This is a genomic window from Serratia sp. BNK-17, from assembly GCF_048684935.1.
Classification (GTDB): Bacteria; Pseudomonadota; Gammaproteobacteria; order Enterobacterales; family Enterobacteriaceae; genus Serratia; species Serratia nematodiphila.
On the sequence record NZ_JBLQTR010000001.1, the window covers coordinates 4,867,166 to 4,924,836 of the forward strand.

Consider the following 57,671-nt stretch of genomic DNA (forward strand, 5'->3'; position numbering starts at 1 on the left):
GTTATCCCTGACCCTGGCTTTCTCAGCCCTGACCGCGACCGCCAGTACAATGTTGGGTCTGCCTGCGCCAGGCTTGTTGCTGATGCTGGTCGGTTTCTACGGCCTGATGTTCCTGACCCATAAACTGGCCAACAGCCCGGCGGGCATTCTGGCGGCTTTCGCGCTGACCGGTTTCATGGGATACGCCCTCGGCCCGATCCTCAGTTCGTTCCTGAACGCGGGCGCGGGCGATCTGATCATGCTGGCGCTGGGCGGCACCGCCGCGGTGTTCTTCTGCTGCTCGGCGTATGTGCTGACCACCCGTAAAGACATGTCGTTCCTGTCCGGCATGATGATGGCCGGTTTTGTGGTGCTGCTGGTGGCGGTGATCGCCAACCTGTTCCTGCAGATCCCTGCTCTGCACCTTGCTATCAGCGCGCTGTTCATCCTGTTCTCCGCCGGCGCGATCCTGTGGGAAACCAGCAACATCATTCACGGCGGCGAGACCAACTACATTCGCGCCACCGTTAGCCTGTACGTGTCGCTCTACAACATGTTCATCAGCCTGTTGAGCATTCTGGGCTTCGCCCGCAGCAACTGATCGCGCGTTACGCATGTCTTCCAGGCCCCGCTCCGGCGGGGCTTTGTTTTTTGCGGCCGAAAAAATTTGCTAAACTGGCGGCCGTTCCGAATTATCCGTTATCGAGGCAGTATGTTGGAGTTTGAAGGTCAGGTTATCGACACTGACGCGCAGGGCTATCTGAAAAACAGCGCCGACTGGCATGAGGGCCTGGCGCCGCTGCTGGCCGCGCAGGAAGAGATCGTGCTCACCGAAGCACACTGGGAAGTGGTGCGCTTCGTGCGCGACTTCTATCAGGAATTCAATACGTCGCCGGCTATTCGCATGCTGGTCAAAGCCATGGCGCAGAAATACGGCGAAGAAAAAGGCAACAGCCGCTATCTGTATCGCCTGTTCCCGAAAGGGCCGGCCAAACAAGCCACCAAAATCGCCGGCTTGCCGAAACCGGTGAAATGCATCTGACCGCGCCGCCCGCAGCGCCGCTGCAGGCGAGCATTTAATAGCGAATGCCAAACCCGGCGTAATCGGCCCCCCCCTGCGGTTCCACCAGCACGCGTTCAACGCGCGCGCTGCGCGGGCCGCCCTGTTTCAACCACTCCACCAGCTTATCCACCTGCGCCTGTGTGCCGCAGGCCACCACCTGAACGCTGCCGTCATCGAGATTGCGCGCATAGCCGGTCACCCCCAACGCCTCGGCCTGCCGCTGAGTGGAATAGCGGAACCCTACCCCCTGCACCACGCCATACACATACGCAGCAATGCAAACTTGTGTCATAATCGCCCCCTTAATTCAGTTTTCATTATGGCATTGCCGTGCCTTTGCACCGCCATGTCACTCTTTCTATCCTAGCTGGCAGCATTATTAATTATGACCGTACGCCTGTTTCTCGCCAAAGGACGTGAAAAGTCCTTACTCCGTCGCCACCCTTGGGTGTTCTCCGGCGCCGTTCAACGTGTTGAGGGTAAAGCCCTCTCCGGTGAAACCATCGATATCCTCGACAGCCAGGGCAAGTGGCTGGCGCGCGGCGCCTATTCGCCCGAGTCGCAGATCCGCGCACGCGTCTGGACTTTCCAGCAGGATGAAGAGATTAACATCGATTTCTTCATTCGCCGCCTGCAGCAAGCGCAAAGCTGGCGCGACTGGGTCGCGCAGCGTGACGGTCTGGACGGATACCGCCTGATCGCCGGCGAGTCCGACGGCCTGCCGGGCATCACTATCGATCGCTTCCAGAATTTCCTGGTGCTGCAGCTGCTGTCCGCCGGTGCCGAATACCAGCGCCCGGCCCTGCTTTCCGCCCTGCAGCATTGCTACCCGGAATGTTCGATTTACGATCGCTCCGACGTTGCGGTGCGTAAAAAAGAAGGCCTGCCGCTGGCGCAGGGCCTGGTGCTGGGCGATTTGCCGCCGGAACTGCTGCCGATCGCTGAACACGGCATGAAGCTGCTGGTGGACATTCAGCAAGGGCACAAGACCGGTTTCTACCTCGACCAACGCGACAGCCGCCTGGCGGCGCGGAACTACTCTGCCGGCCGCCGAGTGCTGAACTGCTTCTCCTACACCGGCGCCTTCGCCGTTTCCGCTCTGATGGGCGGCTGCGCGCAGGTGATCAGCGTGGATACCTCGCAGGCGGCGCTGGACATCGCCAAACAGAACGTCGAACTCAACAGACTGGATCTGAACAAGGCGGAGTTCGTTCGCGATGACGTGTTCCAGCTGCTGCGCAACTACCGCGCTCAAGGCGAAAAATTCGATCTGATCATCATGGATCCGCCGAAATTCGTCGAGAACAAGAATCAGCTGGCCAGCGCCTGCCGCGGCTACAAAGACATCAACATGCTGGCGCTGCAGTTGCTGAATCCAGGCGGCATTCTGCTCAGCTTCTCCTGCTCCGGCCTGATGCCGACCGACCTGTTCCAGAAAATTTTGGCCGATGCCGCTGTAGATGCCGGACGTGATGTACAATTTATAGAGCAGTTCCGCCAGGCTGCCGATCACCCGGTGATCGCCACGTATCCTGAGGGGCTGTATCTGAAAGGCTTCGCTTGTCGGGTGATGTAACTTGAAATGCGCTGCCTTGCCCCCATATATGAGCAAGGCATTGTTTCTCAGGAGGTCATCATGATTGCCAGCAAATTCGGTATCGGACAACAGGTTAGGCATAAACTGCTGGGGTATTTGGGGGTCGTTATCGATATCGACCCGGAATACTCTTTAGAACAACCCAAAGCTGACGAGATAGCGGCGAACGACGAACTGCGTTCCGCCCCTTGGTACCACGTGGTGATGGAAGACGAGGAAGGCCAACCGGTGCACACCTATCTGGCGGAAGCGCAGCTGGATGGCGAGCCCCAGGAAGCGCATCCCGAACAACCATCGCTGGATGAACTGGCGGAATCCATCCGTCACCAGTTACAGGCGCCACGTTTGCGCAATTGACCGCGCCAAGACCTGAGAAACCCCGAGAGGGCCCGGCATCGTGCCAGGCCCTTTTTTTATTTAGCGCTCCAGCCCTAAACGCGGGATTTCTATTTTCGGGCAGCGATCCATCACTACGCGCAGCCCAGCCTGTTGCGCCAGCGCTGCCGCCTGATCGTTGATCACCCCTATCTGCAACCACAGCGCCCTGGCGCCGATCGCTATCGCCTCTTGCGCCACGCCGTAAGCCGCCTCCGAATTGCGAAACACGTCAACCATATCCACCGGCTGTGGGATAGCGGCCAGCGTAGGGTAAACCTGCTGCCCCAGCAGCGTCTGCCCCGCCAGTTTTGGGCTGACCGGGATCACCTGATACCCTTGTGCCAACAGATATGCCATCACACCATAACTGGGCCGCGACGGGTTATCGCTGGCGCCGACCAGCGCGATGGTTTTCACCTGCTGCAACAACTCAACAATCTCTTGATCTTGCATCTTCAACTCCCGTTTATCACTGCGTCACTTTCCATTTCGAGTGTAACCGATCGGCATTCGCTCGGTTAAACGCTAATGCGAAGGAAACTTCACCGCAATCTTATGGTCAGAGGCTGTCGCGGTTCAGCTGCGCACGGTCGTGTCTAATCGCGATAAAATATGTAAAAATGTAAACAAAATACCCGATTGAAAAATTTTGACACAACCTATGCCGTGTTCAACACTTAGAGCTACGTCACTTTATAAGGAGATAATGATGAAATTTGGTCTGGTGGTTGCGGCGTTGCTCAGCATCAGTATGCCTGCCGCGGCTACGACCCTGAAACTCTCCCCGGACATCGACCTGCTGGTGGTCGACGGCAAGAAAATGACAGGTTCGTTGTTAAAAGGTGCCGACAGCCTTGAACTGGATGGCGGGCAGCACCAGTTGCTGTTTAAAGTGACCAAAACCGTACGTTCCGGCCAGCATACACAGGCCTATACCTCCCTGCCGCTGGTTGCCAGCTTCAATACGCAAAAGATCAGCCAAGTGGCGATCGAACTGCCGCGCATCGAGAACGATCGTGATGCGCAACGCTTTGACAGAACGTTAAATTATCTGGTGGTCGATAAAGACGGCAACGCCTTGCCATTCCGGCATGATGCGCTGCATCCCGACAGCGTCACCTTCAATACCGATTTGGAAAAGGTGATGACCGATTACAACCGCCAGAACCGCCCAGCCTCCGTTCCGACCTTTGTGCAGGCGAACGCAGGCAATCCCTCAACCCCCGCGTTGGCCGGCGCACCGCTGAATGCCCCGACGGTGACGTTGAAAGGTGAAAACGTGTCGGAACAGATGTTGCAATACTGGTTCCAACAGGCCGACAAGGAAACACAGAAGCGCTTCCTGCGCTGGGCCAATAAACAACCGATTCGCTGATCCCTCCCGGCGTCTTTCCCCGCAAAGGCGCCTTTTCTTCGCATTTTCAGGCGCAAACGCTAGGCAGTGAAAAACAGTTTCAGTAATCTGTCGCACATCCCCCCGATTAGCGAAGGACACTGAGATGGAATTGACTACCCGCACTATCGCCGCGCGCAAACACATTGCGCTGGTGGCGCACGATCACCGTAAACAGGCCCTGTTGGAGTGGGTAGAAAGCCACAAGACTATTCTGGCGCAGCATCAGCTGTACGCCACCGGTACGACCGGCAACCTGATACAACGCGCCAGCGGCATTCCCGTCACCAGCATGCTGAGTGGCCCGATGGGCGGCGATCAGCAGGTTGGCGCACTGATTGCGGAAGGCAAGATAGACATGCTGATCTTCTTCTGGGATCCGTTGAACGCGGTGCCGCACGATCCGGACGTGAAGGCGCTGCTACGGCTGGCGACCGTATGGAATATTCCGGTGGCCACCAACCGCTCGACCGCGGACTTTCTGATCGACTCTCCGCTGTTCAAAAGCGAGGTGGAGATCGCTATCCCCGACTATCAGCGCTACCTGCAAGACCGCCTGAAGTAGTTCCTCACGGCCTGGCTGCCGCCAGGCCCGAGCTTACGGTTTTTTCTGCACCGGTACGCCAAGATCCTGCAGGTGTTCAACGAATACCGAAGGGTGCTCACGATCCTGCAACAGCCATACCTGATGTTTAGCGCGAGTTAACGCGACATACAGCAGACGGCGTTCTTCGGCATCCGGGAAATCCTCCGGCCGCGGCAGTAGCACCTCTTCCAACACCGACTCGCGCGCCACGGCGGGGAAACCGTCACGCCCCTCATGCAAACCGGCAATGATGACGTATTCCGCCTGCTGCCCCTTGCTGGCGTGGATGGTCATAAACTCCAGATTCAGTTTAGGCCAGCGGGTGGCCGCTTTCGCCAACGCTTCCGGTTTCAAATGATGGTAACGCGCCAGCACCAGAATGCGTTCATCCGGCTTGGCGTAGCCGCTCAGCTTGTCCAGTAAGGGTTCCAACTGCTCGTGCGGCAGGATCGCCACCGACTTTTTATTGCCCTTGCTCAGGCTGTTGAGCGGTTTTTTCAGCTGGTGCGGATTCTGCTGCACGAACCGGTTGGCCACCTCGCCGATACGTTCGTTGAAGCGATAAGTCGTGTCCAGCGCGCACTGCGCCCCTTCGCCGAAGTGGGTGGCAAAAGCCGTGGTTAACGTCAACTCTGCGCCACTGAAGCGATAAATCGCCTGCCAGTCATCCCCCACCGCAAACAGGCAGGTCTGCTTGTTCTGTCGGCGCAATGCCGCCAGCAATAACGCACGCTGCGGTGAGATATCCTGAAATTCGTCGACCAGAATATGTTTCCACGGGCTGACGAAGCGCCCCTTGTCGAGAATGTTGACTGCCTGATGGATCAGGCCGGAGAAGTCTACCGCCCCTTCCTCTTTCAAGGCGCTTTTCCAGGCTTTCAGCAGCGGCGCCATCAGCCGGATGCGTTTTGAAAACAGATCGCGGATTTCTTCATCCGCCTGCTCAATCATTTCCGCCTGGCTGCCGCCGTGCATGCGCATCAACCCCAGCCACCGCTCGAGCCGGCCCGCCAGGCGATCCGCGAGGCGTTTATCTTGCCAGAAGTCGCCTTCCGGCACTTCCCATTCCAGCTCCTCAGTCAACCATTGACGCCACCCCTTGGCCTGGGCTTTCTTCTCCGCGCACTGTTGGCGCCAATGGGTAATCAGCAGCGCTTTGCGCGCGTTGGCATCGGTTTCCAACCGGCTGATGGCCGGCGCTTTGCGGCTGCCTTGTTGAATGATTTGCAGCGCCAAGGCATGGAAGGTCTTGGCCTGAATGCCGACATCGCCCAAACGTTCTTTGATGCGGTCGTTCATCTCGCCGGCGGCCTGGCGGCCGAACGCCAACAGCAAGATTTGCCCCGGCTCCGCCTCCTGACGGCGCAGCAGCCAGCCGGCGCGCGCCACCAGCACCGACGTTTTGCCGCTGCCGGCGCCGGCCAACACCAGCACGGAATCCTCGCCATTGACCACCGCCCGGCTCTGGGCGTCGTTGAGCGGCGAGCTCTCGACGGTCTGGAAGAAGTCGTGATGTTGCTCCAGCATGCGATCGGTCCACTGCCGGTTGCGTTGTTCAACGCTGCGTTGCCCCTGCTGCAGCCATTGCAGACACAGATGGTAATCGGCCCGGCAGTTATCGAATTCATCCAGGCGCGCTACCGGCATCGGCAGCGCGGAGAAAGCCTCACGAATTTGCTGCTGCAGCTTGCCCAGCTCAGACTTTTTGAACCATTTATCTTGCTGCTCAATGCGCTGAATCTGCGCCACCTGCTGTTGCAGCACGCCGGCGCTGACCTCACTCATTTCGGCGCTCCAGTGCTGCCACGCCTGCTGCAGATAGTGATAAAAACGCTGCGTTTCCTGCCATTCGGTGCCGTGCAGCCGCACCACTTTTTCGTCCGGCAATTCAAATTCCAGCTCGCCCCAGACGATGCCGCGCTTGCACCTGACCTGAATCAGTTGATTGAAGGGGATCAGGTATTCATGTTTTTCCCCGCTCACCTCAACGCCGGCGTGCAGCAACCGCACACGGTTATAAGGGTGCTGAGCCAGGTGTTTCCCCAGCGATGTCGCTTTAAGTTCCATATCGTCGCGCCATGACTATGTTGAGAGTAAATAACGGATATCTGCCAGTTTACCTGCGATAAGCAGTGGCACTCTAGCGCTAAAAAAAGGGTAGAATAGATTTTGCGTTTTTATCGTGAATACGCCCGCATCGCGGTTTGGCTATCATTAGAGCAGAATGACGTCTATGCGTACTGTACTGAATATTCTTAATTTTGTGTTGGGCGGTTTCTTCACCACGCTAGGCTGGCTCATTGCGACAGTGTTCAGCGTGCTGCTGGTCATCACGCTGCCGCTCACTCGCTCCTGCTGGGAAATCACCAAGCTGTCGCTGGTGCCGTTTGGCAACGAGGCGATACATGTCGATGAACTGTACCCGGAGAAAAGCAATGCGCTGCTCTCCGCCGGCGGCTCACTGCTCAACATTATCTGGCTGGTTCTGTTCGGCTGGTGGCTGTGCCTGTCACACATCGCCGCCGGTATCGTGCAATGCGTTTCAATCATCGGCATTCCGGTCGGTATCGCCAATTTCAAAATAGCCGCCATCGCGCTGTGGCCGGTGGGGCGCCGCGTCGTCTCGGTAGAAATGGCTCAGCAAGCGCGTATTGAGAATGCTCGCCGCCACTATCATCAGCGTTAATTTTTTCTCCGTTTGAGGAGTTTTTTGTGCTCTCTTTTGCACCCGCAGTACGTCGTTATACCTACAACAGCAATCTGCTGTACCACCTGCGCATTCTTATTGCGCTGATCGGCACCACCGCCGTTCCCTGGTGGCTGGGCATTCCCAAGCTGACTATCCCGCTGACGCTGGGCGTGGTGGCAGCGGCACTGACCGATTTGGACGACCGCCTGGCCGGCAGGTTACGTAACCTGCTGATCACGTTGGTGTGCTTCTTTGTCGCCTCCGCTTCAATCGAACTGCTGTTCCCCTATCCCTGGTTGTTCGCCCTTGGCTTAACCACCTCAACCTGCGGTTTTATCCTGCTGGGCGCCTTAGGGCAACGTTACGCCACCATCGCCTTCGGCGCGCTGCTGATCGCGGTTTACACCATGCTCGGCACCGCCATGTACGATGCCTGGTATCAGCAACCGCTGCTGCTGGTGATCGGCGCGCTGTGGTATAACCTGCTGACGCTGGCGGGCCACCTGCTGTTCCCTATCCGGCCGCTGCAAGAGAACCTGGCGCGCTGCTACGAGCAGCTGGCCAACTATCTGGATGCCAAGGCCAACCTGTTCGATCCCGACGCCGAACGCGACGCCGACCTGCCATGGATGGATGTCGCGATGGCCAACAGCGCGTTGGTCGCGTTGCTGAACCAGACCAAAGCCTCGCTGCTGACGCGCCTGAAAGGCGATCGCGGCCAACGCGGCACCCGCCGCACCTTGCACTACTATTTTGTCGCGCAGGATATCCACGAACGCGCCAGCTCTTCCCATGTTCAGTACCACGCGCTCAGCCGGCAATTCCGTCACAGCGATATTTTATTCCGCTTCCAGCGTTTGCTGAGCATGCAGGCGCGCGCCTGCCGCCAGCTGGCACAATCGATCCTGCTGCGGCAAAAATACCAGCACAACCCGCGTTTTGAGCCAGCCTTCAGCCGCATTCAGGAGGCCTTGGCACGCATAACCGAAACCCAGGGCAATTCAGAGCAAACCAAAGCGCTGGCGCACCTGCTGAAAAATCTGCATGCGATCGATGCGCAGCTGGCCAATATCGAGTCAGAGCAGACGCTGGCCAGCGGGCAGGCGGAAGAGAACAGCCTGGCCGACGATCGCTTAACCGGCTGGAGCGACATCCGACTGCGCATCAGCCGCCATTTGACGCCGCAGTCTGCCCTGTTCCGCCATGCGATCCGCATGTCGGTAGTGCTGTGCGTGGGTTACGCCTTCATCCAGTTCACCGGCATGCAACACGGTTACTGGATCCTGTTGACCAGCCTGTTCGTCTGCCAACCGAACTACAACGCGACCCGCCGGCGCCTGGCGCTGCGCATCATCGGCACTCTGGCCGGTATCCTGATTGGCCTGCCAATCCTCTATTTCGTGCCTTCCGTAGAAGGACAACTGGTGTTGATCGTCATCACCGGTGTCCTGTTCTTCGCTTTTCGCACCGTACAGTATGCCCATGCAACGATGTTCATCACGCTGCTTGTGTTGCTGTGCTTTAACCTGTTGGGTGAAGGTTTCGAAGTAGCAGCCCCGCGCGTTTACGATACCTTGTTGGGTTGCGCCATCGCCTGGGCGGCGGTCAGCTTTATCTGGCCGGACTGGAAGTTCCGCCAGCTGCCGGCGGTGGTGGATAAAACGCTGAATGCCAACTGTCGCTATCTGGACGCCATTCTGGTGCAATATCATCAGGGTAAGGATAACGGGCTCGCTTACCGCATCGCGCGGCGAGATGCCCACAACAGCGATGCCGAACTGGCTTCGGTCATCTCCAACATGTCCGCCGATCCCAAGGCCGACAAGGCGTTGCAGGAAGCCGCCTTCCGTCTGCTCTGCCTGAACCACACTCTCCTGAGTTATATCTCGGCGTTGGGGGCGCACCGCGAGCGGTTGAATACCCCTGCCACACTCGATCTGCTCAATGATGCCGTGTGTTACGTGGACGGCGCCTTGCATCAGGAAGAACGGAACAGCCAGCGTATTGCGCAAGCGCTGGAACAACTGGCGGAGCGCATTCGCACAGCCGTTCCGGAACCTGAAAGCAAAGAACAGTTGGTTTTGCAGCAGGTGGGGCTAATGCTCGAGCTGCTGCCGGAACTCACCGCACTCCATACCCAAATCAATAAGGCAACCTAATTATTCAGGGCCCGCTCGATGGGCCCTGAACTACTGGCTCATGCCCATGGCGGCGCATAGCCATCGTATGATCGAACCAGCGCACCAGTTCGTTGCGCAATTCGGTCGGCAATGCCGCCTGATGATAGCCGGCTATCGCGCCGCCCAGCGACAGCAGCACGCGCAACCCCAGATTGGTCTGCTGTTGCAGCAGGCGAAGATAGCTACGTTTGGCGCCATGCAGCCGCAGGTCATAGGCATTGCGAATACCCGCTCGCCATAGCAAGCGCTCCATGTTGACATCTATATTTGGCAACGCCTTCAATCTGCCGTGATCGCCGGCCTTGAGCCGCTGCTCTCGGCGCGCTTCCCTGATGGCCTGCCAGGCCAACCCTACCAGCTCGTTGCGTTCCCGCCACAGCGACTCGTCAACCCAGTAATAGCGCAAGGTGATGGGCACACCGCGCTTGGAATAGACCATATTGACCATGCCCCGGGCGCGAAAGGCCGGTTCCATGCTCGCCGTAGCCCGCAAGTACAATTCCCCTTCCGCTACTACCGCAAACATTATCCCTTCAGCCAGCAGCCCATAGCCGCCAAACTGTGATCGTGTTGTGATAGCGCCCAGCGCCGCAAAGCAATTTTTAGCCTGCGCGATCCTTCTCGTCGACATCCTTTTCATAGCGTTCCTCCTTTTTAGGTTCTGGCCGTATTATTTCTCTCATCAATGAAAAAAGTAACGTGAACAACTAATTAGAAAAATACGCACTATCCGCCCGCCTGCCAATCACAAAAACCGCCAGTACAAAAAATGATCGCAATTATGCGAGCCGCTACGAAAATTTGGGTTGATCTTATCCTAAATCAGGGATACTGTATAAACATACAGTAACACGACAGGCGGGAACTTTATGCGTACTCAATCACTCTACCAACCTCATTTCGGCCATGGCTCTTATACAACGCGCAATGTTGCGAAGAACACGGATATCGGCAAAGAGAATGGCTTGATCAGTGAACTTGTTTACAACGAGCGCCAGCCCGCAGTGGCCCAATTACTGTTGCCCCTGCTGCTGCAATTGGGCAGGCAGCCTCGCTGGCTTCTGTGGCTGACGCCGCAGCAAAAATTAAGCAAGCAATGGCTGCAGCAATCCGGCCTGCCTGTAGATAAAATGGTGCAATTGAGCCAGATCAGCCCGGTGAATACGGTCGAGGCGATGGAAAAAGCGCTGCAAACGGGAAATTACAGCGTAGTTCTCGGCTGGTTGCCCGAGCTAACGGAGGAGGATCGTCTAAAATTAAGACGTGCGGCAGAATTGGGTAATGCCTATGGGTTTATCATGCGCCCTCAGCGTGACATTAGCCCGACTCACGGACACTGTTCCACCCTAAAAATTCACTCTTCTTTGTATCATTAAGTAAATTTAGGATTTTTCCCATCATTTTCGCACCCCCTAAGCGGAACCTTTGCGTGGGAAGGCAAAAAGCGAGTCCGGCTGCGGTTTGGCAGGCAAAAACGCTCGATGGATCGCCGCTTTTTTAGGCTAAGAATGTTAGCAAATATGTACGATTCCGCGTTTTTTTTTAGAGCCTTATCACATCACACTTGTAACTTTCGCGCCACGTTGTAGACTTTACATCGCCAAGGTTGCTCTATAACGTCAGAAAAACTGGCGAGTAACAAACGAGGGCTTAAACCTTGGCGAAGGAATTTAACCAAGGGCTTAAACAGCTTTAAAGCTCATTGCCTATTTGGATGATAACGAGGCGCAAAATGAAAAAGACAGCTATCGCATTAGCAGTGGCACTGGCAGGTTTCGCTACCGTAGCGCAAGCCGCTCCAAAAGATAACACCTGGTACACCGGTGCTAAACTGGGCTGGTCCCAGTACCACGACACTGGTTTCTACGGTAACGGTTACCAGAACGGTATCGGCAACGGCCCAACCCACAAAGATCAGCTGGGTGCCGGCGCGTTCCTGGGCTACCAGGCAAACCAATACCTGGGCTTCGAGCTGGGCTATGACTGGCTCGGCCGCATGCCTTACAAAGGCAGCGTGAACAACGGTGCTTTCAAAGCGCAGGGCGTTCAACTGGCCGCTAAACTGAGCTACCCAATTGCTGACGATCTGGACATCTACACTCGTCTGGGTGGTATGGTATGGCGTGCAGACTCCAAAGCTAACTACGGCCGTACTGGTCAGCGTCTGAGCGACCACGACACCGGCGTTTCTCCGCTGGCTGCTGTTGGTGTTGAATACGCACTGACCAAAAACTGGGCTACTCGCCTGGATTACCAGTTCGTAAGCAACATCGGTGACGCAGGTACCGTTGGCGCACGTCCAGACAACACCATGCTGAGCCTGGGCGTTTCTTACCGCTTCGGTCAGGATGACGTAGTTGCTCCAGCACCAGCTCCGGCTCCAGCTCCAGTTGTTGAAACCAAGCGTTTCACTCTGAAGTCTGACGTGCTGTTCAACTTCAACAAATCTACTCTGAAAGCAGAAGGCCAGCAGGCTCTGGATCAGCTGTACACCCAGCTGAGCTCTATGGATCCTAAAGACGGCTCTGTAGTTGTTCTGGGTTACACCGACGCCGTTGGTTCTGACCAGTACAACCAGAAACTGTCTGAACAACGCGCACAGAGCGTTGTTGACTACCTGGTCTCCAAAGGCATCCCGTCAGACAAAATCTCTGCACGTGGTATGGGTGAAGCAGAGCCAGTTACTGGCAACACCTGTGGCTACAAATCTGGCCGCGCTACCAAAGCTCAGATCGCTTGCCTGGCACCAGATCGTCGCGTAGAGATCGAAGTTAAAGGTATCAAAGACGTTGTAACTCAGCCTCAGGGCTAAGTTTACTCGCCTAATAAAAAACCCCGCCAATGCGGGGTTTTTTTTCGTCCTCTTGTTGCCAGAACATTCAATGCCTGGCTCCATAGGGGCGTTCTCACGCGCTTACTTGGGATCTTTGCCAAGAATCGCCTTCAAGTCTTCTTTCAACGACGACATCTGGTTCGCATACTTTTCTTTGCGTTCAGCGTCTTCGATAAGCTGCACGACGGTTTCCGACAGCGTAACGCCACGGCGGCGCGCCAAGGCAGCCAATCGTTGCCAAACCAAAAACTCCAGATCGATAGATTTTTTACGCGTATGCTGATGTTCTGCGTTAAAATGACGTTTGCGGCGGGCGCGGATCGTTTGTTTCATCCGGTTATCCAGTTCCGGATTCATATGAGCGGCAATCCATGCAAGTACCTTTACCGGCTCATTTTCCAGCTTCAGCAGCTCGTTAACCGCCTCCTGAGCAGCGCTGTTTTCAATGTAGCGGGTAATGAGTTCCCCTTCCCGATGCTTCTTCACCAGGTACTTCCATTTCCAACCGCTCTCCAGATTTTCCAGTTGCTGATATTTCATCTTGAGCTCTTCAGTGACCGCGTAACTTCAAATAAGCATAACAGCTTTGCGCCGAATTTCCCCGGCAATTAAACCGTCTTTTAGACTGTTTTTTGCACAGTCACCGTGCGATGTCAAACTCCCTGATGCCAACTGGCACTCCGCATGTATCAAGCCGCCGTTATTCTTGTATAATCGCCCTTTCCCTTTTTAACGATTGCATCTAACACTTTGACCAATAACCGACTTGAATGGCAATCTTTATTGCCGGACGTAACGCCTTATCAGGCGATATTTGATACCGCCGCTCAGTTGGCACCCGTGCCCTTTTCCGCCATTCAGCCTCGGCTGGAAAATGCCCTGACGCTATTTTGCCACCCCCAATCGCCACCGCGTTTCATGCTGTTGAAAGCGCAAGAAACGCGTGAGTATCTGGAACTGATCGCTCACGCCGTCAAACCACTGCTGCCGAAAAATGCGGCATGCCGCGGTAGCCACTATGTCATTCAGGATGGCAAGGTCAGCGTCGAGCCTGCCAGCCGTGGCGATGAACCTTTTGCCGCCGGCGGCGCTTGTCTGTTCCAGGAGTGGATTGAACCGGAACAGCTGTTTGGCTGCGTACGGATCCACAATGGCGACATTACCCTGCAACCGGGTCTGGTGCACCAGGCCAACGGCGGCATTCTGATTCTGTCGGCGCGGGCGCTGCTTGCTCAGCCGTTGCTGTGGCTGCGGCTGAAGCAAATGATCGGCCAGCGCCAGTTCCACTGGGTTTCGCCTGACGAAACCCGCCCGCTGCCGATAGCTATTCCACCGATGCCGCTGGATCTGCGGCTGATTGTAGTCGGCGACCGTCACGGCCTGGCCGATTTTCACGATATCGAGCCGGAACTGAGTGAACAAGCGATCTACGGTGAATTCGAAGACGATCTGCAGCTGACTGAAGTTGATGATATGGCGCAGTGGTGCGGTTACGTCAACGGCGTGATTGCCGACCAGCAATTGCCGATGCTGGCGAACGATGCCTGGCCGCCGCTGATCGTTCAGGCTGTGCGTTACAGTGGCGATCAGGGCATTCTGCCACTCTCGCCGGTTTGGCTTGGCCAGCAGCTATCCGAAGCCGCACTGTATGCCGAAGAAGATCGCATTACGGCCAAAGCGTTCGAGGCGGCGTTAAATGCCCGAGAATGGCGTGAAAGCTACCTGGCCGAGCGTATGCAGGATGAGATTGAGTTGGGTCAGATCCTGATTGAAACCGAGGGTGAAGTGGTCGGACAGATCAACGGTCTGTCAGTCCTGGATTATCCCGGCCATCCACGCAGCTTTGGCGAACCGTCACGGATCAGTTGCGTTGTGCATCTCGGCGACGGCGAGTTCACCGACGTCGAGCGCAAAGCCGAACTGGGCGGCAACCTGCACGCTAAAGGCATGATGATCATGCAGGCGTTTCTGATCGCCGAACTGGATCTTGATCAGCAACTGCCCTTCTCCGCTTCCATCGTCTTTGAGCAATCTTATGGTGAAGTGGATGGTGACAGCGCCTCGCTGGCTGAGCTATGCGCATTGGTCAGCGCCCTGTCACAGCAACCGATCACCCAGCAGATCGCCGTCACCGGCTCCGTCGACCAATTCGGCAACGTACAGCCGATAGGTGGCGTTAACGAAAAGATCGAAGGCTTCTTCGAGGTTTGTGTTCGCCGCGGTCTGACGGGCAAACAGGGTGTCGTATTGCCCGTGACCAACGTGCGCCATCTGTGTCTGCGTCAAGATATCGTCGACGCGGTGCGCGAGGGGCAGTTCCATCTGTGGGCGGTAGAGAGCGCGGCGGAAGCCTTGCCTTTGCTCACAGGTTGCCTCTACTCTGACGAACAACAGCCGAATTTGTTGGCGGCCATTCAGGAACGGATTGCGCAGGTGAGCCTGCAGGAACGCCGTCGTCCGTGGCCGCTGCGCTGGCTCAACTGGTTCAACCACGGCTGATCGGACTTGTTCAGCGTACACGTGTTAGCTAACCTGCGTCCTTCATTAAAATAAGGCTTACTGAGAACATGGTAGATAAACGCGATTCCTATACGAAAGAAGACCTCGAAGCATCCGGCCGTGGCGAGCTGTTCGGCGCCGGTGGCCCACCGTTGCCGGCAGGTAACATGTTGATGATGGACCGCGTGGTCAAGATGACCGAAGACGGCGGGACGCACAACAAAGGTTATGTGGAAGCGGAGCTGGATATTAATCCGGACCTATGGTTCTTCGGTTGCCACTTTATCGGCGATCCGGTCATGCCAGGCTGTCTGGGCCTGGATGCGATGTGGCAGTTGGTCGGTTTCTACCTCGGTTGGCTGGGTGGCGAAGGCAAAGGCCGCGCGCTGGGCGTTGGTGAAGTCAAGTTTACCGGCCAGGTGCTGCCAACCGCGAAAAAAGTGACCTACCGTATTAACTTCAAACGCGTCATCACCCGTAAGCTGATCATGGGCGTCGCCGATGGCGAAGTGCTGGTTGACGGCGAAGTGATCTATACCGCCACCGATCTGAAAGTGGGTCTGTTCAAGGATACCACAGCGTTCTAATCACGCAGACGAGAGGGCGGCCATCGTCTTCTTTGCTAATGCTCTTCGCATGCCATCACGCCCAGCGTGATGGCATTTCTTTCTCTTACCGTTTAAACACTACCTACCTCCTTTAATCGCCCGTTACCGAACCGACTTATCCCTCCTGTCTCTACCCTTTTCCTGCCCGAAACGGTCAAAGCCACAGGCCAGTTTGAGCGCCCCCCTCCCACAGCCAGCTATCGACACGATAGCGTTTTTTGCATCCGGTTATTTTCTTGCCCCTTAAAATCACCTAGTATAGCCACCCATGTAACTACAATAAATGTACCAACTAAGGGCCGATATGCAAAAAACCCGCTTTAGCGATGCACCTTGCCCCGTCGCACGTTCATTAGATCGTGTCGGAGAATGGTGGAGCATCCTGATCCTGCGTGATGCCTTTCAGGGGTTATCCAAATTCGACGAATTCCAACAAAGTCTGGGGATGTCACCGACTCTCCTGGCCCGGCGACTGAAGGATTTGGTAGCCCACGGCATTCTGCATAAGCAACGTTATCAAACGCGGCCGGTTCGCTATCAGTATCTGCTCACCGAACGCGGCAACGATTTTCTCCCCGTGCTGGCAGCTCTCTCAGAATGGGGCAATCGCCATTTGATCGATGGTGACATCAGCGCCTTGTTAGTCGACGGCCGCACCGATCGGCCGATCCAGGTCCAATTGGTCAATGTCGATACCCAACAGCAGGTGCCGCCGCAGTTTATTACGTTGGCACCAGGGCCTGCGGCAAATGAAGGCATACATCAACGCGCCGCACTGATGCGGCAACGGCGCCTCGCCGATTTATCCGAACTTACCAAGGAGTAGTCATGAGCAATCGTCGTATCGTTATTACCGGCATGGGCGCCGTTTCACCATTAGGGTGCGGCGTGGAGACCATCTGGCAACGTTTGTTAAAAGGAGAGTCCGGCATTCGGGCTTTACCTGACGAGATCGTTGCAGATTTACCGATCAAGGTCGGAGGTCAGGTTCCGGCGCTGGCGCAGGATGCTGAAGCGGGCTTCAACCCCGACGCTGCCGTCGCCCCCAAGGACCAAAAGAAAATGGATCGCTTTATCCTGTTTGCCATGGCGGCGGCGGATGAAGCCGTTCGTCAGGCCGGCTGGATAGCCGATACGGAGGAAAAACAAGAGCGCACCGCCACCGTCATCGCCTCGGGCATTGGCGGCTTCCCGGCGATTGCCCAGGCGGTACGCACCACCGACAACCGCGGCGCCAAGCGCCTGTCGCCCTTCACCATCCCCTCTTTTCTGGTCAATCTGGCGGCCGGCCATGTTTCCATCAAGCATCGCTTCAAAGGCCCGATCGGCGCCCCGGTCACCGCCTGTGCGGCCGGCGTGCAAGCCATTGGCGACGCTGTGCGTCTGATCCGCAATGATGAGGCCGATATCGCGCTGTGCGGCGGTACCGAAGCCGCTATCGACACCGTCAGCCTGGGCGGGTTCGCCGCCGCGCGCGCTATGTCCACCGCACCGGCCGAGTTGGCAAGGCAGGCTTCCCGGCCTTTCGACAGTGTACGGGACGGATTTGTCATGGGGGAAGGTGCCGGCATGCTGGTGATTGAAACGCTGGAACACGCGCGGGCGCGCGGTGCCACACCGCTCGCGGAAATCGTCGGTTATGGCACCAGCGCCGACGCCTACCACATGACCTCCGGTGCCGAAGACGGCAACGGTGCTTATCGGGCGATGAAAATCGCGTTGAGGCAGGCGAACGTCGCCCCAGAAGAGGTTCAGCATTTAAACGCACACGCGACCTCAACGCCCGTGGGCGATCTGGGCGAAATCAATGCCATCAAACACCTGTTTGGCACGACAGGGAGCGTCGCGGTAACCTCGACAAAATCCGCCACCGGGCACCTGCTCGGCGCCGCCGGGGGGCTGGAAACCATCTTTACCGCCTTGGCGCTGCGCGATCAGATCGCCCCCGCGACGCTGAATCTGGACAATCCCGATCCGGCGGCGGCAGGTTTACACCTGGTCGCGAAACGGGCTGAATCGATGAACATAACCTACGCCTTATCGAACGGCTTCGGCTTTGGCGGCGTGAATGCGAGTATTCTACTGAAACGCTGGCAGGACGAGTAAACGGCACAAACAAAAACCTCCGCCAAGGGCGGAGGTTATTCCTTTTATTTGACAGGGAGCCGCTTAAGCGGTCACAGCCCTGTCTTCCATGGCTTCTCGCCAACCTCCCAGCCATTGAGACCGGGCGTCCACCGATGATTGGTAGGGACAATGTTCCCTGGAACGCCCTAAAATACCTGCCTGATACCCTCTCGAATGCGCCCTTTCCAGACGATCGCGTTTCTGTCTCTTCATGCCTCGTTTCCCTCATTTTGGTCTGGTGGAAAGAAAACAATGGCTGCTTTTTGCGCAGCCACGAGTAATCAATAGCGCTAAAAGAAGAGAAGATCAATGCGCAAAATTCACGCCAATGTCATATTTGTGAGCTACGCCCGAGGAAAGTGCTAAGTGGCTGATCTGCTGGGAAAGGGGTTAACTGTTTGAAATGAAATATAAATCCCTGCCAGCGAGAAAAAACGGATTTTCACGCCGACAGGGATTAGACGATTTTAGACCAAATTATGACTAAATGCCGCCCATCTGTGCTGCGATAGCCTGAGCTTCCTGCTGCCATCCCTGCGCCAGAGTGCGCACCAGGGCATCATAGCCGTCTTCACCCTGTTTCAGCTCCAGGTTGAAAGGCCTTTTGATCAAATGTCCCTGGCGGTTCAGCACCCACTCGCCGCGAATGATCGCCTTGCCGTCAAAACGGCCGTGGAAGCCGCTGATGGTCACGTTCAGCACATCCTGATCGCTGCTCATCGGCTGCGAAGAGACCACCCAGCCCGGCAGCGCGCTGCTCAGGTTGGTGACCAGCGTTTGCTGCAGCTGCTGGTCGAGCGGGCTGGCCCACAGGTTGTTCTGGGCTATCACATACTGTACGTCGTTGGTCTGATACACCACGCCGCTCTGCGCCAGATAATCCGCCACGCTCACGTGTTCCAGCCACAGCTGGCGCGTGGAAGCGCCGCTGCTGCTGGCCGCAGCAGGCGCCCCCAGCGCCGGCAACTGATAGTAAGTCTTCTGTGGCGAACTGCTGCAGGCGCTGAGCAACAGCGCCAGGGCTACCGGGATCCATTTCATCATTTCGTGGCCTTCTTCGGCTGAGGGTCAGTGCTGCCGGCGGCTTCAAACACCAGCGCGTTGCTCTTCTCATTCAGGGTGCGCAGCACCGGTTGCAGCTCACGCAACACCTGATCGAGGCGCTGCATGTCGCCCACCATCTTGTTGTAAGCCGGTGAACCAGGCTGGAGCCCTTTCATGCTGCGGTTCAGCTCCAGCAGCGTTTTCTGCATGTCCTGCGGCAGCGCCTGCATCTCTTTGCTGGCGATGATGTCGTTCAGCGACTTCATGGTCTGCTGCGTCGACTTCATGGTTTTCTGACTTTCCGCCAGCGTCTTGGTCGCTTCGTTGATCATCGGATTGATCGGCATCGAATTAATCTTATCCAACGTCTGCATCAATTTCTGCTGGATCTGCGCCAGACCGCCGCTGGTGGTCGGCATCAGCGGATAACCGAACAGCTCGCGCGGCCCTTTCCACGGTTTTTCCTGCGGATAGAAGTCGAGATCGATGTACAGCGAACCGGTCAGCAGGTTGGCGGACTTCATCGAAGCGCGCATGCCGCGAGACTCCGCATCTTTCAGGTGCCCTTCAATATCGAAGTTGCCGCCCAGCTGTTTCTGGAAGCGATCCGGCTCGATGCGGATCAGCACCGGAATGCGGTAATCGTTATCCAGACGCTGCGCCATGCCGTCTTTATAGAACGGCACCTGCGCCACCGTACCCAGACGGATGCCGCGGAACTCGACCGGCGCGCCCGGCTGCAGGCCGCGTACCGAGTCGGAGAAGAACAGCAGGTAATCCTTATGCACGGTATACAGCGAATCCTGCGTGCTGCGCTGGTTGTCGAACAGCTGATATTCCGCCTTCTCTTTCGCCTGATCGCCGCGATCCCAGCCGTCCGGCACGTCAAAACTGACCCCGCCGCTGAACAGCGTGGTCAACGAGCCCATCTCCACCCGCATGCCCTGCGCCGACATGTCAAACGCCACGCCGCTGTCTTTCCAGAAACGCACGTTGGTGGTGACCAACTGATCGTAAGGCGCGGTGATGAACAGCTGATAGCGCATGGCGCGTTCTTTAGGATCGAAGTAGCTGGTTTCCACCGACCCGACGCGATAACCGCGGAACAGCACCGGATCGCCGGCGTTGAGCTGGCCTGATTTCTCGCTGTCCAGCACGATGCGCAACCCTTTGGCATCCGGGGAGGCCAGCGGCGGCGCATCGAGCAGCTGATAGTTGTCTTTGCCGTCTTTGCCTTTGTTGCCCGGCTGCAGTTCGATATAGGCGCCGGAGAGCAGCGTGCCCAGCCCGGAGACGCCTTCACGGCCGATCTGCGGCTTCACCACCCAGAAAGCGGAATCCTGGCGCAGCAATTTTTCCATGCCGGAATTGAGGCGCGCCTGCACCATCACCTTGCTCAGGTCATCGCTCAACGTGACGGTTTCCACCACGCCGACGTCAACACTGCGGCTTTTGATTTTGGTTTTACCCGCTTCCAGCCCTTCCGCCGTCGAGGTCACCAGCGTCACCACCGGCCCCTGATGGCTGAAGTGGTAAAACAGGATCCAGGCGCCGATCAGCGCGGTCACGATGGGAATGATCCACACCGGCGACCAGCGTTTGATCTTCTCAACGTCTGCGACGCTATGATTATTTTCCGTCACCTTGCGGCTCCTTGTTGATTGTTTCACTTGCGCGATCCCAGGTCAGCCGGGGATCAAATGTCATGGCGGCGAACATGGTGAGGATCACCACCAGCGCGAACAGCACGGCGCCCGTCGCGGGATAAATGCTCATCAACTGCCCCATTCGCACCAGCGCCGACAGCACGGCGATCACAAACACGTCGATCATTGACCAACGGCCAACGAATTCGACCACTTCATAAATCAGATGCATACGCTCGCTGTCGGCACGCGGTTTCTTCCTGCCGTTCGCATCCCAGCACAGCCAGCCGATCGCCAACATTTTCAGCGACGGCACCATGATACTGGCGATGAAAATCACCATCGCCACCGGATAAGAGCCGTCCCCCCACAGCAGGATCACCCCCGCCATGATGGTGGAGTTCATCTTGTTGCCCAGCGCCTCGGTCACCATGATCGGCATCAGGTTGGCCGGAATATACAGCATGACAGAGGTCACCAGCAGCGCCAGCGTCCACTGCAGGCTGTGACGACGCCGCACGTAGCCCTTGGTGTGACAGCGCGGACAGCGCACCTGGTCGGCCGGCAGGATCGCCGTGCAGCACGCGCAAGATCGCACGCCCTGGCGCATGCCGGTGCGCCCCACCGTCAGCGGGCGATGAAGTCGCGGCGCCGGTTCGATATCCTGCCACAACCAGCGCCGGTCCACGCACTGGAAGGCGCGCACCTGCAGCAGGCAGAACAGGCAGTAAGGCACGAAGCTACTGCCGATGCCGATATCGCCGTAGGCCATCAGCTTGACGAAGCTGACCAGCACCCCGGCGAGGAAAATTTCCACCATGCACCAGGTCTTGAACTGGAACAGCACCCGAGCCATCCACTCTTTGAGCCCCAGCGGCAAGCGCACTCTGGCGCACAGCAGGATAATCGCCACCATGCAAAACGCCGGGATCAGCTGCACGAACACCATAAACAAGGTGGCCATGCTGGCGTAGTCTTCCGCCACCATCACTTCCGGGATTTGGATCAGCCGGATTTCGTTGCCGAGGCCGGCGACGCGCATGTTGATAAACGGGAAAATGTTGGCCAGCACCAGCATGAACAAGGCGCTGAGCGCGTAACCGATCGGCCGCTTGCGCGGCTCGTCCCAGCGGGCGCTGAGCGTGGTTTTGCAGCGCGGGCATACCGCTTTGCTGCCATAGGCCAGCGGCGGCAGCGCCACCAGCATGTCGCACTGCGGACACAGCATCAGGTTATCCTGCTGCGCCGCCGAGGGTGCGGAATGACTATGCTGCTGATGATTGTTGTGGGAACACACCATATTCCTCCTAAATAACGTCGCTCACCGGCACGTCGATGCCGCCCGCAGCAGCGCGCGGGCGGCATCGCAACGGTCAGCCGTTTTTCATCGCTTCCAGCTCTTCCCAACGGGCGAAAGCCTGTTCCAGCGCTTGCTCGGCATCAGCCAGCGCCGTCAGCACTTCTTGCGTTTCGCTATGCGGCCGCGTGAAGAAGTCGGCGTCGCTCATCTGCGCCTGCAGCGCTTCGATTTCCGCTTCCAGCTGTTCGAGCCGCTGCGGCAACTGTTCCAGCTCACGCAGCAGGTTGTAACTCAGCTTGGCCGCCGTTTTCTTCGGCTGTTCGGCCTTTTTCTCCGCCGCCGGTTTGCTCGCGCTCGGCGCCGCCTGACGAATCGGTTTCGCCGTCGCGCGCTGATGATGCGCATCGTAGTAACCGCCGACGAAGGCATTGATCACGCCGTTGCCTTCGAAGATCCAGCACTCGGTCACCGAGTTGTCAACGAACTGACGATCGTGGCTGACCAGCAGCACGGTGCCCTGATAGCCGTCGATCAGCTCTTCCAGCAGCTCCAGCGTTTCGACGTCGAGATCGTTGGTTGGTTCATCGAGGATCAGCAGATTGCTCGGTTTCAGAAACAGCTTAGCCAACAGCAGGCGGTTACGCTCACCGCCCGACAGCGCCTTCACCGGCGTCATCGCGCGTTTCGGGTGGAACAGGAAGTCCTGCAGATAGCCCAATACGTGGCGAGGACGGCCGTTGACCATCACTTCCTGCTTGCCTTCCGCCAGGTTGTCCATCACCGTGCGCTCAGGATCGAGATCGGCGCGGTGCTGGTCGAAATAGGCCACTTCCAGCTTGGTGCCGCAGTGCACGCGGCCGCTGTCGGCTTTCAGCTGACCGAGCATCAGTTTCAGCAGCGTGGTTTTGCCGCAGCCGTTCGGCCCCACCAGCGCAATCTTGTCGCCACGCTGCACCTGGGCGGAGAAACCGCGCACCAGCACCTTTTCGCCAACCTGATAATTGACGTCTTCCAGCTCGAACACGATTTTGCCGGAGCGGGTCGCCTCTTCCACCTGCATTTTGGCGGTGCCCATCACTTCGCGGCGCTGCGAGCGCTCGACGCGCAGCGCCTTCAGCGCGCGCACGCGGCCTTCATTGCGGGTGCGGCGCGCCTTGATGCCCTGACGGATCCAGACCTCTTCCTGCGCCAGCTTGCGGTCGAACTCGGCGTTTTGCAGCTCTTCCACCCGCAGCGCTTCTTCTTTGCTCTGCAGATACAGATCGTAGTTGCCCGGCCAGGAAACCAGCTTGCCGCGATCCAGATCGACGATGCGCGTCGCCATGTTGCGGATAAACGAACGGTCGTGCGAGATGAAGACGATGCTGCCGTCGAACTCTTTCAGGAAACCTTCCAGCCAGTCGATGGTTTCGATATCCAGGTGGTTGGTCGGTTCGTCGAGCAACAACACGCGCGGCGAGCTCACCAGCGCGCGGCCCAGCGCCGCTTTACGCAGCCAGCCGCCGGACAGTGAGGAAAGCTCGGCGTCGCCGTTCAGCCCCAGCTGCAGCAGCACTTCGCTGATGCGGCTGTCGAGCTGCCACAGCCCCTGGTGATCGAGGATCTCCATGATTTGCGCCATGCGCGCCAGGTTTTTCTCGCTCGGGTCGCTTTCCACCAGGTGGGAGATCGCGTGATAGGCCTTCAGGTGTTCCGCCTGCTCCGCAACGCCTTCCGCCACGAAGTCGAACACGCTGCCGCCGATATTGCGCGGCGGATCCTGTTGCAGACGCGCCACGATCAGATCCTGTTCGTAGATCACCCGGCCGTCGTCCAGCGGGATCTCTTTGCCGAGGATCTTCAGCAGCGTGGATTTGCCGGCGCCATTGCGCCCGACCAGACACACGCGCTCGTTGTCTTCAATATGAATTTCGGTGTTGTCTAACAGTGGCGCATCGCTGAAAGAGAGCCAGGCGCCGGACATGCTGATTAACGACATAGTAATTATTTTCCTTCGCCGGCGTGAGTCACCAGCCAGCAGTTGTGGATCTGACGGTTACGGGCAAAATCCTGCGACAGCGTCTTGGCGGTGATCTCTTTCGCCTCCAGACCCAACGCGCTCAGCCCTGCCATATCCATTTGGAAACCGCGCTTGTTGTTCGAGAACATGATGGTCCCGTTGCGGCGCAGCAACCGTTTCAAATCTTTCATCAGCGCCAGATGATCGCGCTGCACGTCAAAGGTGTTCTCCATCCGCTTGGAGTTGGAGAACGTCGGCGGATCGATGAAGATCACGTCGAACTGTTCATTGGCGTTGCTCAGCCAAGACAGGCAATCGGCCTGGATCAGCCGATGCTGACGGCCGCTCAGGCCGTTGGCGCGCAGGTTCTTCTCCGCCCATTCCAGGTAAGTGCGCGACATGTCCACCGTGGTGGTGCTGCGCGCGCCGCCCAGCCCGGCGTGCACGCTGGCGGTGCCGGTATAGGCGAACAGGTTGAGGAAGTCCTTGCCGCCGCTCATCTCGCCCAGCATACGGCGCGCGATGCGGTGATCGAGGAACAGGCCGGTATCGAGATAGTCGGTCAGGTTGACCCACAGCTTGGCGTTATACTCTTCCACCAGCAAGAACTCGCCCTTCTGCGCCAGCTTCTCGTACTGGTTTTTGCCCTTCTGCCGCTCGCGGGTTTTCAGAATCAGCTGATTCGACGGCAATTCCAGCACCGCCAGCGTCGCGTTGATCACATCGAACAGGCGCTGACGCGCCTTCTGCGCATCGACGGTTTTCGGCGGCGCATACTCCTGCACCACCACCTTGCTGCCGTAACGGTCCACCGCGACGTTATATTCTGGCAGATCGGCATCGTACAGGCGGTAGCATTCAATGCCCTGCTGCTTCGCCCACTTGTCGAGCTTCTTCAAATTCTTGCGCAGACGGTTGGCGAAATCTTCCGCCACCTGCACGCCGCCGGTAGCGGTGCCGGCCGGGCTTGCCGCCAGCTGATAGTTTTTCTGCACGCACTCCAGCGGGCCGTTCTTCGCCTTGAACTGGCGCTCGGCGCGCAGCTGCAGGCAGCTCAACAGCTCCGGCGAGGCGCTGAACAGCGAAAGCTGCCAGCCGCCGAAGGCGCTTTTCATCACGCGGCCCAGCATGTTGTGCAGCGCGATCAGCGCCGGTTCGCTTTCCAGACGCTCGCCGTACGGCGGGTTGCTGATCACCGTGCCGTGCGGGCCTTCCGGCAGCGGGTTGGTCAAGCGCGCGACGTCGCCGACGTTGAAGGTAATCAGCTCGGCGACGCCGGCGCGGCGGGCGTTGCCGCGCGCCATCTCAATCACCCGGCGATCGATATCGGAGCCGAAGAAGCGAGAGGCGGTTTCCTGCAGGCCGCGGCGCGCGCGCACCTGCGCTTCGGTGGTGACTTCACGCCACAGTTCGGCGTTGTGGCCATTCCAGGCGCTGAAGCCCCAGTGTTGACGGTGCAGGCCCGGCGCGCGATCGGCGGCGATCATCGCCGCTTCGATCAACAACGTGCCGGAGCCGCACATCGGATCGAGCATCGGCGTGCCCGGCTGCCAACCGGAACGCAACACGATGGCGGCCGCCAGGTTTTCCTTCAGCGGCGCCTGGCCGGTGAGATCGCGGTAGCCGCGCTGGTGCAGGCCTTCGCCGCTCAGATCGAGCGCCACGCTGGCCATATCGCGTTGCAGGAAGACGTTAACGCGAATGTCCGGCTGCTGTTTGGCGACCGTCGGGCGTTGGTCGAGTTTACGGGTAAAGCTGTCGACGATGGCGTCTTTCACCTTCAGCGCGCCATACTGGCTGTTGCGGATCTCTTCGTTCACGCCGCTGAAATGCACGGCAAAGGTTTTATCCACGCCAAAAATGCTCGGCCAGTCGATCGCCTGCACCCCGAGGTACAGATCCAGATCGCTGTGCACGCGGAATTCGTTCAGCGGCAACAGAATGCGCGAAGCCAGGCGGCTCCACAGCAGGCTTTGGTACAGAAGACGATCGTCACCCTGAAAATGTACCCCGCCCTGCACCACTTTGCAGTCGTGAGCGCCAAGCGCTTCCAGCTCGCTTTTTAACAGTTCTTCCAATCCACGCGCCGTGCTGGCAAACAGAGAGTTCATATCGTACTTATCACCAAAAAGAAAATTGTTGCGCATTATAGCTAATCCGCACCGCTTGTCATAAAGTTGCTCCCTTCTATTTAATCATCGCACGGAGATAAGGGTGATCACGCTTTCCAGACTCTACGTCCATCCGGTTAAATCACTGCGCGGCCTGCAGCTTTCCTACGCCCAGGTCGGCAGCAGCGGTCTGGCCTTCGACCGCAACTTTATGATCACCGAACCGGACGGCACCTTTATTACCGCACGCCAATACCCGCAGATGGTGCTGTTCACACCGGCGCTGTTGCCGGACGGGTTGTTTCTGACCGCGCCGGATGGCGAAAGCGCCGCCATTCGCTTCAGCGACTTCGCGGCCGCGCCGCAGCCGACCGAGGTGTGGGGCAACCATTTCACCGCGCTGACCGCGCCAGATGAGATCAACCGCTGGCTGAGCGGCTATTTCCAGCGCGACGTACAGCTGCGCTGGCTGGGGCCGGAGCTGACCCGCCGGGTGAAGAAGCACCCCGAAATCCCACTGACGTTTGCCGACGGCTATCCTTATCTGCTGATTAACCAGGCTTCGTTTAACGATCTGCAGCAGCGTTGCCCCGGCAGCATCAAGCTGGAGCAGTTCCGCCCCAATCTGGTGGTGAGTGGCGCCACCGCCTGGGCCGAGGACGGCTGGCAGGTGATCCGCGTCGGCGACGTGATGTTCGATCTGGTGAAACCCTGCAGCCGCTGCGTACTCACCACCGTCAGCACCGAGCGCGGCCGCAAGCACCCGAGCGGCGAGCCGCTCAGCACGCTGCAAAAATTCCGCTCCGCCGACAACGGCGATATCGATTTCGGCCAGAATATGATCGCCCGCAACAGCGGCATCATCCGCGTGGGAGATACGGTGGAAGTGCTGTCGACCAAGCCGCCGCGCCCTTATGGCGCAGGCAAAGTGGTGGAGAGCGTGCAGGCGCCGCAAGACAGCGCGCACAGCGTCACGATCGAATATGAAGGAAAGGTGTTTACCGGCAACAACCAGCAGATCTTGCTCGAACAGTTGGAACAGCAAGGCATCCGCGTGCCTTACTCCTGCCGCGCCGGGATTTGCGGCAGTTGCCGCATTACGTTGCTGAGCGGTGAGGTCGCGCCCCTGAAGAAAAGCGCGCTGGGCGACAACGGCACCATCCTGTGCTGCAGCTGCATCCCGAAAAGTGATTTGACCCTGGCGTAAACCGCCTTATACCGCCCTGTCGTAAGCCGGGGCGGCGCTTTCATCCTGCGCGCAGGGCTTCAGCCGATCGTGCATCACCTTGATGGCGTCGCCCAAGACCATGGTACGGCCGGCGACCGTCAGCTGATTTTGCGCCAGCAGGCACAGGCTGGCGTTATCCCCGGCCTCCACCACCAGCAAGCGCGCTTCCGCGCCGCTCTCCATCACTTTCACCGCCGCCAGCTCGCCGTTTTTCGGCTGCAGCGGGTAATGCTGCTGCGAGAAATGCCAGCTCTTTGGCATCAGCGGTTTCAGGAAGCGATAGGCGACCAGCGCATTCAGCACCAGCTCGGCGCGCTGTTCATGGCTAAGCTTGACCTGCTTGCACTGTTCTTCATAGGTGAAATAAAGGGCGGCGTCATCCACGCAAAAAGCACATTCATCAAAGGCGTCCGGCGTTAACATTTTGGCCGGAAAACGTGAACGAAAGATCATACCATTAGCTAAATCCAGCATTAGCCGATCGTGTTCGGCATCAAAATACCAACGCCAATTATCGTCAGGTTTTATCTTCATTTCGTATCCTTCTCGCTGCCTATGCCAACGCCGCACTCACCTTAAAAGGCGATTTTATCACCGATGAAATCGCTTAAACATCGGATAATTCCGCGAACGATATTTAAGCTAACGAACAAAATATAGACGAGCCGGGGGCAGAAATAAACCCCCGGAATAAAATGAGAGGAAAAATATTAGATATGGGTAACGATATCTTTAATCAAACGCGGGCCGTGATAGATAAATCCGGAATAAATTTGCAGCAGGTTCGCGCCGGCCTCCATTTTTTCGCGCGCCGCCGTCAGCGAATCGATGCCGCCTACGCCGATAATCGGCAGGCGCCCCTGCAGTTCGGTGGAGAGACGACGGATAACTTCGGTGCTGCGTGATTGCAATGGACGCCCGCTTAACCCGCCCGCTTGTTCGCAGTAATTCAACCCCTGGATCAATTTTCGATCCAACGTGGTATTGGTGGCGATCACGCCATCGATATTATGCCGCACCAGGCTATCGGCAATTTGGATCAATTCTTCTTCTGAAAGATCCGGCGCGATCTTTACCGCCACCGGCACATATTTGTGATGACGCGCATGTAATTCCTGCTGCTTATTTTTAATCGCAGCCAAAAGATCGTCCAGCGCTTCGCCATACTGTAAGGATCGTAACCCCGGCGTATTCGGTGAAGAGATGTTAATCGCGATATATCCGGCATACGGATAAACTTTATCCATGCAGATCAAATAATCGTCTTTGCCCTGCTCGACCGGCGTGTCTTTATTCTTGCCGATATTGATCCCAAGAATGCCGCCGAAATGGGATTTCTTAACGTTTTCAACCAGATTGTCCACGCCATGGTTATTGAACCCCATGCGGTTAATCAGGCCTTCCGCCTCAACCACGCGGAACAAGCGCGGCTTGTCGTTGCCCGGTTGCGGACGCGGCGTCACGGTGCCGACTTCCACATGGCCGAAGCCCATCGCGCCGAACGCATCGATGCATTCGCCGTTTTTATCCAGACCGGCGGCCAATCCCAGCGGGTTTTTAAACGACAGCCCCATGCAGTTGACCGGTTTGGTCGGCACGGACTGACGGACAAGAAACGCTAATGGGGTGCCGGTAATACGGCTGAGCTGACGAAAGGTCACTTCGTGCGCGCGCTCCGGATCGAGCTGGAACAACGCTTTCCTGATGAGGGGGTAGTACATGGACTCTCCTGATTTCCCGGTTGCAAACCGGGGGCGTATTATCCGGTATCCCCCGCCTAATTGGAATTGATTAAAGGCAAAAAAAGCCGTTTTTACGCAATCGTTTTCCCTCTTCACCGCCAAATCGGCGCTAATCCGCTTTTGCGCATATCCAAATCAAAAAATGAGATTTAAAAAACGCGCCCGGTTGCTGGTAGGTTTAAAACACTTCCTATTGATTTTCTAATTAAACCTAACTTTTAGTTATAAGGAGTGGCAATGCGCGTTATATCACTGGCCGGTAGCCCACGCATCCCATCACGTTCCGCCGCGCTGCTCTCGCTGAGTCAGAACTGGCTGCGGCAGCAAGGGGTGGAAGTGACGGCCTATACCCTGCACGACTTTGACGCCGAAGATCTGCTGTACGCCAACTTCAACAGTCCGGCGATCAAGGCGTTTGCCGAGCAGCTGGCGCAGGCCGACGGCCTGCTGATTTCCACGCCGGTTTATAAAGCGTCGTTCTCCGGCGCGCTGAAAACCCTGCTGGATCTGCTGCCGGAACGCGCTCTGGATCATAAGGTGGTGTTGCCGCTGGCGACCGGTGGTTCGATCGGCCACATGCTGGCGGTGGACTATGCGTTGAAACCGGTACTGGCGGCGCTGAAAGCGCAAGAGGTGCTGCACGGCGTGTTCGCCGACGACAGCCAGATCCAGCTGACCGACGAAGGCGCCACGCTCACCGACGCCGTGGCCGCCCGGCTGGAAGAGGCACTGGCCAGTTTCTATCTGGCGCTTGGCCGCCGCAAACCGCCGGCGCTGCGCGTCGCCTCGCCACTGGCGGCGCGTCAAACCGCCTGAAACGCCTGGAAAAGGAGAGCCTGAATGAAACAACGCATCGCTTTGCGGCGTTGGCTGAGCGCCGCCGCCTTCACCGGCCTGCTGTCGCTGGTTTGGGCCAACGCCGCCGTCGCTCAGGATCCGGCGCAGTTCCGCATCGGCTACCAAAAAGGATCGGTCAGTCTGGTGCTGGCGAAGAGCCACCGGCTGCTGGAGGAACGTTTCCCCGCCACCCGCATCAGTTGGATCGAGTTTCCCGCCGGCCCGCAAATGCTGGAGGCCCTGAACGTCGGCAGCATCGATCTGGGCAGCACCGGCGATATTCCGCCGATCTTCGCGCAGGCCGCCGGGGCCGATCTGCTGTATGTCGGCGTTGAGCCGCCCAAACCGAAGGCGGAAGTGATCCTGGTGCCGGAAAACAGCCCGATCAAAACCGTCGCCGATCTGAAAGGCCATAAGGTCGCGTTCCAGAAAGGATCCAGCTCACATAACCTGCTACTGCGATCGCTGCAAAAAGCCGGACTGAAATTTACGGATATCCAGCCCGCCTATCTGACGCCCGCCGATGCGCGCGCCGCATTCCAACAGGGCAACGTCGATGCCTGGGCGATCTGGGATCCTTATTATTCCGCCGCGCTGCTGCAGGGCGGCGTTCGGGTGCTCGGCGACGGCACCGATCTGAACCAGACCGGCTCCTTCTATCTGGCGGCACGCCCTTATGTCAAAGCCAACGGCGCCTTTATCAGCCAGGTCCTGACGGTGCTGACCCAGGCCGATGCGCTCACCCGCAGCGACCGGGCGCAAAGCGTGACCTTGCTGGCCAACGCCATGGGGCTGCCGGAACCGGTGATCGCCAGCTATCTGGATCACCGCCCCCCGACCGCCATCACACCGCTCGATGCGCATACCATCGCCGCGCAGCAGCAAACCGCCGACCTGTTTTACGCCAACCGGCTGGTGCCGGTGAAGGTCGACATCTCGCAACGCATCTGGCGCCCAAGCGCGCAATAAATACGGGAGAGCATTGACGATGAGCCTGAACGTTTTCTGGTTTTTACCCACCCACGGCGACGGCCACTATCTTGGCAGCGCACAGGGTGCTCGCAGCGTCGATCACGGTTACTTGCAGCAGATCGCCCAGGCGGCGGATCGGCTGGGATTCGGCGGGGTACTGATCCCCACCGGCCGCTCCTGCGAAGACTCCTGGCTGGTGGCCGCCTCGCTGATCCCGGTCACCCAGCGGCTGAAATTTTTGGTCGCGCTGCGGCCGGGCATCATCTCCCCTACGCTGGCGGCGCGCCAGGCGGCGACGCTGGATCGCCTGTCCAACGGGCGCGCGCTGTTCAATCTGGTCACCGGCGGCGATCCGGAAGAGCTGGCGGCCGAGGGGCTGCACCTTAGCCATGAAGAACGCTACGAAGCCTCAACCGAGTTCACCCACATCTGGCGCCGGGTGCTGGAAGGGGAAACCGTCGATTTCCACGGCAAGCATATTCAGGTGAAAGGCGCCAAACTGCTGTTCCCGCCGGTGCAACAGCCGCGCCCGCCGCTCTATTTCGGCGGATCCTCCGCCGCCGCGCAGGATCTGGCCGCCGAGCAGGTAGAAATGTATCTCACCTGGGGAGAGCCGCCGGCGCAGGTTAAGGCGAAGATCGAAGAGGTGCGCGCCAAAGCGGCGGCGAAAGGCCGCCAGGTGCGTTTCGGCATCCGGCTGCACGTCATCGTGCGGGAAACCACCGAAGAAGCCTGGCGCGCCGCTGACCGGCTGATCGCCCACCTCGATGAGGAAACCATCGCCAACGCGCAGCAGGCCTTTGCGCGCTTCGACTCCGTCGGCCAACGGCGCATGACGGCGCTGCACGGCGGCAAAAAGGATAACCTGGAGATCAGCCCGAACCTGTGGGCCGGCATCGGCCTGGTGCGCGGCGGCGCCGGCACCGCGCTGGTGGGCGATGGCCCGACGGTCGCGGCGCGCATGCAGGAATATGCCGATCTGGGCATCGACACCTTTATTCTCTCCGGCTATCCGCATCTGGAAGAGGCCTACCGCGTCGGCGAACTGCTGTTCCCGCACCTCGATCTGGCGCAGGAGGAAACGCCCGCTCGCCTTCAGCCGGTGCGTCCGCAGGGCGAAGTGGTGGCCAACATCTATGTTCCGCAAAAAGTATCGCAGAGCTGAGGAGCGCCCCGATGGCAAATAACGTACAACGCATCCTGTATCGGCTGGCCCCCTGGGCGCTGCCGCTGGCGCTGGTGATCATCTGGCAAATCGCCGTCGAAACCGGCTGGCTGTCCAACCGCATTTTGCCGGCGCCGAGTGCGGTGCTGGCCGCCTTCTGGCGCCTGAGCCAAAGCGGCGAACTGTGGCAGCACCTGAGCATCAGCAGCCAGCGCGCGTTGTTAGGCTTCGCCATCGGCGGCAGCATCGGACTGATACTCGGCTTTATTACCGGGCTGTCGCGCTGGGGCGAACGCCTGCTGGACAGCTCGGTGCAAATGATCCGCAACGTGCCGCATCTGGCGCTGATCCCGTTGGTGATCCTGTGGTTCGGCATCGATGAATCCGCCAAGATCTTTCTGGTGGCGCTCGGTACGCTGTTCCCGATTTATCTCAATACCTATCACGGCATCAAAAACATCGATCGCGGCCTGTTGGAGATGGCCCGCAGCTACGGCCTGAGCGGTTTTCGCCTGTTTACACAGGTGGTGCTGCCGGGCGCGCTGCCGTCGATTATGGTCGGCGTGCGTTTCGCTCTCGGCTTCATGTGGCTGACGCTGATCGTCGCCGAAACCATCTCGGCCAATTCGGGCATCGGCTACCTGGCGATGAACGCGCGTGAATTTCTGCAAACCGACGTGGTGGTGGTGGCGATCGTGCTGTACGCCCTGCTCGGCAAGCTGGCGGACGTGGGCGCGCAGCTGCTGGAGCGCGTCTGGTTGCGCTGGCATCAGGCCTATCAACTGAAACAGGGAGAAGCGCTATGACCCTTCCCGCTCGCCTTGCGCAAGGCACGCCGGTGACGCTGGAGTCTATCGGCAAACGTTACGGCAACCGCACGGTGCTGGACAATATTCAGCTGCGCATTTCCGCCGGGCAGTTCGTGGCGGTGGTTGGCCGCAGCGGCTGCGGCAAGAGCACCCTGCTGCGCCTGTTGGCCGGCCTGGAACAGGCCAGCAGCGGCGCTTTGCTCAGCGGCAACGCGCCGCTCGCCGCCGCTAAAGAGGATACCCGGTTGATGTTTCAGGATGCGCGCCTGTTGCCGTGGAAAACGGTGATCGATAACGTGGGTCTGGGGCTGCGCGGCCAGTGGCGCGACGCGGCGTTGCAAGCCCTGGAAGCGGTCGGTTTGGCGGATCGCGCCCGCGATTGGCCGGCGGCGCTGTCCGGCGGACAAAAACAGCGGGTCGCCCTGGCGCGCGCGCTGATCCACCGCCCCCGCCTGCTGCTGCTGGACGAACCGCTCGGGGCGCTGGATGCCCTGACGCGCATCGAGATGCAAGGGCTGATAGAAACGCTGTGGCTACAACACGGTTTTACCGTACTGCTGGTCACACATGACGTCAGCGAAGCCATCGCGCTGGCGGATCGGGTGATCCTGATTGAAGAGGGGCATATCGGGCTGGATCTGAGCATCGATCTGCCGCGGCCGCGCCGCAAAGGCTCGGCCAGGCTGGCGGAACTGGAGGCCGAAGTGCTGGAACGGGTGTTATCGCCGCCGGCCGCAGCGGCCAGTCCCCGCCGGGCGGCGAATTGAATGAAAAAGGGACGGCCCAGGCCGTCCCTTGATGTCTCTAGCGCGAAAAAATCAGGCGTCGAGCGCCTTGCTGATCTTCTCGTACAGATCGCCGGACAGGTTTTCCAACCCTTTCAGCTGTTCCAACGCCTTGCGCATCAGCGCCTGGCGACCGGCGTCGTAACGCTTCAGGCGAATCAGCGGTTCAATCAGGCGCGCGGCGATCTGCGGGTTGCGCTGGTTGAGATCGCTGAGGATCTCCGCCAGGAACTGATAGCCGCTGCCGTCCGCAGCGTGGAACGCCGCCGGGTTGCCGGAAGCGAAGCCGCCGATCAGCGAACGGGTGCGGTTCGGGTTGCTCAGGCTGAACGAGCGGTGTTGCAGCAGCGCGCGCACCTTGCTCAACACGTCTGCCGCCGGGCTGCCGCCCTGCAGCACGAACCATTTGTCCATCACCAGGCCATCCTGATGCCAGCGCTCGTCGAACGCCGCCAGCAGCGCATCGCGGCACGGCAGCTGGGCCGCGACCGCAGCAGACAGCGCCGCCAGCGAGTCGGTCATGTTGTCCGCCTGGCGATACTGTTCGTTCACCAGTTGGTCCGCCAGCGCCACATCTTCGCCGAACGCCAGATAGCCCAGGCACACATTGCGCAAGGCGCGCTTGGCGATCTCGGCGTGCTCCACGCGGTAGCCGTCGGTCTTGTTGGCGTGATACACCGCCAGCCACTCATCGGCCAGTTCCCGCGCCAGGCAGCGTACGATCGCTTCGTGCACCGCGGCGATCGCTTCCGGATCGATAGTGGCGAACAGCTCGGCGATTTCGTTCTCCGACGGCAGCGTCAGGATCTGCGCCGCCAGCGCCGGATCCAGTTTTTCGTCCAGCAGCACCGCACGGAACGCATCGGCCACGTGCAGCGGCAGCGACAGCGGCTGCTTCTGCTGGTGCCGCGCCACGTTCAGCTTGATATAGGTCGCCAGCAAGCTCTGCGCCGCATCCCAACGCGCAAACTCATTGCGCGCATGCTGCATCAGGAAGGTCAGTTGCTGATCGCTGTACGGATAGTCCAGCTTCACCGGCGCGGAGAATTCGCGCAGCAGCGACGGCACCGGCTTGTGCGCCACGCCGTCGAACACGAAGGTCTGCTCCGCTTCGGTGACGTTCAGCACGTTGTTGACCGGCAGGCCGCCTTTCTGCAATGGAATGACATTGCCTTCGCTGTCGTACAGTTCGATATCCAGCGGAATATGCAGCGGCAACTTCTCCGGCTGATCGGCGGTCGGCGCGGTTTTCTGGCTGACATGCAGGCGATATTGCTGAGTTTCCGCATCGTACTCGTCGCGCACCGTCAACAGCGGCGTACCGGACTGGCTATACCAACGGCGGAAGCGCGACAGATCGACGTTAGACGCATCCTCCATCGCCTGAACGAAATCGTCGCAGGTAGCGGCGCTGCCGTCGTGACGTTCGAAATAGAGCTGCATCCCTTTCTGGAAGTTCTCCTCCCCCAACAGGGTATGCATCATGCGGATCACCTCGGAACCCTTTTCATACACCGTGAGGGTGTAGAAGTTGTTCATCTCGATGACTTTGTCCGGGCGGATGGCGTGCGCCATCGGGCTGGCGTCTTCGGCAAACTGCGCGCCGCGCATCACGCGCACATTGTCGATGCGGTTAACCGAACGCGATCCCAGATCGGAACTGAATTCCTGATCGCGGAACACCGTCAGCCCCTCTTTCAGACTGAGCTGGAACCAGTCGCGGCAGGTCACGCGGTTACCGGTCCAGTTGTGGAAGTATTCGTGGCCGATCACCGCTTCGATGTTCAGGTAATCCTTGTCGGTCGCGGTTTCCGCCTTCGCCAGCACATATTTGGAGTTAAAGATATTTAACCCTTTGTTCTCCATCGCGCCCATATTGAAGAAATCGACCGCCACAATCATATAAATGTCGAGATCATATTCCAGGCCGAAGCGGGTCTCATCCCATTTCATCGAGTTCTTCAACGAAGTCATCGCCCAGTCGGCGCGATCCAGGTTGCCGCGATCGACGAACAGCTCCAGTGCGACCTTACGGCCGGAACGGGTGGTGAAGCTGTCGCGCAGCACGTCGAAATCCCCCGCCACCAGCGCGAACAGGTAGCAAGGTTTCGGGAACGGATCCTGCCATTGCACCCAGTGGCGGCCATCGGCCAATTCGCCCTGGCCGATGCGGTTGCCGTTCGACAGCAGGAACGGATAGCGCGTCTTGTCGGCCACGATGCGGGTGGTAAAGCGCGCCAGCACGTCCGGGCGATCCTGGTAATAAGTAATGTGGTGGAAGCCTTCGGCTTCGCATTGCGTACACAGCGCATCGCCGGACAGGTACAGCCCTTCCAGCGCGGTGTTCTTCGCCGGGTGAATATCGTTGACAATGGTAAGAGTGAATTGTGCCGGCAACTCTTCGATGATCAGCTGGTTATCCTGCTGACGGTAGGCGCTCCACGGTTGGCCGTCCACCTGAATGCTCACCAGCGTCAAATCTTCGCCATCCAGCACCAGCGGTGCGCCGGCCGCACCCTGACGTTTGATTTTACTGACGGCGGTCACGCGCGTGGTTTCCGCGTCCAGACTGAAGTCCAAATCGATATCGGTCGTGGTGTAATCGGGCGCGCGATAATCGTGGCGGTATTTTGCCTGTGGCTGTTGTGTCATAAAAACCCTTAAACGTCTCAGTGAGTTATAGGTGCCAGGCCGCTCTTCTCCTTCGTACCGCAGCCGGTATGTTCCCCTGCGGCGCGCGGTGAGCCTGAATTGTGAATAAACTGTATCACAGCTGGCCGAAAAGCCCAGAGCCGCAGGGCGACCAGGAGAGAGAAATCAGAGGCAAATCATAAATCGCCCGGCAGGCGGCAGTGCGGGTGACCAATGGCCAAATAAAAATCAGCATTTAATGCTAAAAAACCGCCATCGCGGCGCGCCGGCATAGTTGAGGCGACACCGGCGGCATGGTGGTATAATTGCCGAATCAGGTTCAGGGATGGCTCGCATTATGAAGATTAAATACGCAATCTATTTTTTCACCCTGTGCCTGATGACTTCCTTCTCTCTGTTCATCGTCGATGAGCTGCTCGAAGCCCATACCGACTACCGCGACAACCAGCTAAACCTGTACAAAATTGATCGCGCCAAAGAAATTTCCGAAGCTTTTCAGGCTGCGTTGCTGGCTCATCGCCTCAAACGATTGAGCCTGATCGATCCGCAAATCACCCGTGCGCAATGTTTGGCCGCCGATCGGGTGGCGCGCGAGAGGATCACCCGGATCCGCGAACATCTGGACGATGAGGTCGCCAGACAGCTCGGGGTTCAGCAAAAAATCGCCGCGCTGTCGATGATCGCTTTGATGGAACAGCTGCTGGATAATGACAACCTGCAGCTTTCGCAGGTCAATAACACCAACGCCAATCTGTTCAACATCAACAGCGCCTATTACATCTCGCAAACCAGCAAGAGTTATTACCGTTACACCTACGATACCCGGATGGTGGATACCGACTCCTTTATGTTTCTCGAGGCCATCCGTCTCAATAACCGGCTAAATATGTCATTGACGGAATTGAGCGATCAGATTATCGACGTCAACGTCAGCCAGCTCGTTCGCAAAGACGCCTATCTGAAGTCCATTCAGCTAACCGGCGTGCTGAACGCGCTGAGCACCCGATTGATCTTCATGAAGATCAACTACGACGATGGACAAATCACCAACATCGTCAATGCGTTGCTCGCCCAAGTGTCCGCTGAGCGCCTCCAGCAGATTACCAATGGGCTGTATACCGCTATCGATACCCATAAGCCCTACCCCACAGCGCTTATTTCGCGCTATGTCGACGATGTGAGCGAGCTTTCGCAGGCGCTGTATCAACGCAGTTTCGAATTGGAAACCCTCGCCTCGCGCCACAAGATTTACGACAGCCAGACGACCATTTACGGCATGATCGCACTCGCCGGCCTGGTGGTTTTGCTGTTCATTTTGCCGGCGTTGGTGTTCTGCACCAGCATCAACCGCTGGCTGACCAAGACCCACAACAATATCGTGCGGCTGTCGCGCGGCGAGATGAATATCGATCGCAACGACGCCTTCTACAGCCAGGAATTGATCGCCATCAGCGACGCCATTCAGCAGCTCAGGCAATACCAGCTGGACAAGGTCTCGCTGGAGAGCGAGAAACAACTGCTGATTAAAGAGCTCGAGGCCTCTTCCTTCCTCGATCCGCTCACCAATATCTACAACCGCCGTAAATTCTTCCTTGAATGTCAACTGCTGGGCAACGCCAGCTACCCACAGGCCTTTTGCCTGATCGACATCGATAATTTCAAACAACTCAACGACAGCTACGGCCACGACGTGGGTGACCGGGCGCTGGTGGCCTTCGGCCACCTGCTGCAACGCGCGTTCCGCGCCAGCGACATCTTCTGCCGCTATGGCGGCGAAGAGTTCGCGGTGCTGCTGGGTAACTGTTCGTTGGACAACGCGCGGGACATCATGGAGCAATTGCGCGCCCGTACTCATCGCCTGACGCTAAATCTGGCCGACGGACGGCAAGTGCGTTTCACCACCAGCTGCGGCATTGCGCCAGTCAGCGCGTTCACCGCGCTGCAGGCGGCGATCAAACAGGCGGACGAATCGCTCTACTTTTGCAAAAAGAACGGCAAAGATCGGGTCAGCGTGCATACCCAGGCCGGCTTTATCTGATTCGCTGTTTAAAATAATTAACATTATAATTTTTATGACTAATTAGGCTAAGTCATTCACCTTACAGGCATATCTGGCTTTTTTTCCACCCCGCCGCTATCCGGCTGCCATAAAGGCACGTTTAATCCTCGACCCGCTTCGGTGATTTATGGTGTGATGCAGCTTCAATAACAGGATAATCCGGGTATACTCCACCCCCACTTTTATGATTATCCGGATTTGGACACGCGCCTGACGAGGATGCTGTAACGCGCTATGACTCAATACGCTTCCCCGATTTTGACATCACTGCTTGATACCGATGCTTATAAGCTTCATATGCAGCAAGCAGTGTTCCATCGCTATCCCGCGATCAGCGTGGCGGCGGAATTCCGCTGCCGCGGCGACGAACTGCTGGGCGAATATGCCGACGAAATCCGCGCGCAGGTGGCGCTGATGAGCCGGCTGGCGCTAACCGACGCCGAATTCGCTTATCTTTCGGGCCTGCCCTTCTTCCGTCAAGATTACCTGAACTGGCTGCGAACGTTCCGCTACGATCCGCAGCAGGTCACCATCGACAACCGCGACGGCAAGCTGCAAATCCGCATCGCCGGCCCCTGGCGTGAAGTGATCATGTGGGAAGTCCCATTGCTGGCGGTGATCAGCGAAGTGGTGCACCGCCGGCGCTCGCCGCTGGCGACGCCGGAACAGGCGGTGGCACATCTGCAAACCAAGCTGGCGCAGTTCAAGACGTTGGCGGGCGATCTGGATCTTTCGCGCTTCAAGTTGATGGACTTCGGCACCCGCCGTCGTTTCTCTCAGGGCGTGCAACAGGCCATCGTCAGCACCTTGCAGGCCGAATTCCCGTACCTGTCGGGCACCAGCAATTACGATCTGGCGCACCAGCTGGGTCTGGCGCCGGTCGGCACGCAGGCGCATGAGTGGTTCCAGGCGCATCAGCAGATAAGCCCTGTGCTGGCCAACAGCCAGCGCGCCGCATTGCAGGCCTGGCTGGATGAATATCCGGACCAGCTTGGCATCGCGCTCACCGACTGCATCACCATGGATGCCTTCCTGCGCGACTTCGGCCCGCAGTTCGCCGAGCGTTATCAGGGGCTTCGCCACGATTCGGGCGATCCCGTCGAGTGGGGTGAAAAGGCCATTGCCCACTATCAGAAACTGGGCATCGACCCACTGAGCAAAACGCTGGTGTTCTCGGACAATCTGGATCTGGAAAAAGCGCTGGCGCTCTATCGCCATTTCTATCAGCGCATTAATCTCGGCTTCGGCATCGGCACGCGCCTGACCTGCGATATTCCCGGCGTTAAGCCGTTAAATATCGTGATCAAGCTGGTCGAGTGCAAAGGCAAGCCGGTGGCCAAACTCTCCGACAGCCCCGGCAAGACCATCTGCCAGGACCAGGCGTTCGTCAGGGCCCTGCGCAAGGCCTTCGATCTGCCGCTGGTGAAGAAAGCCAGCTGAGCCTTCTTTATATAAAGAGAGAAAGCCGGCCCGGTTCACGCGCCGGCTTTTTTGTTTTTATCCCGAACGCCCTCTTTTCAGTCAGCCGCGATAAATGTTGCGCCAATCCGATGATTTCTGCTTGTGCTCTGCACCGCGGCAAGTAACATAGCCATTACCCCCATATTCTTGGGTTGTAAGCTATTTCTAAACCAAATTATTAAAGAGAGAAATCTATGAGCGTAGTGCCTGTAGTCGACGTACTGCAAGGTCGTGCTGCGGTTGACAGTGAAGTCACCGTACGCGGCTGGGTACGTACCCGGAGAGATTCAAAAGCTGGTATCTCCTTCCTGGCCGTCTATGACGGTTCCTGCTTTGATCCGTTACAGGCCGTCGTTAATAATTCTCTGCCGAATTATCAAGATGAAGTGCTGCACCTGACCACCGGCTGTTCGGTTGAAGTTACCGGCAAGGTCGTCGCCTCACCGGGCGAAGGCCAGAGCTTCGAGCTGCAGGCCACCGCGATCAAAGTGGTCGGCTGGGTCGACGATCCGGATACTTACCCGATGGCGGCCAAACGTCACAGCATCGAATACCTGCGCGAAGTGGCCCACCTGCGCCCGCGCACCAACCTGATCGGCGCCGTGGCGCGCGTGCGTCATACCCTGGCGCAGGCGATCCACCGCTTCTTCCATGAAAATGGCTATTTCTGGGTATCTACCCCGCTGATCACCGCCTCCGACACCGAAGGCGCCGGCGAGATGTTCCGCGTATCCACACTGGATCTGGAAAACCTGCCGCGCACCGACAAGGGCGCCGTCGATTTCAGCCAGGACTTCTTCGGTAAGGAAGCCTTCCTCACCGTTTCCGGCCAGCTGAACGGCGAAACCTACGCCTGTGCGCTGTCCAAGGTATACACCTTCGGCCCAACTTTCCGCGCTGAAAACTCCAACACCAGCCGCCATCTGGCTGAATTCTGGATGATCGAGCCGGAAGTGGCCTTCGCGACGCTGGACGATGTCGCCGGCCTGGCCGAAAGCATGCTGAAGTATGTGTTCCAGGCGGTGCTGGATGAGCGTGCAGACGATCTGAAATTCTTCGCCGAGCGCGTGGATAAAGACGCTATCGCGCGTCTGGAGCGCTTCGTCTCTTCCGATTTCGCCCAGGTAGACTACACCGACGCCATTGAGATCCTGCTGGCCTCTGGCCAAACCTTCGAAAACCCGGTCTCCTGGGGTATCGATCTCTCTTCCGAACATGAGCGTTATCTGGCGGAGAAACACTTCCAGGCGCCGGTAGTGGTGAAAAACTACCCGAAAGACATCAAAGCGTTCTATATGCGCATGAACGAAGACGGCAAAACCGTCGCGGCCATGGACGTGCTGGCGCCGGGCATCGGTGAAATCATCGGGGGTTCTCAGCGTGAAGAACGTCTCGACGTGCTCGATCAGCGTCTGGAAGAGATGGGCCTGAATAAGGAAGACTACTGGTGGTATCGCGATCTGCGTCGTTACGGCACCGTGCCGCATTCCGGTTTCGGCCTGGGCTTTGAACGTTTAATCGCCTATGTCACCGGCGTGCAAAACGTGCGCGATGTGATCCCGTTCCCACGCACCCCACGTAACGCAAGCTTCTAATTTATACGATCACACGTTTTTTAAACGATTTCGTTACAAAACAAAGGCCAGCCTCGCTGGCCTTTCGCATTTTTTAATATTGACGCACGTCACAAAGTTCCCGAAAAATTACATTTGGTTACACATACTTTCCTTTTGCAACCTCATTGCGACATTGGTATCATTTTCGTCCTAGATTAACCCGCCTGTGAATGGAACACTGCGTTCAGACACAGGACGACACCAATCTATCAACAATAGTTCCCAAGGAATTATTGGCGGCAGTGGCAAAGGTGTCCGAATAACACCAATGAGGGTAATAATGATGAAGCGCAACATTCTTGCAGTGGTTATCCCGGCTCTGTTGGCTGCTGGTGCAGCAAACGCAGCTGAAATCTACAACAAAGACGGCAACAAGCTGGATCTGTACGGCAAAGTTGACGGTCTGCACTACTTCTCCGACGACAAAGGTAATGACGGCGATCAGACCTATGTTCGTTTCGGCTTCAAAGGTGAAACTCAGATTACTGACCAACTGACCGGTTACGGCCAGTGGGAATACAACGTCCAGGCTAACCACTCCGAATCTCAGGGCACCGAAGGCACCAAAACCCGTCTGGGCTTCGCGGGTCTGAAATTCGCTGACTACGGCTCCTTCGACTACGGCCGTAACTACGGCGTACTGTACGACGTGGAAGGCTGGACCGATATGCTGCCAGAGTTCGGTGGCGATACTTACACCTACACCGACAACTTCATGACCGGCCGTACCAACGGCGTTGCGACCTATCGTAACAACAACTTCTTCGGTCTGGTTGACGGTCTGAACTTCGCCGTTCAGTACCAGGGCAAAAACCAGAACGACGGCCGTAACGTCAAGAAACAAAACGGCGACGGCTGGGGCATCTCCTCTACTTATGACATCGGCGAAGGCGTAAGCTTCGGCGCTGCATACGCATCTTCTAACCGTACCGACGACCAAAAACTGCGTTCCAACGAGCGTGGCGACAAGGCTGACGCATGGACCGTGGGCGCGAAATACGACGCCAACAACGTTTACCTGGCGGCGATGTACGCAGAAACCCGTAACATGACTCCGTTCGGCGGCGGTAACTTCGGTGCTGGCTGTGCAGCTACCGATGACAAGTGCGGCGGCTTCGCGAGCAAAACTCAGAACTTCGAAGTGACCGCTCAGTACCAGTTCGACTTCGGTCTGCGTCCAGAAGTGTCTTACCTGCAGTCTAAAGGTAAAAACCTGAACGTCCCAGGCGTGGGTTCTGACCAGGATCTGGTTAAATATGTTTCTGTTGGTACCACCTATTACTTCAACAAGAACATGTCCACCTACGTTGATTACAAAATCAACCTGCTGGATGACAACGAGTTCACCAAAGCAACCGGCACCGCTACCGACGATATCGTAGCTGTTGGTCTGGTGTACCAGTTCTAAGTTGTCTCGCTTAACGGCGGTTCACCGTCGGCTAAGTTAAAAAAACAGGGCTTCGGCCCTGTTTTTATTTGTGTCTGCCGGTAACGTTTTATCCTGCAGATTTCCCCTTATCCCTCATTTTTTCTGTCGAATCCTTCCCGTTCACAAGATCGCGGTGTTTTTATCGCAAACGGTTGGCAAAGCCGATAACTGGCGCTACCCTGATGCTTCTGTCTGCTTAACTCCGAGATTTGGAAGCACCTGACATGTTTGAAAAAATCACCGCCGCACCCGCCGACCCGATCCTGGGCCTGACCGACATTTTCCGCGCCGACGCCCGCCCGAATAAAATCAATTTAGGCATTGGCGTTTATAAAGATGAAACCGGCAAAACCCCGGTGCTGACCAGCGTAAAAAAAGCTGAACAGTATCTGCTGGAAAACGAGACCACCAAAAACTATCTCGGCATTGAAGGCATCCCGGCGTTTGCCAGCTGCACGCAAGAGCTGCTGTTCGGTAAAGAGAGCCAGATCGTCACCGATCGTCGCGCGCGCACCGCACAGACACCAGGCGGCACCGGCGGCTTGCGCGTAGCGGCAGACTTTATCGCCAACCAGACCAGCGCCAAGCGCATCTGGATCAGCAACCCAAGCTGGCCGAACCACAAGAACGTCTTTAGCGCCGTTGGCCTGGAAGTGCTGGAGTACGCCTACTACGACGCAGCCAACCACGCGCTGGATTTTGACGGCCTGCTGAACAGCCTGAAACAGGCTCAGGCCGGTGATGTCGTGCTGTTCCACGGCTGCTGCCATAACCCGACCGGTATCGATCCAACGGCGGAACAGTGGGCGCAGCTGGCTGAGCTTTCCGCCGCCAATGGCTGGCTGCCGCTATTCGACTTCGCCTACCAGGGCTTCGCCAACGGTCTGGAAGAGGATGCGCAGGGTCTGCGTATTTTCGCCGCCAAACATCAAGAGCTGATCGTCGCCAGCTCCTACTCGAAAAACTTCGGCCTGTACAATGAGCGCGTCGGCGCTTGCACCCTTGTAGCTGCCGATGCCGAAACCGCCGATCGCGCCTTCAGCCAGGTGAAGGCGGCCATTCGTGCCAACTACTCTAACCCGCCGTCGCACGGCGCGGCCGTTGTCGCCACCATTCTGGGCAACGACGCCCTGCGCGCGATGTGGGAGCAGGAGCTGACCGACATGCGCCAGCGCATTCACCGCATGCGTCAGCTGTTCGTGAACACCCTGCAGGAGAAAGGCGCACAACAGGACTTCAGCTTTATCATCCAGCAGAACGGCATGTTCTCATTCAGCGGCCTGACCAAAGAACAGGTGCTGCGTCTGCGTGAAGAGTTCGGCGTATACGCCGTAAACTCGGGCCGGGTGAACGTGGCCGGCATGACGCCGGACAACATGGCACCGCTGTGTGAAGCCATCGTCGCCGTGCTCTAAAGCATCGACGCAGGTCATAAATCATAAAAAAAGGGCGCTCTATGCGCCCTTGATTATTTCGGCCGGGAAATAATCGTTACCACACCGCCGGCTCTTCGCGCAGGAACGGATTGGTCTGGCGCTCGTGGCCAAAGGTCGACATCGGGCCGTGGCCGGGAATAAAGCGCATATCGTCGCCCAATGGCAGCAGCTTGGTGCGAATAGAGGCGATCAGCGCCTGATGATCACCGCGCGGGAAGTCGCTGCGCCCCACGCCGCCGTTAAACAGCACGTCACCCACCAGCGCCAAACGCGCCTGCTCATTGATAAAGACGATGTGGCCCGGCGTGTGCCCAGGGCAATGCAACACCTTGAGCGTCATCTCACCCACCTGCATCTCATCGCCTTCCGACAACCAACGGGTCGGGGTCAGCGGCGCACACTCTTCCAGCCCGAACATCCGGCTCTGCGCCGGCAAACCATCCAGCCAAAAAGCGTCCTCTTTATCCGGGCCGTAAATCGGCACCTGATAATGTTCCGCCAGCTCCGCCGCCGCGCCGACGTGATCCAAATGGCCGTGCGTCAGCAAAATCTGCGTGATTGTCACACCCTGTTTCGCCACTTCCGCTTTGATTTTTTCCGCTTCGCCGCCGGGATCGACCAACGCCGCCTGCTGCGTGTTTTCACACCAGATCAGGCTGCAATTCTGGCTAAAGGCGGTAACGGGAATAAGATGGTATTTCATAAGGCTCCAACGACAATAACGCCGCCTCCGCAAGGAGCGGCGTTATTCACTGAGGGCACCGCGATTACCAGCTCCGAACCGGGCCGGTATCGATGTGCACGAAGTTGCTACGTGGGTAATATCCTACACCACCAGCGCGCATTTTTAACGCCGCTTTACGGATATTACTCAATTGGATACCTTCAATATGGAAATCCATCGCCTGGCCCTTGGTATGGTAGCTGTGCTTGGCCACACCGCGGCTGTGCGCGCGCAATTCGTTATTGGTATCTACGGAACGGTAACCGGAGATCAGCTGCACCGGCTTGCTGGTACCCAGCAGCCCCTGCAGGCGATAGAGGTGATCAAACAAGCTGGGATCGATCGATTTAACCTTGTTGGCGCGATAATCGCGGAACAGATGATTTAGCCGAACCAACTCTTCTTTATTGTAGCCTTTGCCGTCAAAGAACTCGGCTTTAATAGATTCACCGGTATTCAGGTTATTCAGCACTAAAATACGCGGTCGAGCGGTGGAAAGACTGGCAAATGCCTGCCCTGGAAGCAGCGCTATGCCCATAGCGGCGCCACCTAGCGCCAGCCATTTACGGCGATGATGATCAATTTTGTCCATGACTCTGTTAAACCCGGCAAGAATGTCAAAATAAATGCACAAAGCAGCGCACTGTCCGAACCATAACCGCCTGCGTATGCTGAGTCAACCCGCGATACGCCTAGGTTTACAGGCCCCCGGCTACGAGGGCCTGTGGTATAGCCAAACATTCTGACCGTTATTTATTTATAATTACTGCATTTACTGCATTAATTTTTTGGCCTGAGCCAAAATTTGTGCGCCCGATCTCACCGTATTATCATAATTGTAAATATCTGTACGGAATTGCGGTTGGCCATCATCCGAAACCCAGGCGGTCAGATAATACAGTTTTACGGGAATACGCTGGCGAATATTCACATAAGTGGTATTGCCTTCTTTCAGCGTGGAGGAAACGCGGCTATTGTTCCAGCCGGCATCCTGCAGCAGCATATTCGCCAAATCGGAAGCCTTGTTCACCCGCACGCAGCCGGAGCTGAGCGCGCGGATGTCTTTCTGGAACAGGCTGTGGTTCGGGGTATCGTGCAGGTAAATGGCATCCGAGCTCGGCATATTGAACTTGAAACGCCCCAGCGAGTTGGTGGCGCCCGGCGCCTGGCGCACGCGATACGGGAAGTTGCGCGCAGAAACCATGCTCCAGTCGATCATCGCCGGGTTGATCACTTCCGCATCGTTGCTCCAGCCTGACAGCACGGTATAGCCGTGTTTCTGGAAATAGTTACCGTCGCGCATCGCCTTCGGCACGATATCCTCACGCACCAGCGTGGTTGGCACGTTCCAAGGCGGGTTGACCACCACGTTATTCAATGCGCTGCTCATCAACGGCGTCTTGCGGCTTGGCCGCCCGACGATAACGCGGGAGGACAACACTTCGTTGCCGTTCTGATAGTAGGTCAGCGAGTAGTTGGGAATGTTCACCATAATGCCGGTGCCGACATGCCCCGGCAAGATGCGCAAGCGCTGGATATTCAGCGCCAACAGCGCGGCGCGGGTTTTCGGTGACACGTTGAGCCACTCGCGGGTGCGCACGCCGATCACGCCGTCCGCCGTCAACCCCTGCCATTTCTGGAAACGCTTGACGCCCTCCACCAGCTCGTTGGTATAGAGGTTGTCGCTCACCACGCTGCCGATCTGCGGCGGCGTCTGTTCCGCGGTCAACTCCGTCACCGGCGCCGCCGATGGGCTGACCGTCACACGGCTTTTCTCTTCGTCTACCGTCAGCCCGCCGTCGTCGGGTTCATTGCTCTTCGCCGAAACCACCGCCGGTTCCGGCTCCGCTTCCGGCGCCGAGGCGGCCAGCATGCCGGTGCGCGTCAGGATCTCACGCAGCGCCGGGATATCGTTGCTCATTTGGCCTGGGCGCAGGCTCGGGCCACTGCCCACCTGCGGCCAGGGGCGGTTGTCCGCCAGCATGTCACGCAGCGCCTGATGCATCTTGGCGTATTGCGGATGCTGCGGCGCAAGCGAATTCACGTAGCTCAGGGTTCGCGCCTGGCGCACCGCCAGCTGCCATTGATTGATCACCGCCGTGGGCGGCAAACCAAGCTTGTAAGGAATATTGCTGTACAGCCAGTTGTTGCCGTTGGCGCCGATGGCGGATACAAACTGCAAATAGCCCAGCATCGCATCGGACAACACCGCATCGCGGCCCGCTTCACTGAGCGCCGGATCGGTCAACATCTTCACCCACTGGGTGAACTGCGGCTGTACGCCGGACATCGCCAGTTCGGCCAGCTGCTGTTGAAATTGCTGAACAGCCTCGCGATCCTGCCACATCGGCTGCATATGATTCGCCGCATACAGCGGCGCCAGCGTGGAAAGGTAGTGCAGATCCATACCGCGCGGCAACGCGGCCAGCAGTTCAGAACGACTCTGCGCAACGGACATGCCTGCTGTTGCCACCGGTAACGCCGTTACGGTGGCCAAGGCGGAAAACGACGACACAAGACTACAGGCGATAGCGCCACTCAGCGCCAAACGTCGTAGAGAGTTTCCCTTTTTAAGCAACATCCCTTGCCCCCTGTATGCTCACAAAAAAAAACGTCAAAAACTGCATATAGTTTCAGTATACAAACAGAAAGGCCGTTTCGCCCTGCGGGCGTCGAATAACTGTTTATGTGATTAAACTAACCGCTTTTCAACGGATAAAAAAGCAGGACTATCATCCACGCGCACAAAAAAATAGCCACCCTGCGGCGGCTATTTTCGGATTTTTAGGGCGTTTTTCTGCGTTACGGCGTTTCGACCGGCGCAGTGCCCAGCGCCGGCGGCTCGCCGGCGAAACCGCGCAGCCCCACCACGTGCACATGCTCGTGGTTCTGGAACACCTTACGCACCAGTTTATAGGTGGTGCCCTTCTCCGGACTGATGTTTTCCGGCGCCGCGATGATCAGCTGCATCTCCAGACGATCGCACAGTTCGAACAGCGTGGCGATCGACTTGGCATCCAGACGCGCCGCTTCATCGAGGAACAGCAGGCGACACGGCGAGATATCTTTACCGCGCAGGCGGCGGGACTCTTCTTCCCAGCTCTGCACCACCATCACCAGGATTGACATCCCGGTACCGATGGCTTCACCGGTAGACAACGCGCCGCTTTCCGCACGCAGCCAGCCGTCGGAACCACGGTACACCTCAACTTCCATTTCCAGGTAGTTGCGGTAGTCCAGCAACTCCTCGCCAATGGTCTGTGGCGTGCGCTGCCCCATGTCGATCTGCGGATTCAGGCGCTGATACAGCTTGGCCAGCGCTTCGGAGAAGGTCAGGCGGTTGCTGTTGAACAGATCCTGATGCTGTTCCTGCTGCTCGGAGAGCACGTCCAGCAGAGTGGCATGTGCTTCGCGCACATTGACGTTCAGACGGACGCTCTTCACCTGGCCGAAGGCAACGGCCTGCAGACCCTGGTTCAGCATGCGAATACGGTTCTGTTCGCGCTGAATGGTTTTGCGAATGATGTTGGCCACGCTTTTCGAACTGATCGCCAGCTTCTGCTCGCGCGCGGTCAGTTCTTCGGTCAGACGGCCCAGCTCAATCTCCATCTGCTCGATGGCCTCGACCGGATCGTCGGTACGGATGATATCCTGACGGATACGCTCGCGCAGGTGTTGGTACACCGCGATATAGAACTGAATTTTACGCTCCGGCCGCTTCGGATCTTCCGACAGGCGCAGCACGTCGCGCAGGTGTTCGTTGTCCGCTACCGCCAGACGCAGCGCGCCGAGCGCCTTATCCGACATCGAGCGCAGCTCGTCGCCATCCATGTACGCCAGCTCGCGGCGATGCAGACGGCGTTCCACGCCGTTGTCTTTCACCAGGCGCATCACCGCGCACCAGCCCGCCTTGGCGGTCACCACCTGCTCGCGCAGCTGATGGTAGTCGCGTTCCAGCTTGCGCAGTTTCTTCTGCAGGCCATCCATTTCGGCTTCGCAGAAGGTCAGCTGTTTCTCCAGCTGATTGCGGCGAGCGCGGTTGTTGCTCAGCGCCGCATGCAGCTCGTCGCGACGCGCGCGCGCGCGCGCTTCGGCGTTGGCGTCGGCCTGCACGCCGATATCCACCAGCTCCTGGCTCAGCTCTTTCAGCATGTCGCGCTTGGCGTCATACGAGCTTTTCAGCGAGGCCAGCACCTGGCTGTATTGGGTGAACTGGGTTTGATACTGACGCAGCTGCTCACGGGCGCGGGCGCGTTCGGCTTCCGCCTGTTCCAGACGCTGGCGCAGCTTGTCGTTGAGATCGTTGTTGGCATTCTGCATGCCGGCGGAGTCGGTATAGCTGAAGTGCGCGCGGCGCTGCACCACTTCTGTCAACGCGAACGCCTGCTGTTTGGCCTGACGCTGCACGCTTTGCGCCTGCGCGTAGTCCTGCTGCAGCTGTTCATGCTGCTGCGGATCGCTCTGCAGCACCGACAGCAGCGGCTCCAGTTTGGTCAGCGACACCCCGTGCTGTTGAATGTGGCGCGCGGCGTCCTGTGCTTCTTCCAGCTCTTCACGGATCTCGTCGACGCGATCCTGCAGCGTTTCATCGTTCAGCAACGACACCAGCGGCATCAGGCGGTTGAGCGCGGAAATGCCCTCTTTGGCCTGGTCGTACTGCTGACGCTGCTGCTGATTCTGCGCTTCGTGATTGTTCAGCGCACGCTCGATCTCGCCGCGACGGGCGTTCAGGCCGCGGATCTCCGCTTCCGGGTCAGCGTCGAACGCCACCGCCAGATGGGTGCCGATAAAGCGGCTGAAGGCTTGATGCGAACGCTGGGTTTTCTGCACGTCGAACGACAGCGTGGCATAACGTTCCGCCAGCGTTTCACGCTCGGCATGCAGCACTTCCAGGCGGTTTTCGCGCGCCGCGCGGCCGAACAGCGGCACTTCCGGGTAGCGGGAATAACGCCACTGGCGATCGGCGATCTTCACCACCACCGCTTTGTCCTGTTCTTCGACGGCAAATACGCTGTCATCGAACGACTGCGGATCCCCTTCGATCAGGTAGAGATCTTCCGGGCAATCTTCCAGCCCTTCCAGCATCTCGCGCACCAGCGACAGATCCGGCACCACGATGGCGTGGCGCGAAGGGCCGTACAGCGCCGAGAAGTAAGGCGCGTCGTCGATGGTAACGTCATCGTAAATTTCCGACAGCAGCACGCCGCCGAAACGTTCGGCCAAGGTGACCAGGCGTTGATCTTCCGCGCCGCCCGGCTGGCTGAGACGTTCGATCTGCGCTTCTACTTCGCGCTTGCGGGCCGCCACCTCGTCGCGCTCGACGGTGGTTTCACGCTCGCGCTCCAGCAGCTGCTGCATGTATTCGGTCACCTGCTGGCTGTTTTCCAGCGGCTCTCCGCTCTGATCGCTGAGCTGGCTCAGGGCGTCCTGCGCCGCCAGCCACACCGGGGCGCGCGCCGTCAGCTCACGGATGCGCTGCTGGATCTGCTCCAGCTCCTGGCGCATCTCCATGCGGCGTTCGCCGGCTTCGCTGACGTTCTGCGACAGCGCTTCCAGGCGCTCTTCCAGCTCCTGCTGCAGCATGTCGAGATCGTCCGGCTGGTACTCCTGACCATGGCGTTTGCAAAATTCTTGCAGCAGGCGCTCGGCGTCCTGCTGCGAGCGCAGGCGCTGTTCCAGTTCGCTCAGGCGCAGGCGCAGCGGCTGAACGCGCTCGGCGAGGTGTTGCTGCGAAGGCCAGTCGCGCAGCAATTCGCGCGCGCACTGCCAGGCTTCGCTGCGGCTGACCTGACCGGCGATTTTACCCACCAGCTGATAGGCCTGCTCGAACTGGCCGTGTGCGGCATCGGCCACGCTCAGCTTCTGTTCCAGCATCAGCAGCGCTTCGGTCGCCTCCTGCTCGCGAGCCTGGAAGGTGTCCAGCCACTGTTCGGCGTTGTCGGCGGTCAGGTCCGGCAATTGGCACAGCGCGCGCGCGCGCTCCAACGCCTGCAGCGCCTGTTGGTACTGAATGGCGCGGGTCTGCTGCACGTCGAGCGCCTGCTGGTAGTCGGCCAGCTGGCTCTTCAGCTCATCCACTTCCAGCTCGGCCGCTTCGGCGCGCGCTTCGTTTTCGGCCTGTTGCTCGCTCGCCTCGGCCACCACTTCGTTCTGCTCTTCCAGACGGTAGGTCAGCTCTTCCAGATCGGCTTCATAGCGTTCGATCTTCTCCTGCTGACGCATCGCCGTCTGCACCAGATTCAGGTGGTCGCTGGCGGCCTGGTAATCGGTTTCCAGATCGGATTCGGCGCCGCTCTGCTCGCTCAGCTCACGCGCCATTTCCACATGGCGATACTGTTCGGCGGCCAGCTGCTTGCGGCTGCCCAACAGATCGCTGCGCAGCGCCAGCGCGCCGTCCAGATGGATGCGGCGTTCGTTGGCATGACGCATATAGTCCGCCGCCACATAGGAGGTGGCCTCGGAGATCAGATGCTTGAACAGGTCGCGATCCGACTGGGTGACGCGGATCGCCTCCAGCGTCATGCGGTTTTCGCGCAACGCCGCTTCCATGTCCTGGAACGCCTTGCGCACGCCGCTGTTTTCCGGCAGCAGGTAATCACGCAGCGAGCGGGTGATGGCGCTGGAGATACCGCCGTAAAGCGACGCTTCGATCAGACGATAGAATTTGCTGCGATCGGCGGACGAACGCAGGCGTTTCGGGATCACGCCCAGATCGAACATCAGCGAGTGGTAATCGGTGATGGAGTTGAACTGCTTGAACTGCACGCCCTCCATCTCTTCCACGCGCTCTTTCAACTCTTGCAGCGACAGCACGCGCGCCTGGCGCTCACCCACGGTCTGGGTCAGCAATTCAGTCGGCTGTACCGCGGTCGGCAGCCCCTGAATGGTGAACGGTTTGATATCGACCTTGCGGTCGCGCCCTGCCACCTGCTGCAGACGCACGCCAACCACCACGCGCTGGTGGCGTGAATTGACGACGTCGAGGGTGGAGTAACACACGCCGGCGCGCAGCTTGCCGTGCAGGCCCTTGTCGCGCGAGCCGCTGGTGGCGCCCGCTTCGGTGGTGTTACGGAAGTGCAGCAGCGTCAGGTCGGGGATCAGTGCGGTGACGAAGGCCGCCATGGTGGTGGATTTCCCCGCCCCGTTACCGCCGGACAGCGTGGTCACCAGCTCATCCAGATCAAAGGTGCGGGCGAAGAAGCCGTTCCAGTTAACCAGCGTCAACGAGCGAAATTTACCGCGTTCAATCATTCCTGTTCATCCTCTGCACCGTCAGGAGCGTTATCAACCTGCTGATCCTCAGCGTCATTCTCATCGTTCAGCGACAGGCTGGTTTCAACCGGCATCGCCTCGCCGTCGCGAATCATGCGCAGCTGCGCTTCACGCGGATCGTCGCCGCTGCGCACGTCGGCGCCGAAGCGGAACACCGCCTCGGTAATGCGGAACTTGCTGCTGTCATTGCCCATGAAATAGACCATGCCGAGGCGGCGCAGACGGTTCAGCGAGGTGCGCACCTTTTCGTGCAGCTTCTGCCGATCGAGATCCGAACCGGTAGAACGCTGGTTGACGAACTTCAGCAGCTTGTTCTCATCGGCCAGGCTCAGCAGCTCGTCGTACAGCTCCTGATGGCTGAAAATGCCCTCGTGCGCCAGGCGCTCGGGGCTGAGATACAGGTAGCACAAGATCTTACCCACCATCATATCCAGCTCGGACAGCACCGAACGCGGGATCAGCGTGGTGGAGCGCGGGCGCAAATAGAAGAAACCTTCCGGCGCCCGAATCAGCTCGACGCTGTAACGGTTGTAAAACTCTTCCAGCTCATCCTGGAAATCCATTAAAAAGGCGTGGTTGTCCAGCTCATCGATACCGATGTGACGACCCGCGCGCAGTTGGCTATCCAATGCCGGAAACAGCGAGTTGGACAGCGCCTTGGCCAGCTTGACTGGCATTACTTGTTCAATATTTGTCGATGACATGGGCCTGGACCTTGGCTCCGTAATCATTGATTGCCTGCCATTCCGCCGGCAACCCTGAGAAATCTGCTTCAGCCACACCGAGGCGCACAGCCTGGTCGACCACTAAACGTGCCACGTCGAAATGACGCGCACGCGGATATTGCGCCAGATAATCGCGCATCACCGCTGCAAGGTTGAGCGGCATCTGCTGTTCCTGGTACACCTTCAGCGCCTCTTCGATCATCGCCGCCAGCTGTTCGCGAATCTCGCTGAACTCTTCGAACTCCAGATCCGGCGGCAGTTCCCCGGTCACTTCATCGCTGCGCAGCGCCAGTTCTTCGTCGCGCATGTCCAGCAGACGATCGGCATTGGCATGGGTCAGCGCCCACGGGTGGTCGAAATAGGTTTGCACCGACTGGCGCAGGCGCTGGGCGAACACGCGGTTTTTGTCCATATCGATAGCGGTACGGATAAATTTATGCACGTGGCGATCGTAGCCGATCCACAGGTCGATCGCCTGCTGACCCCAGCTGATGATGCGATCCAGCTTGCTTTGCAGATCGAACACCAACTTGTCAACGAAACCCAGTTCCACGTTGCCGAGGGTTGCGTCCTGGATGCGCAGCAGGTTGGCCTGCAGCTTATCGCCCGCCGCATCCAGCGTATCCTGCAGCTCGCGCAGGGTGCCCGAGGTTTCCGACAGCAGCATCTCGCAGCTGGAGATCGCCGCCCGCCAATCTTTGCTCAGCAGCGCCGCGATGTCGTTCTTCACGCTCTGCTGCTGCTCGTCCATCACGCGTTGGGTCATGTCGATGCTGTCGAAGATTTCCGCCACCGAATATTTCAACGGCGCGAACACGTTGCGGTGCCAATGGAAATCGTCGCCGCCCTCGTCGGCGGCATCGGCGGCGCGTTTGAGTTCCTGCGCCACGATCGACAGCTGCATCGACAAACGCAGCGTGGAGAATTCGCGTTGGCGAATATAGTAATCGGTAATGCCGACACCCAGCGGCGTCAGGCGGTAAATCGCGTTGCCGTCCGCCAGCTCGCTGGTAAAACGGTTCAACAGGCGCTGGCGCACCATGTCGTTAATCGCATTGTTGGCGCGCATCGCCACCGTTTCATGCGTCTGTTCAAAACCCTTGCTGACATGGCGAAATGCATCAACCAGCTCACCTTCGCTCATCTCGCCGTCCAGTCGTTCGCCGTTCAGGGTGGCGATGGCGAGCAGAAATGCGAGACGCTCCGTAGGGAGCGAAATAGAGAAATCATTTTTCCGTGCCCAGGCGACCAGTTCGGGTACTGTCTGGGAAAATTCACTCATAGTTCGTCCTTCAGGTTTGGTTTATGCGCCATGACGTGAATATAGCGCCCCAAACTCACGTACGGCTCCTGCCGGCAATAGTGCTGTTCAAGCGCCAGTAACTCTTCAAATTTTTGTGTTTGCAGCTGTCTGCTCTGCAGATAGTCGTGGAACACCCGCACGCCGGTTTTGCCGCCGATGCGCATGCCCAGCTGTTCCAACCAACCGTAGACCAATAGCGGATCGTGCGGATATTGCGGCGACAGCGAACGCTTGCGGCGCCGTCTGACCTCGGGATCCACCAGTTGGAAATTACCCAACACCACGTTGCGCATCAAGAGGCCGTTGGCGTTGAAGAACATCAGCGACAGCGCGCCGCCCGGCGTCAGGCAGTCATACAACGCCTGCAGCGCCGCTTCGGGCTCGGCGATCCATTCAAGCACTGCATGAAACAATATCAGATCAACCGGCTGTTCCAAATGTTGAGCGATATCCTGCGCAGAACTTTGTACGAATTGCATGTTCTGGCTCACACCTTTCTGCTCCGCCAGCAGCGCGGCGCGCTGGATCATCTCACCAGAAAGATCGCACAACAACACCTGATGTCCTAATTCTGCCAGTTGGCAGGCCATATGGCCTTCACCGCCCCCGGCGTCGAGAATGCGCAGCGGCCGCTGCGGCAACTGCGCCAGCAGCCCGGTCAGATCCTGCCAAACCACCGCCTGGCGGATTTTTCCTTTCGTGGTGCCGTAAATATTACGCGCAAATTTTTCAGCAATATCGTCAAAATTGCGATCCTGCATGGACAACGGCTCCGCTGATCTCATTCTTGTCGGCGGCAAAGCGCACGCCCATTCAAACCTGCTATTTTGGCACAGACTGACTTAGAATGTATCTTCTTGCGGCCTGTTTATACCTGGATGCCGCTTTTTCACCCAAAAGGATCTGATTTTCGATGCTGTTCAACCTGAAAAAGTTCTTTGGCGCCCTGCTGATGCCACTGCCGCTGTTGATGCTGCTGATGGGGCTGGCGCTGCTGCTGCTGTGGTTCACCCGCTGGCAAAAAAGCGGTAAGACGATTTTCACGCTGAGCTGGCTGTTTTTACTGCTTTTCAGCCTGCAACCGGTGGCCGACCGGCTGCTGCGGCCGATCGAAGCCGAATACCAGACTTATCGCGGTAACGATCCGGTCAGCTACATCGTCGTGTTGGGCGGGGGTTATACCTACAATCCCGATTGGGCGCCCAGTTCAAACCTGCTCGGCAACAGTCTGCCGCGCGTGACGGAAGGCGTGCGGCTCTACCTTGCACATCCCGGTGCCAGGATGGTGTTCACCGGCGCGTCCGCCGGCCCCATGCAAAGCAACGCCGCCACTGCGGCGCTGGTGGCCGAAAGCCTGGGCGTGCCGCGCAGTGATATGGTGATCTTGGGGGAACCGCGCGATACCGAGCAAGAGGCCGCTCAGGTCGCCAAATTGGTCGGCGAGCAACCGTTCATTCTGGTGACCTCCGCCAACCATCTGCCGCGCGCCATGCGTTTCTTCAAGGCTAAGGGGCTGCACCCGATCCCGGCGCCGGCCAACCAGTTGGCGATCGACTCGCCGCTGAATATCTGGGATCGCGCCACACCGTCGTCAATGTTCCTCGGCCATACCGAGCGCGCCTGGTATGAAACGCTGGGTAGTCTGTGGCAATGGCTGAAGGGCGCAGATAGCGCCGGCGCAGAGTAAAGCTCGTTCAACCGGCCAGCCAGGGCAGCAGCTGTTGAGACGCATAGTCGAACGGCCGCCGCTCCAGCTTGCCGGTATGGATCAAACGCCCTACCGCTTCCCACACCACATATAGCCAGCGCCGCGCCAGGAAAGCGTCGGCGACCGGCGCCCGCTGCAGATAGCTGAACAACAGCTGGCTGGGCATGCCCGCCTCGCAGAGGCGGAAAAGATCGTATTCGCGCGGCGCCCACAGCACTACGCCGGGATTGAGCATCGCCAGCAGTTGATCGCTTTTGGGATCTTTCAGCATGCTGCGCAGCGATAAGTTACCGTGCACCAGAACACAGGGATCATCGAAGCCGACGAAGAAATGGGTCAGCGCTTCGCGCGTGCGGTACAGCAAACGCCGATCCGCCATGGTCAACTGCGGGGTGGTGAGATTGACCACCGTCGCCCACAGCACTTCGACCCGCTGTTGATACCAGCAAAACCAATCATTCTCCTGCGTGCTGTCAACGCTGCCGACACTGCCGTGGCTGTCGATGCGGTGCCAGGCCAATATCCCGTCAACGATCTGCTCCATCAGCATATTCCAGCGATCCGGCGAGCGCGTCGGCGCCTCAGCCGACACGCCGCGCAGGCGCTCGATCAGCAGGATTTCCGTATACGGCGCCTGGTGGGTACACACCACACCATACACCGTAGGCAGGCGAATATCCCCGTCGCGCGCCAGCATCGACAGCTTGTACGCCTCCTGCTGGGCGATGCCCCGACAGATAAAGCTTTTCGCCATCAGCGGGATCGCGTTGCCCTGCCGATCGTACAGCGAATACATATGCGCATAAGGCTGTTCGCTCACCCGCTCCAGCCGGCTGATGGACTCACCCAGCACAATGCTCAGTTCGGCGCGTAACTGCTCCATAAGGCATTCACCTCAGGCTAATTAGGGGGGATGCGTAACATCATCGAACGACGAGCGGAAAAATTCTTCAACGCAGATCAACAAAACGGGGATCAATAATGGGGGTATTGCATCGTCGGCGCGTTGCGCGGCGCGCCGACGAAATCAGGCTCAGGGTTGAATGCTGTCGCGCACGCGCTGGAGGTCTTCCGGCGTATCGACCCCCACGCTCGGGATCGCTTTCGCGACCGCCACGTGGATCTTTTCACCGTACCACAGCACGCGCAGCTGTTCCAACAGCTCGATCTGCTCCAGTTGGCTCGGCGCCCAGCTGACGTAGCGGCGCACGAAGCCCGCGCGGTATGCGTAGATGCCGATATGACGCAGCAGGCTGTCGCCGATGCTCTCTTTCGACGCGGCGAAACGCTCGCGATCCCACGGAATGGTGGCGCGTGAGAAATAGAGCGCGTAGCCCTGCGCGTCCATCACCACCTTCACCGCATTGGGGTTGAAAGCCTCTTCGGCGCTCTCGATCGGCACCGCCAACGTCGCCATGCCGGCCTGGCTGCCCGCCAGGTTTTCCGCCACCTGCCGCACGATAACGGGTGGGATCAGCGGTTCGTCGCCCTGCACGTTAACGATGATCTGATCGTCGGCAAAGCCGTAGTGCGCGATCACTTCCGCCAGACGCTCGGTGCCGGAATGGTGATCCGGGCTGGTCATGCACACTTCGCCGCCGGCGGCTTCCACCGCTTTGGCGACTTCAGGATGATCGGTCGCCACGATGACGCGGCTGGCGCCGGACTCACGGGCGCGCTCCATCACATGCACCACCATCGGCTTGCCATGAATAT

At 58.4% G+C, this 57,671-nt stretch carries 49 protein-coding genes (2 of these 49 running past the window's edge); 26 read left to right on the forward strand and 23 right to left on the reverse strand.

Annotated elements, in window-relative coordinates:
* Together yccA and tusE are read left to right on the forward strand one after the other, a co-directional pair.
* A protein-coding gene (yccA, locus tag ACMGF7_RS23375) for an FtsH protease modulator YccA (RefSeq protein WP_004928091.1) crosses the window boundary here: on the forward strand, nt 1-580 show its 3' portion. 80 nt of this gene lie to the left of the window's left edge; the window shows 580 of its 660 coding nt (coding positions 81-660); its start codon lies beyond the left edge, outside the window; it ends in the stop codon at nt 578-580.
* A gap of 111 nt (nt 581-691) precedes the next feature.
* Nucleotides 692-1,021: a sulfurtransferase TusE gene (gene tusE / locus ACMGF7_RS23380; RefSeq protein WP_004928095.1), complete on the forward strand. Its 330-nt coding sequence runs from the start codon at nt 692-694 to the stop codon at nt 1,019-1,021.
* 34 nt (nt 1,022-1,055) lie between these two features.
* Here tusE and yccX read toward each other — a convergent pair whose 3' ends face one another.
* Nucleotides 1,056-1,334 (reverse strand): acylphosphatase, encoded by a 279-nt coding sequence (gene yccX / locus ACMGF7_RS23385; RefSeq protein WP_049239714.1) that lies wholly within the window; start codon nt 1,332-1,334, stop codon nt 1,056-1,058.
* Between the two features lie 93 nt (nt 1,335-1,427).
* Between yccX and rlmI the strand changes: the two genes are divergently transcribed.
* Entirely contained in the window at nt 1,428-2,618 is a 1,191-nt protein-coding gene (gene rlmI / locus ACMGF7_RS23390) for a 23S rRNA (cytosine(1962)-C(5))-methyltransferase RlmI (RefSeq protein WP_049239715.1), read from the forward strand.
* A 60-nt stretch (nt 2,619-2,678) separates the two neighbouring features.
* Nucleotides 2,679-2,996: a heat shock protein HspQ gene (hspQ, locus tag ACMGF7_RS23395; protein ID WP_004928104.1), complete on the forward strand. Its 318-nt coding sequence runs from the start codon at nt 2,679-2,681 to the stop codon at nt 2,994-2,996.
* Between the two features lie 60 nt (nt 2,997-3,056).
* Here the strand turns inward: hspQ and ACMGF7_RS23400 are convergent, their stop codons facing one another.
* Complete coding sequence (locus tag ACMGF7_RS23400) at nt 3,057-3,470, reverse strand: CoA-binding protein (protein WP_033633420.1); 414 nt, start codon at nt 3,468-3,470, stop codon at nt 3,057-3,059.
* 256 nt (nt 3,471-3,726) lie between these two features.
* Between ACMGF7_RS23400 and ACMGF7_RS23405 the strand changes: the two genes are divergently transcribed.
* Nucleotides 3,727-4,392 carry a DUF2057 family protein gene (locus ACMGF7_RS23405; protein ID WP_004928109.1) on the forward strand — a complete coding sequence of 222 codons (666 nt, stop codon included), beginning with the start codon at nt 3,727-3,729 and terminating at the stop codon, nt 4,390-4,392.
* 124 nt (nt 4,393-4,516) lie between these two features.
* Nucleotides 4,517-4,975, forward strand: coding sequence for a methylglyoxal synthase (locus ACMGF7_RS23410; protein ID WP_015377363.1), 459 nt, complete (start codon nt 4,517-4,519; stop codon nt 4,973-4,975).
* Nucleotides 4,976-5,008: 33 nt separating this feature from the next.
* On the opposite strand, the gene helD is transcribed toward ACMGF7_RS23410, so the two are convergent.
* Nucleotides 5,009-7,063 carry a DNA helicase IV gene (gene helD / locus ACMGF7_RS23415; RefSeq protein WP_131164400.1) on the reverse strand — a complete coding sequence of 685 codons (2,055 nt, stop codon included), beginning with the start codon at nt 7,061-7,063 and terminating at the stop codon, nt 5,009-5,011.
* Between the two features lie 166 nt (nt 7,064-7,229).
* Between helD and ACMGF7_RS23420 the strand changes: the two genes are divergently transcribed.
* A complete protein-coding gene (locus ACMGF7_RS23420) occupies nt 7,230-7,682 on the forward strand; it encodes a YccF domain-containing protein (RefSeq protein WP_004928120.1) in 453 nt (150 codons plus the stop codon).
* A gap of 26 nt (nt 7,683-7,708) precedes the next feature.
* Nucleotides 7,709-9,844 carry a YccS family putative transporter gene (gene yccS / locus ACMGF7_RS23425; protein WP_049239717.1) on the forward strand — a complete coding sequence of 712 codons (2,136 nt, stop codon included), beginning with the start codon at nt 7,709-7,711 and terminating at the stop codon, nt 9,842-9,844.
* 4 nt (nt 9,845-9,848) lie between these two features.
* On the opposite strand, the gene ACMGF7_RS23430 is transcribed toward yccS, so the two are convergent.
* On the reverse strand, nt 9,849-10,505 hold the full coding sequence (locus ACMGF7_RS23430) for a TfoX/Sxy family DNA transformation protein (RefSeq protein WP_049239718.1): 657 nt from the start codon (nt 10,503-10,505) through the stop codon (nt 9,849-9,851).
* Nucleotides 10,506-10,734: 229 nt separating this feature from the next.
* Here ACMGF7_RS23430 and sulA point away from each other — a divergent pair, with 229 nt between their 5' ends.
* Both sulA and ompA read left to right on the forward strand, forming a co-directional pair.
* Nucleotides 10,735-11,241 carry an SOS-induced cell division inhibitor SulA gene (gene sulA / locus ACMGF7_RS23435; RefSeq protein WP_164095244.1) on the forward strand — a complete coding sequence of 169 codons (507 nt, stop codon included), beginning with the start codon at nt 10,735-10,737 and terminating at the stop codon, nt 11,239-11,241.
* A 356-nt stretch (nt 11,242-11,597) separates the two neighbouring features.
* Nucleotides 11,598-12,677 (forward strand): porin OmpA, encoded by a 1,080-nt coding sequence (ompA, locus tag ACMGF7_RS23440; protein WP_049239724.1) that lies wholly within the window; start codon nt 11,598-11,600, stop codon nt 12,675-12,677.
* 102 nt (nt 12,678-12,779) lie between these two features.
* Here the strand turns inward: ompA and matP are convergent, their stop codons facing one another.
* A complete protein-coding gene (gene matP / locus ACMGF7_RS23445; protein WP_004928138.1) occupies nt 12,780-13,238 on the reverse strand; it encodes a macrodomain Ter protein MatP in 459 nt (152 codons plus the stop codon).
* A 210-nt stretch (nt 13,239-13,448) separates the two neighbouring features.
* On the opposite strand from matP, the gene ACMGF7_RS23450 reads away from it, so the two are divergent.
* The 4 genes from ACMGF7_RS23450 (at nt 13,449) to fabF (ending at nt 17,911) form a co-directional block, all read left to right on the forward strand.
* Nucleotides 13,449-15,197 carry an AAA family ATPase gene (locus tag ACMGF7_RS23450; protein WP_164095245.1) on the forward strand — a complete coding sequence of 583 codons (1,749 nt, stop codon included), beginning with the start codon at nt 13,449-13,451 and terminating at the stop codon, nt 15,195-15,197.
* Nucleotides 15,198-15,265: 68 nt separating this feature from the next.
* Complete coding sequence (fabA, locus tag ACMGF7_RS23455) at nt 15,266-15,784, forward strand: bifunctional 3-hydroxydecanoyl-ACP dehydratase/trans-2-decenoyl-ACP isomerase (protein WP_004928144.1); 519 nt, start codon at nt 15,266-15,268, stop codon at nt 15,782-15,784.
* A gap of 325 nt (nt 15,785-16,109) precedes the next feature.
* Nucleotides 16,110-16,631, forward strand: a complete 522-nt coding sequence (locus ACMGF7_RS23460; RefSeq protein WP_033633685.1) for a winged helix-turn-helix transcriptional regulator — start codon at nt 16,110-16,112, stop codon at nt 16,629-16,631.
* 2 nt (nt 16,632-16,633) lie between these two features.
* Nucleotides 16,634-17,911: a beta-ketoacyl-ACP synthase II gene (fabF, locus tag ACMGF7_RS23465; protein ID WP_420286728.1), complete on the forward strand. Its 1,278-nt coding sequence runs from the start codon at nt 16,634-16,636 to the stop codon at nt 17,909-17,911.
* 63 nt (nt 17,912-17,974) lie between these two features.
* Here fabF and rmf read toward each other — a convergent pair whose 3' ends face one another.
* The 6 genes from rmf to rlmKL all read right to left on the reverse strand — a co-directional run bounded on the left by rmf (nt 17,975) and on the right by rlmKL (nt 26,032).
* Nucleotides 17,975-18,145 (reverse strand): ribosome modulation factor, encoded by a 171-nt coding sequence (gene rmf / locus ACMGF7_RS23470; RefSeq protein ID WP_004928150.1) that lies wholly within the window; start codon nt 18,143-18,145, stop codon nt 17,975-17,977.
* A 270-nt stretch (nt 18,146-18,415) separates the two neighbouring features.
* Nucleotides 18,416-18,976: a membrane integrity-associated transporter subunit PqiC gene (pqiC, locus tag ACMGF7_RS23475; protein ID WP_060559149.1), complete on the reverse strand. Its 561-nt coding sequence runs from the start codon at nt 18,974-18,976 to the stop codon at nt 18,416-18,418.
* Nucleotides 18,973-20,619: an intermembrane transport protein PqiB gene (gene pqiB, locus ACMGF7_RS23480; protein WP_049187516.1), complete on the reverse strand. Its 1,647-nt coding sequence runs from the start codon at nt 20,617-20,619 to the stop codon at nt 18,973-18,975. Before pqiB ends, pqiC begins: the two co-directional genes overlap by 4 nt.
* Nucleotides 20,606-21,922: a membrane integrity-associated transporter subunit PqiA gene (gene pqiA / locus ACMGF7_RS23485; protein WP_015377352.1), complete on the reverse strand. Its 1,317-nt coding sequence runs from the start codon at nt 21,920-21,922 to the stop codon at nt 20,606-20,608. Before pqiA ends, pqiB begins: the two co-directional genes overlap by 14 nt.
* Nucleotides 21,923-21,995: 73 nt before the next feature.
* Nucleotides 21,996-23,900, reverse strand: a complete 1,905-nt coding sequence (locus ACMGF7_RS23490; protein WP_015377351.1) for an ABC transporter ATP-binding protein — start codon at nt 23,898-23,900, stop codon at nt 21,996-21,998.
* A gap of 5 nt (nt 23,901-23,905) precedes the next feature.
* On the reverse strand, nt 23,906-26,032 hold the full coding sequence (gene rlmKL, locus ACMGF7_RS23495) for a bifunctional 23S rRNA (guanine(2069)-N(7))-methyltransferase RlmK/23S rRNA (guanine(2445)-N(2))-methyltransferase RlmL (RefSeq protein ID WP_197799287.1): 2,127 nt from the start codon (nt 26,030-26,032) through the stop codon (nt 23,906-23,908).
* Between the two features lie 103 nt (nt 26,033-26,135).
* Between rlmKL and ACMGF7_RS23500 the strand changes: the two genes are divergently transcribed.
* Entirely contained in the window at nt 26,136-27,239 is a 1,104-nt protein-coding gene (locus tag ACMGF7_RS23500) for a YcbX family protein (RefSeq protein WP_015377349.1), read from the forward strand.
* A gap of 6 nt (nt 27,240-27,245) precedes the next feature.
* On the opposite strand, the gene ACMGF7_RS23505 is transcribed toward ACMGF7_RS23500, so the two are convergent.
* Nucleotides 27,246-27,794 (reverse strand): cell division protein ZapC, encoded by a 549-nt coding sequence (locus tag ACMGF7_RS23505; protein ID WP_004928171.1) that lies wholly within the window; start codon nt 27,792-27,794, stop codon nt 27,246-27,248.
* A gap of 176 nt (nt 27,795-27,970) precedes the next feature.
* Entirely contained in the window at nt 27,971-28,981 is a 1,011-nt protein-coding gene (pyrD, locus tag ACMGF7_RS23510) for a quinone-dependent dihydroorotate dehydrogenase (RefSeq protein WP_049241154.1), read from the reverse strand.
* Between the two features lie 258 nt (nt 28,982-29,239).
* Here pyrD and ssuE point away from each other — a divergent pair, with 258 nt between their 5' ends.
* Genes ssuE through ssuB form a run of 5 tightly spaced genes read left to right on the forward strand, consistent with a single transcriptional unit; the run spans nt 29,240 to nt 33,552 of the window.
* Entirely contained in the window at nt 29,240-29,818 is a 579-nt protein-coding gene (gene ssuE, locus ACMGF7_RS23515; RefSeq protein WP_004928176.1) for an NADPH-dependent FMN reductase, read from the forward strand.
* 24 nt (nt 29,819-29,842) lie between these two features.
* The gene (locus ACMGF7_RS23520) at nt 29,843-30,808 is read left to right on the forward strand and encodes a sulfonate ABC transporter substrate-binding protein (RefSeq protein ID WP_053091208.1); all 966 of its coding nucleotides are present in this window, start codon (nt 29,843-29,845) and stop codon (nt 30,806-30,808) included.
* A 19-nt stretch (nt 30,809-30,827) separates the two neighbouring features.
* Complete coding sequence (gene ssuD, locus ACMGF7_RS23525; protein ID WP_420286730.1) at nt 30,828-31,976, forward strand: FMNH2-dependent alkanesulfonate monooxygenase; 1,149 nt, start codon at nt 30,828-30,830, stop codon at nt 31,974-31,976.
* 11 nt (nt 31,977-31,987) lie between these two features.
* The gene (ssuC, locus tag ACMGF7_RS23530; RefSeq protein WP_420286731.1) at nt 31,988-32,782 is read left to right on the forward strand and encodes an aliphatic sulfonate ABC transporter permease SsuC; all 795 of its coding nucleotides are present in this window, start codon (nt 31,988-31,990) and stop codon (nt 32,780-32,782) included.
* Nucleotides 32,779-33,552 carry an aliphatic sulfonates ABC transporter ATP-binding protein gene (gene ssuB / locus ACMGF7_RS23535; protein WP_049241152.1) on the forward strand — a complete coding sequence of 258 codons (774 nt, stop codon included), beginning with the start codon at nt 32,779-32,781 and terminating at the stop codon, nt 33,550-33,552. Before ssuC ends, ssuB begins: the two co-directional genes overlap by 4 nt.
* A 51-nt stretch (nt 33,553-33,603) precedes the next feature.
* On the opposite strand, the gene pepN is transcribed toward ssuB, so the two are convergent.
* Complete coding sequence (pepN, locus tag ACMGF7_RS23540) at nt 33,604-36,222, reverse strand: aminopeptidase N (RefSeq protein WP_060559141.1); 2,619 nt, start codon at nt 36,220-36,222, stop codon at nt 33,604-33,606.
* 337 nt (nt 36,223-36,559) lie between these two features.
* Here pepN and ACMGF7_RS23545 point away from each other — a divergent pair, with 337 nt between their 5' ends.
* From ACMGF7_RS23545 to ACMGF7_RS23565, 5 genes are all read left to right on the forward strand, one after another.
* Nucleotides 36,560-38,260, forward strand: coding sequence for a GGDEF domain-containing protein (locus tag ACMGF7_RS23545; protein ID WP_274865061.1), 1,701 nt, complete (start codon nt 36,560-36,562; stop codon nt 38,258-38,260).
* Between the two features lie 255 nt (nt 38,261-38,515).
* On the forward strand, nt 38,516-39,721 hold the full coding sequence (gene pncB / locus ACMGF7_RS23550) for a nicotinate phosphoribosyltransferase (RefSeq protein WP_004928202.1): 1,206 nt from the start codon (nt 38,516-38,518) through the stop codon (nt 39,719-39,721).
* Between the two features lie 215 nt (nt 39,722-39,936).
* On the forward strand, nt 39,937-41,337 hold the full coding sequence (asnS, locus tag ACMGF7_RS23555; RefSeq protein ID WP_015377341.1) for an asparagine--tRNA ligase: 1,401 nt from the start codon (nt 39,937-39,939) through the stop codon (nt 41,335-41,337).
* A 301-nt stretch (nt 41,338-41,638) separates the two neighbouring features.
* On the forward strand, nt 41,639-42,766 hold the full coding sequence (gene ompC, locus ACMGF7_RS23560; protein ID WP_015377340.1) for a porin OmpC: 1,128 nt from the start codon (nt 41,639-41,641) through the stop codon (nt 42,764-42,766).
* A gap of 245 nt (nt 42,767-43,011) precedes the next feature.
* The gene (locus ACMGF7_RS23565; RefSeq protein ID WP_049241146.1) at nt 43,012-44,202 is read left to right on the forward strand and encodes an amino acid aminotransferase; all 1,191 of its coding nucleotides are present in this window, start codon (nt 43,012-43,014) and stop codon (nt 44,200-44,202) included.
* A 76-nt stretch (nt 44,203-44,278) separates the two neighbouring features.
* On the opposite strand, the gene ACMGF7_RS23570 is transcribed toward ACMGF7_RS23565, so the two are convergent.
* The 7 genes from ACMGF7_RS23570 to cmoM all read right to left on the reverse strand — a co-directional run bounded on the left by ACMGF7_RS23570 (nt 44,279) and on the right by cmoM (nt 55,008).
* Nucleotides 44,279-44,926, reverse strand: a complete 648-nt coding sequence (locus tag ACMGF7_RS23570; protein WP_015377338.1) for an MBL fold metallo-hydrolase — start codon at nt 44,924-44,926, stop codon at nt 44,279-44,281.
* Nucleotides 44,927-44,990: 64 nt separating this feature from the next.
* Nucleotides 44,991-45,539, reverse strand: a complete 549-nt coding sequence (locus ACMGF7_RS23575) for a YcbK family protein (protein ID WP_004928217.1) — start codon at nt 45,537-45,539, stop codon at nt 44,991-44,993.
* 180 nt (nt 45,540-45,719) lie between these two features.
* The gene (ldtD, locus tag ACMGF7_RS23580) at nt 45,720-47,528 is read right to left on the reverse strand and encodes a L,D-transpeptidase (protein WP_028127364.1); all 1,809 of its coding nucleotides are present in this window, start codon (nt 47,526-47,528) and stop codon (nt 45,720-45,722) included.
* 221 nt (nt 47,529-47,749) lie between these two features.
* Complete coding sequence (gene mukB, locus ACMGF7_RS23585) at nt 47,750-52,198, reverse strand: chromosome partition protein MukB (RefSeq protein WP_016928310.1); 4,449 nt, start codon at nt 52,196-52,198, stop codon at nt 47,750-47,752.
* The gene (gene mukE / locus ACMGF7_RS23590; protein WP_004928226.1) at nt 52,195-52,923 is read right to left on the reverse strand and encodes a chromosome partition protein MukE; all 729 of its coding nucleotides are present in this window, start codon (nt 52,921-52,923) and stop codon (nt 52,195-52,197) included. Before mukE ends, mukB begins: the two co-directional genes overlap by 4 nt.
* Nucleotides 52,904-54,226, reverse strand: a complete 1,323-nt coding sequence (gene mukF, locus ACMGF7_RS23595; RefSeq protein ID WP_420286732.1) for a chromosome partition protein MukF — start codon at nt 54,224-54,226, stop codon at nt 52,904-52,906. Before mukF ends, mukE begins: the two co-directional genes overlap by 20 nt.
* Nucleotides 54,223-55,008, reverse strand: coding sequence for a tRNA uridine 5-oxyacetic acid(34) methyltransferase CmoM (gene cmoM / locus ACMGF7_RS23600; protein ID WP_004928230.1), 786 nt, complete (start codon nt 55,006-55,008; stop codon nt 54,223-54,225). The genes mukF and cmoM overlap by 4 nt, the downstream gene beginning before the upstream one ends.
* 152 nt (nt 55,009-55,160) lie before the next feature.
* Here cmoM and elyC point away from each other — a divergent pair, with 152 nt between their 5' ends.
* A complete protein-coding gene (gene elyC / locus ACMGF7_RS23605; RefSeq protein ID WP_015377333.1) occupies nt 55,161-55,934 on the forward strand; it encodes an envelope biogenesis factor ElyC in 774 nt (257 codons plus the stop codon).
* Between the two features lie 7 nt (nt 55,935-55,941).
* Here elyC and ACMGF7_RS23610 read toward each other — a convergent pair whose 3' ends face one another.
* Nucleotides 55,942-56,838: a YcbJ family phosphotransferase gene (locus ACMGF7_RS23610; protein ID WP_015377332.1), complete on the reverse strand. Its 897-nt coding sequence runs from the start codon at nt 56,836-56,838 to the stop codon at nt 55,942-55,944.
* Between the two features lie 150 nt (nt 56,839-56,988).
* Nucleotides 56,989-57,671, reverse strand: the 3' portion of a protein-coding gene (kdsB, locus tag ACMGF7_RS23615) for a 3-deoxy-manno-octulosonate cytidylyltransferase (RefSeq protein WP_004928235.1). 67 nt of this gene lie beyond the right edge of the window; only the last 683 of its 750 coding nucleotides appear in the window; its start codon lies off the right edge, out of view — the gene reads right to left on this strand; its stop codon occupies nt 56,989-56,991.

What these genes read in the sequence shown, in the direction of transcription:
- tusE (WP_004928095.1), top strand. Translation starts at nt 692, where the DNA reads ATGTTGGAGTTTGAAGGTCAGGTTATCGACACTGACGCGCAGGGCTAT.
- yccX (WP_049239714.1), bottom strand. Translation starts at nt 1,334, where the DNA reads ATGACACAAGTTTGCATTGCTGCGTATGTGTATGGCGTGGTGCAGGGG.
- rlmI (WP_049239715.1), top strand. Translation starts at nt 1,428, where the DNA reads ATGACCGTACGCCTGTTTCTCGCCAAAGGACGTGAAAAGTCCTTACTC.
- hspQ (WP_004928104.1), top strand. Translation starts at nt 2,679, where the DNA reads ATGATTGCCAGCAAATTCGGTATCGGACAACAGGTTAGGCATAAACTG.
- ACMGF7_RS23400 (WP_033633420.1), bottom strand. Translation starts at nt 3,470, where the DNA reads ATGCAAGATCAAGAGATTGTTGAGTTGTTGCAGCAGGTGAAAACCATC.
- ACMGF7_RS23405 (WP_004928109.1), top strand. Translation starts at nt 3,727, where the DNA reads ATGAAATTTGGTCTGGTGGTTGCGGCGTTGCTCAGCATCAGTATGCCT.
- ACMGF7_RS23410 (WP_015377363.1), top strand. Translation starts at nt 4,517, where the DNA reads ATGGAATTGACTACCCGCACTATCGCCGCGCGCAAACACATTGCGCTG.
- helD (WP_131164400.1), bottom strand. Translation starts at nt 7,063, where the DNA reads ATGGAACTTAAAGCGACATCGCTGGGGAAACACCTGGCTCAGCACCCT.
- ACMGF7_RS23420 (WP_004928120.1), top strand. Translation starts at nt 7,230, where the DNA reads ATGCGTACTGTACTGAATATTCTTAATTTTGTGTTGGGCGGTTTCTTC.
- ACMGF7_RS23430 (WP_049239718.1), bottom strand. Translation starts at nt 10,505, where the DNA reads ATGAAAAGGATGTCGACGAGAAGGATCGCGCAGGCTAAAAATTGCTTT.
- sulA (WP_164095244.1), top strand. Translation starts at nt 10,735, where the DNA reads ATGCGTACTCAATCACTCTACCAACCTCATTTCGGCCATGGCTCTTAT.
- ompA (WP_049239724.1), top strand. Translation starts at nt 11,598, where the DNA reads ATGAAAAAGACAGCTATCGCATTAGCAGTGGCACTGGCAGGTTTCGCT.
- matP (WP_004928138.1), bottom strand. Translation starts at nt 13,238, where the DNA reads ATGAAATATCAGCAACTGGAAAATCTGGAGAGCGGTTGGAAATGGAAG.
- fabA (WP_004928144.1), top strand. Translation starts at nt 15,266, where the DNA reads ATGGTAGATAAACGCGATTCCTATACGAAAGAAGACCTCGAAGCATCC.
- ACMGF7_RS23460 (WP_033633685.1), top strand. Translation starts at nt 16,110, where the DNA reads ATGCAAAAAACCCGCTTTAGCGATGCACCTTGCCCCGTCGCACGTTCA.
- fabF (WP_420286728.1), top strand. Translation starts at nt 16,634, where the DNA reads ATGAGCAATCGTCGTATCGTTATTACCGGCATGGGCGCCGTTTCACCA.
- rmf (WP_004928150.1), bottom strand. Translation starts at nt 18,145, where the DNA reads ATGAAGAGACAGAAACGCGATCGTCTGGAAAGGGCGCATTCGAGAGGG.
- pqiC (WP_060559149.1), bottom strand. Translation starts at nt 18,976, where the DNA reads ATGATGAAATGGATCCCGGTAGCCCTGGCGCTGTTGCTCAGCGCCTGC.
- pqiA (WP_015377352.1), bottom strand. Translation starts at nt 21,922, where the DNA reads ATGGTGTGTTCCCACAACAATCATCAGCAGCATAGTCATTCCGCACCC.
- ACMGF7_RS23490 (WP_015377351.1), bottom strand. Translation starts at nt 23,900, where the DNA reads ATGTCGTTAATCAGCATGTCCGGCGCCTGGCTCTCTTTCAGCGATGCG.
- rlmKL (WP_197799287.1), bottom strand. Translation starts at nt 26,032, where the DNA reads ATGAACTCTCTGTTTGCCAGCACGGCGCGTGGATTGGAAGAACTGTTA.
- ACMGF7_RS23505 (WP_004928171.1), bottom strand. Translation starts at nt 27,794, where the DNA reads ATGAAGATAAAACCTGACGATAATTGGCGTTGGTATTTTGATGCCGAA.
- pyrD (WP_049241154.1), bottom strand. Translation starts at nt 28,981, where the DNA reads ATGTACTACCCCCTCATCAGGAAAGCGTTGTTCCAGCTCGATCCGGAG.
- ssuE (WP_004928176.1), top strand. Translation starts at nt 29,240, where the DNA reads ATGCGCGTTATATCACTGGCCGGTAGCCCACGCATCCCATCACGTTCC.
- ACMGF7_RS23520 (WP_053091208.1), top strand. Translation starts at nt 29,843, where the DNA reads ATGAAACAACGCATCGCTTTGCGGCGTTGGCTGAGCGCCGCCGCCTTC.
- ssuD (WP_420286730.1), top strand. Translation starts at nt 30,828, where the DNA reads ATGAGCCTGAACGTTTTCTGGTTTTTACCCACCCACGGCGACGGCCAC.
- ssuC (WP_420286731.1), top strand. Translation starts at nt 31,988, where the DNA reads ATGGCAAATAACGTACAACGCATCCTGTATCGGCTGGCCCCCTGGGCG.
- ssuB (WP_049241152.1), top strand. Translation starts at nt 32,779, where the DNA reads ATGACCCTTCCCGCTCGCCTTGCGCAAGGCACGCCGGTGACGCTGGAG.
- pepN (WP_060559141.1), bottom strand. Translation starts at nt 36,222, where the DNA reads ATGACACAACAGCCACAGGCAAAATACCGCCACGATTATCGCGCGCCC.
- ACMGF7_RS23545 (WP_274865061.1), top strand. Translation starts at nt 36,560, where the DNA reads ATGAAGATTAAATACGCAATCTATTTTTTCACCCTGTGCCTGATGACT.
- pncB (WP_004928202.1), top strand. Translation starts at nt 38,516, where the DNA reads ATGACTCAATACGCTTCCCCGATTTTGACATCACTGCTTGATACCGAT.
- asnS (WP_015377341.1), top strand. Translation starts at nt 39,937, where the DNA reads ATGAGCGTAGTGCCTGTAGTCGACGTACTGCAAGGTCGTGCTGCGGTT.
- ompC (WP_015377340.1), top strand. Translation starts at nt 41,639, where the DNA reads ATGATGAAGCGCAACATTCTTGCAGTGGTTATCCCGGCTCTGTTGGCT.
- ACMGF7_RS23565 (WP_049241146.1), top strand. Translation starts at nt 43,012, where the DNA reads ATGTTTGAAAAAATCACCGCCGCACCCGCCGACCCGATCCTGGGCCTG.
- ACMGF7_RS23570 (WP_015377338.1), bottom strand. Translation starts at nt 44,926, where the DNA reads ATGAAATACCATCTTATTCCCGTTACCGCCTTTAGCCAGAATTGCAGC.
- ACMGF7_RS23575 (WP_004928217.1), bottom strand. Translation starts at nt 45,539, where the DNA reads ATGGACAAAATTGATCATCATCGCCGTAAATGGCTGGCGCTAGGTGGC.
- ldtD (WP_028127364.1), bottom strand. Translation starts at nt 47,528, where the DNA reads ATGTTGCTTAAAAAGGGAAACTCTCTACGACGTTTGGCGCTGAGTGGC.
- mukB (WP_016928310.1), bottom strand. Translation starts at nt 52,198, where the DNA reads ATGATTGAACGCGGTAAATTTCGCTCGTTGACGCTGGTTAACTGGAAC.
- mukE (WP_004928226.1), bottom strand. Translation starts at nt 52,923, where the DNA reads ATGTCATCGACAAATATTGAACAAGTAATGCCAGTCAAGCTGGCCAAG.
- mukF (WP_420286732.1), bottom strand. Translation starts at nt 54,226, where the DNA reads ATGAGTGAATTTTCCCAGACAGTACCCGAACTGGTCGCCTGGGCACGG.
- cmoM (WP_004928230.1), bottom strand. Translation starts at nt 55,008, where the DNA reads ATGCAGGATCGCAATTTTGACGATATTGCTGAAAAATTTGCGCGTAAT.
- elyC (WP_015377333.1), top strand. Translation starts at nt 55,161, where the DNA reads ATGCTGTTCAACCTGAAAAAGTTCTTTGGCGCCCTGCTGATGCCACTG.
- ACMGF7_RS23610 (WP_015377332.1), bottom strand. Translation starts at nt 56,838, where the DNA reads ATGGAGCAGTTACGCGCCGAACTGAGCATTGTGCTGGGTGAGTCCATC.